This is a genomic window from Ruminococcus sp. RTP21358st1_G6_RTP21358_211008 (assembly GCF_040908885.1).
Lineage (GTDB): Bacteria > Bacillota > Clostridia > Lachnospirales > Lachnospiraceae > Blautia_A > Blautia_A faecis.
The window spans coordinates 1-57,671 of record NZ_JBDGDM010000002.1 but is presented as its reverse complement, the minus strand read 5'-3'; the positions used below and the strand labels follow the sequence as shown (position 1 = coordinate 57,671).

Sequence of the window (57,671 nt, the reverse complement as noted above, 5' to 3'; positions counted from 1 at the left end):
CCAGATCCTTGAAATATCGGAAGGTGCTGTTCAGAAGAGACTTGCAAGGGCAAGGGGAAAATTAAGGCAGGAATTGCAGGAGGTGCTGGTATGAGATTAGAAGATATGAAAAGCGATATTCCCGAAACACCGGATTTTATCCATAAAATGATTCAAAATGAGGTTGCAAAGCAGATACAGGATACAAAGGTGATGAATCTTCAAAGAAGAAAAACATGGACGATTCCCAAAATCGCAGCTGTAGCAGCTGCTTGTACGCTGGCAGTTTCCACAGCAGCATATGCAGGTGTAAATCTGTATCACTGGTTTCTGGAGAAGCAGGGCGCTTATGGTGTAGCGGTTAAAATTGATGCCGATAGCATGGCAAAGGAAACCATGCTTCCAGATGAGGTTCCAAAGGTAAATCTGTTTGCCAGATACATTCCAAAAGGCATGAGCTGGAATGACGAGTATCATCTTCAGTATCCGGAACATGAACAGACCGGCGGGTTTAGCTTTGCATCTGTTCTGTTGGATAAAAATGATCTGGGACAGGTTGTGCAGGATCAGAATGTTATTGATAGCGAGGAGCGTACATTTGGAGAATATCAGGGAGTATACCTAAAGTATAATAGCATCGCCAAAAGTGGAACTTTTAACCAGAGAATTTACCTTGTCTGCCCGGATTTATACCGTGTGATTATGATCTACATAGGAGATGACGTATCAAAAGAGGATGCCATAAAGGTGGCTGAGAATCTGGTGATTACGGGAAACACAACTATGGTAAAAACTGCCGGGATGCCTACCTGGAGTGAAGACATGATAGCTGAAAAGATAGAAAATGATGATGATGAAATAATCACTTCTGTAAATGAGAAGGAGCTGCCTGTTTACCAGATCGGTGACACCTTTGATCTGAATGCGACTGGGGAAGACACAAATGGTGAGTATCTGACGAAAACCATTTCTGCAAAGGTGGATTCCATCCAGATCGCAGATGACCTTCAGCTTCTTGAGCCTGACAAAATACCGGAGGAATGGACAGAAGCAATTGGGGCTGATGGAAAACTGTCTGCAAATACATTGAATTATGTAAAATCTGGTGATGGAATCAATTCCCTGGATGAGATTGTGAAGTCAGAAGCTGTGAACCAGAAACTGGTTTATGCCACAGTGACCTATACAAACAATTCAGATGAGGAAATCGACCATATGCTTTATCTTGGTGCTTTGCTAACCATGACAAAGGAAAATGGAAGAGTACAGATTTACGTTCCAACGGAACAGTCCGGCGATGGCTATGACCGCATCACCTGGGATGGCATGGCAAAGACCGGAGAAATGGTTTATTATAATGTCTCTGAAAATTATGGCAATGGCGGAAACTACATTTCCTCTATAAAGCCAGATGAAAGCGTGCAGCTGAACATGGCCTGGATCGTAAATGAAAATGACCTGGAAAATCTGTATCTTAATGTAACCGGTGATGGAGCCTCGTATGAGTTTTCTGAAAATATACTAAAAAATGGACTTGTAGATATTCGCAAATAATAGTTTAAATATGTAAAAAACGAAGCAAATTAACCATTTCCGGCAGTCAACAGCTGTCGTGTTAAAAGTCCCGGAATGCCAGTAATGTGGATTCCGGGACTTTTGGATAAAAACTAAAAAATGGTTGTCTCACGTTTAATTAGAGTGGGTAGTACTGTTTTGTGAATGGGGGTCTCCATAATAGCTGGGCGACGCTTTTTACGGTTTTTCATCTGCATGACGAGGATATCCATGGCTTCTTTAGTAAGAACATCGATTTGCTGATGTATCGTGCTGAATGGTATAAGGTATTCTGACGCAATCGGTGAATCGTCAAAACCAACAACCTGATAGGTTGGAGGTAATTCTCCGTATTTCTTTAGAACCAAATTTAAAAAAATAGATGCCAAAGGATCCTGACGCAGGACTTTCACTTATTCGAATCTATGATCAACTGAAAAATTATATTGGAAAAGAACTTTACTTTGTGATAGAAAACGGAAATGAAACAGGCTTTTCTTTTATCAATGTGGATGATTTCAGGACTTCTATGACGGAAAAAGAAGTGATTGCTCTTCAGAATGAAACAATGGCTGCGCTTATAACAATGGAGGATCCGTATAAGGAATACATTGTTTCCAGCTATAAAGAAGAGGAAATCATACCTTTCGGAAGAACGATTTGTTTTGATCTTAACGGTGGGGAGGGAATATGCCCTGCTCCGATACGAAGTTATGATGCCAAAGCAATCAGGCTACCGGATGGGACAAGTATGAATCGAGCAAATCATATATTGCTGGGCTGGGCAGAAACACGAAATACCAATGTAATTGATCCTGCCACCAATGAAGATGCTTACGCACAAATAATTTATATGCCAGGTAGTTCATATCCGATTCAGGATAAAGATGTTACATTGTATGCAGTTTAGGCACAAAACAGTGGAACGCTGATGGAAGATATTACGATTGCGGTAAGAAATGCTGGCAAGGTACCCTCAGAACCCGCCATTTAAATAGCGTTTTTCGAAATCAGAAATGAAATCGAGAAACGCTTCTTATTTCCGCAATTTTGCTTCGTCCTGTAAATTTCAGTGTACCTATTCTTTTGGGTCAGATCATATCGTAAAGGAAAATTATTGGATTAAACATAATTTTACTGGCTGTAATGATAGTGACAATGAAATTCTTTTACTATATTCTGATAATGTAAAGATTGCATAATATTGATTGTGGAAAGGGGGCAGCAGAATGAAGAAAAGGATATTGACTGTGGTGATTGCAATCGCAATACTGGCAGGAATTGCGGTACCGGTAAGGGCAGAAGAAACTGTTCCGGAAGAAGCCGTGGAGTGCCTGACAGAGATGCCTTATGAAGCATTACCGGAAGAAGAGTTTGAGTTTGATGAAGCAAGCAGAACGATTACTGCGTATATCGGAACATCTGTGGATGTTATTATACCGCGTACGATTGGTGGTGTGCCGGTAGAAAATATTTCTTATAATGCTTTTGAATGTGCAAGAGATTATGTGCATTCGGATATGGCAACCAATCAGAAAGAAGGCGAGTGGCTGCCAATGCGCTGTCTGATTCTGCCGGAGACATTGAAGTCTATAGAGGACAGTGCTTTTACCCACTGCCATGATCTGGAAACTGTGATTTGTTATGCACCTCTGGAAAATACGAATAAAGGTTTATTTGAGGAATGTAAGGGATTGAAAACAGTGATTTTTGTGAATGGGGTTGGAGAGATGGATAATTACCTGTTTAATTACTGTAAGAATTTGAAGACCGTATGGTGGAAGGGAAAGGTAAACAGAATCGGGGTACAGTGTTTTGGAGCTACAGGTTTGGAGCAGTTCTGTGTGAATGCGAAGAATATTGACAGTTGTGCATTTATCGGATGTGAAGATTTGAAGGAAATACACATTCGCAGCGGAGTTGAGAATCTTAATATGACAGCATTTGCAATGCTGACAGGAATCGAAACAATTTGTCTGGAAGGGATTGATCCAGATGTAATGGAAGCAGACTGGGTGAACTTACAGAACAGCACAGTTACTATCATGGTGCCAGAGGATACTACTGATGAACAGCTGCAGCTTGTGACTCAGAAGTTTGCCAGTGCATATATAATTGTAAATAAATCCCAGGTACAGAAGGACAGCTGCCAGCTGTCGGATGATCCAATGCCGGATATTGATGGCATAGTTGGTGAATATGGTATTTAACCGAATCAAGTAGCGAAGCGGACCTGGAATGTCCGCTTGACAGGAAAATCTGATTAACCGTCAAGGTACATTGATATTGTATGCATGAAAAGATCCCAGTAAAGTGGAGGCGTTTTAGCCATTCGCTTTGCAAAGGGATCTTTTTCTGATTTGCATACTCAAATGTCTGCAAAAACAGGTTATTTTGATCCGAAGAATATAGAATAGTTAAGCTATATATGATAATATAAAGACATCATACACATAGGAGCTTCGATAATTTGAACACAGGTCACGAAGCGACTGCGTTCATGAGCAAGTAGCAAAGCGGACCTGGAATGTCCGCTTTACTTTATCAGAAAGGAAAACAAATGAGAAAAGCAATCGTATATGCATCTGTGCATCATGGAAATACAGAAAAATTAGTAAAGCGCATAGCAGACGAGTGTCAGTTCAGTTTAATTGATGCTGTAAAGTAGCCAAATGCAGATCTGAGCAGCTATGATATGATTGGTTTTGCATCGGGAATCTATTTTTCGAAATTTCATCAATCATTATTGGGATTTGCGGAGAAAAACTTACCAGACAACAAAAAGGTATTTCTGATTTGTACTTATGGTGGAAATGCGAACTATAAATCCATAGAGCAGATTTTGAGTAAGAAGCATTCTAAGGTGATCGGAAAATTCGGATGCAAGGGTTATGACACATTTGGTCCATTTAAACTGGTTGGTGGAATTGCAAAAGGGCATCCAGATGATGAAGATATTAAAAATGCAGTTGAGTTTGTAAGAGGATGCCAGATAAAACATTGTTGATGGTATCTCCTTATTTTGGAAATAGAAATATTGTGATTGGCGAGGGAAAATGCGGATAAATCAATCTGTTAAAAGGAGAGCGAAAATGATGATCAGAGACGCAAAAGAAAAAGACATTCCGAGAATTCTAGAGTTATTAAAACAGGTGCTGCAAATTCATGCAGATATAAGACCTGATATTTTTATTCCGGGTACAACAAAATATACCATAGACGAATTGAGAGAGATTTTGAAGAATAAAGAAACACCAATATATGTTGCAGTAAATGAGGCTGATGTTTGCGTAGGGTATGCATTTTGTCAATTACGGGAGCAGCCTTTTTCAAACAATATGGTTCCATTTAAATCTCTTTTTATTGATGATCTGTGTATTGATCAGGAAGCACGAGGGCAGCATATTGGTGAAAGCCTGTTTGAATATGTAAAAAACGAAGCAAAGCAACTGGGCTGCTATGAAGTGACATTGAATGTATGGACAGGAAATACTTCAGCAGAAAAGTTTTATGAGAAAATGGGAATGCGAACAAAAGAAAGACAAATGGAATACATATTATAAAAAAACAATGTGGTTTGGATATCAGATGGAGGTACCTATGACTGAAAGAGAAAAAATGCTGGCAGGAGAACTGTACGATTGTGGAGATGCGGAACTGCTGACACAATGGCATAAGGCAAAAGATCTGGTAAGAGATTATAATCAGATGAATTCTGCGGATGCAGATGAAAAAGAACGAATTCTGAATGAACTTCTTGGCGGAAAAGGCAAAAACTTATGGATAACGGCTCCTTTTTACGTTGACTATGGTAATAATATCTACTTCGGAAATAACTGTGAAGTAAATATGAATTGTACCTTTCTTGATGACAATATAATTCGTATCGGTGATAATGCCTTAATTGCACCGAATGTACAGATTTATACGGCATTTCATCCGACAAATGCCATAGATCGCTTCGGGATACCTAAAGAAGACGGATCATTTGAATTTTGTAAAACACAAACAGCACCAGTTATCATTGGAAATAATGTATGGATTGGTGGCGGAGCTATTATTTTACCGGGCGTTACCATCGGGAATAATGTTGTGATTGGAGCCGGCAGTGTTGTAACAAAAAATATTCCCGACAATGTGATTGCTGTAGGCAGTCCTTGCAGAGTGGTCTGTAGGAATCAGTAACAAACATGTTTTATCCAGATAAATATATAAGTGGGAGATATTATGCCTGAAATACAGAAGAAAATTGAATTACTACAGAAAATTGCACATCGATTTAATGAGGCAAATATAGAGTGGGCTTTAGGCGCATCTATGCTGCTGTACTTTAAAGGGATTATTTCAGAATTTCATGATATTGATTTAATGATCTCTGTTCATGATGCTGAACAGGTCCGGACGATTTTATCAGAAATGGGAGAACTTCACGCACCGATTTGATTTCCGGTATTATTGCAGTTATATCGGTATTGGTAGGAACTTATATGACGTCAAGTGGAATCAAAAACTGTAAATAAAAGATTTTAGGGTTAGGAGGGATTAATAGAACTATGAGCAAAAGATTGCTGGTAGAGCAGAAGCATACAAAAGCGGGAATAGAGTTTATCAAAGAAGGTCTGGAAGAGTTTGGCATAGAGAAAAAGCAGACCATAAAGACAATGCTTTTAGTAGAGGAAGTATTGGTGAAATTAAGGGAGCATGCCAAAGACCCTGATGAAAATATCTGCATTATTTTGAATAAAAGGTTTGGCAGGGTATATGTGAATCTGTCACTCCGTGGTGAGAAATTCCAGTTTATTTATGGTCATACCATAGAAGAAGTACTGGACCAGGAAAATGATGATCTTCAGAGCGCACAGGAAAAAGAAGAAAAAATAATCCGGGATGTCCTTCTCAAGGCGAATGAAGAAAGACTGCGCTATAAAAACAAGAACAACATGAACCTGGTAGAAATTACAGTACAGAAAAATCCCCATGCCATGGTATTACATACAATGCTGGCTTTAATAGCTGCAATCGTAATAGGTGTATTGATGAAAGTGTTTGTACCTTCAGGCGTGAACGAAGCACTGAACAATACTATTTTTACATCTATCAGCACAATGTTCCTGAATGCTTTGAAGATGATTGTAGGCCCGGTAGTATTTTTCTCCATAGCATGCTGCATTTCCCAATTTGGAGATCTGAAAGAAGCCGGACGTATTGGTGGAAAAATCATGGGCTTTTACCTGCTTACCACGGTTCTGGCAATTCTTACGGCAACAGGTGTGTTTGAATTATTGAAGCCAGGTAATCCAGAGCTTGCGGCAAAACTGGCTGGAGATGCAGCTGCGGTGTCGGTTTCGGATGTAAGTATTTCAATCAAGGATACAATTGTAGGAATCATTCCGGCAAACTTTGTAAAACCGTTTTTAGATTCCAACATGATGCAGCTCATCTTTTTGGCAGTTCTGATTGGAATTGCATTAGAGAAGATCGGGGAGCATTCCAGGTTATTAAAGGATATATTCGAAGCATGCAATGACCTGTTCCTGAAGATTACAGTGATGCTGGTACGCTTCATACCTGTTGCAACCTTTTGCTCCATTGTATCGGTTGTATTAAAGACAGGACCGGATGTGCTGTTGTCCATGCTGGCCATGCTGGGAACTTTTGCAGTAGGAATCGTGGCGATGATCATTGTATATTGTATATTACTTGGAGTAATCGGCCGTTTGAATCCGATTCCCTTTTTGAAAAAATACAATCCCACAATGCTTCAGGTGTTCGGCATGGCTTCCAGTAATGCGGCGATCATTGTGAACATGGATGCCTGCGAGAATAAACTTGGTATATCAAAGAAAATCTATTCCCTGTCTATTCCCCTGGGGGCAACGGTAAATATGGACGGAACCTGTATATATCTGGTGATATTTGGCATGGCACTGGCAAGAGTTTTCGGTGTTGATATCAACGGTGGAATGATGCTGTCTATGTTTTTCTCCGTGTTTGTTCTTTCTGTAGGTGCGCCAGGAGTTCCAGGAGCGGGGCTTGTATGCCTGTCTGTACTTCTGACACAGTTGAATGTTCCGCTTGCAGGAATCGGACTGGTCATGGGACTGGACTCCCTGCTTGGAATGATGCGTGCAATGAGCAACAGCCTGGGCGATGTGACAGCATCCCTAATTGTTGCAAAATCAGAAAAGAAGCTTGATATGGAAAAATATATGAGTTAGATTGAAAAAACTATAAAAAATAGGTATTAAGCTTTCGTATAGAAGCTACATGCCAATCCATGGTTTATGTCAGGTACATGCACTTGCTTATAATATATTTAATTAGTTTAGATGATTGGCGTTATCTGCAAATATGAGAAAACAACGTATAGAATTTCTCCAATTTTTAAATTTTCGACGACGGTCAGGACGGTGATTTATACTACAAATACCATTGAATCCCTGAATTCTACCTACCGGAAACTGAATCGCCAGAGAAGCGTATTTCCAAGCGATACAGCTCTATTAAAGGCACTGTATCTTGCCACATTTGAAGTTACCAAGAGATGGACCAGTACGATCCGGAACTGGGCACAGGTGTATGGTGAACTGAGTATTATGTACGAAGGGCGCCTTCCAGAGTAACGAATAAACAGGCGAATAAGACGGGCGGAAAACCGTCTGCTCTCACAAAGTTCTTCCTCAGCTTAGCATCCCATTTCCTTCGTATGCCACGCCCCCACGCAGTGAATAGCCCCTCACGTCCCCTTTTCCGACGCGGAGACGTAAAGTGGTGTCATGAGCAGGAGTTAAGGTGTAGGTGACATTCTTCCCCTCCCATTTAAGATCCACGCGGATGTTTCCGCGGGCAATGAACCCCGTGGCTTCCCCATTTCTCCAGGAGGGTGGGAGCGCAGGGAGAAGGACAAGCTCTTCTCCCTGGCTTTGAACCAGGATCTCGGCAACCGCAGCACTGTAACCTAAATTCCCATCAATCTGGAACGGTGGGTGGGCACAAAATAAATTGGGATAGATGCCACCTCTTCGTATTCCCATTTCTTCCATTGGATCTACTACATAAAACAGGTTTTTCATAATTTTCTCCACATGAGCGCCATCTTCCATACGGGCCCACATCAGAACTTTCCAAGCCAGACTCCATCCGGTTCCCTCATCCCCCCGAAGTTCAAGACTCTTTCTCACTGCTTTATATAATTCCGGTGTTTGTGGAGTAATGCCGCAGCCAGGATGAAGCTCATAAAGATGAGAAACATGGCGATGATGCACATCCTGCTCTGGAAATTCCTGGTTCCATTCCAGAATCTGTCCCTTGCTTCCAATAGCAGTAGGTACCATGCGCTCCAGCGCTTCCAGTACATCACACATTATCTGATTCTGCAAGCCAAGCACTTCACAGCCCTTTACATAATCCCGAAACAGATTTCTTGCAATGGCCATGGTATTTTCACTGTATTCTGCCACGGAACAATCCTCATAAAACAGATTTTCCGGTGAGGTAGCGGGACAGATGGCGAGTCCCTGATCTGTTTCCTGAAGCTGAGCCAGACAGAATCGCACATTTTCTTCCAGTATAGGCATAATTTCCTTCAAATACTCTTTATCTTCTGTAAATAAGTACTGGTCGAACAGATTTCGGCAGAGCCATGCCTCTCCAAAAGGCCAGAACGCCCACACCGCTTTTCCTGTTGCAGGAGAAGTTTTACCCCAGATATCCGTGTTGTGAAAACAGGCAGTTCCTTCACAGTTAAGCAGTTCTCTGGCGGTTTTCTGTCCATTTTTAACCAGCGCTTTGCAAAGATTTACCAGTGGTTCCTGCATTTTGGCAAGATTCAGAGGCCCTGTCATCCAGTAATTCATTTCGGTATTGATATTTACGGTGAAATCACTGAACCATGGTGGAATAATATCATTGCTCCAGATTCCCTGCAGATTGGCAGCCTGGGTCCCTGGTCTGGAAGATGAGATGAGCAAATATTTTCCGAAAGCAAACAGGATTGCATAAAGCTCCGGGTCAGATGCGCCCTCATGAAATGTTGCAAGACGCTCCCGCAGATCATACTGAGAAGTTTCAGCAGAAATCTTCGGCACATCATCCCACAGTCTCAATGAAGTTCTCCCATAAAAAGACCTGTATTCCTCTACGTGCTCGTTCAGCAGCTCTTCAAATGGTTTTGAAAGTTTTTCTAAATCGGCAGCCAGCATATGATGAATTTGGGCATCGGAATATTGCTCAGTATATGCTTTGTCAAATCCCCGGAAGCTGGTACGGATTGCCATACGGATTTCCACCCCAGTTACATGCTCCAATAGAATTCCGTCAGCAGATCCAGTGGCTCTTCCACCTTCTGCAGTTACGCACCCTTCTCCTATAAAGTGTACACCCTGAAGCTCTGGTTCGTCCGGGAAAAGAAACTCTTCCGGTTTATTTTTCTTAATAACTTTCAGTCCGCTTCTTCCCGGACAGATTCCGGTAAGCGTGAAATGATTTTCCTTATAATCTTTCTCACGGATAAAGGCTCCGTCACAGTGGACCAAAATAGAAAATGGCCGACTGCTATTAATCTGATACACAAGTCCCTGAGCCGGTGCGCTGATAAAGCAGGTACGTGTAAACTTAGCTCCATTTCTCACATAGCACTCAGACGCCACAGCCCGGTCTAAATCCAAATGTCTCTCATAATCTGTCACTGCTGTATCTGAATCTGGCGAAGCACCTGCAACTGTACCTCCATCAGCATCATAATTATCCTCCACAAAATCCAGAAGCAGATCCCCAAAGGGCAGATAAACCTGTACATCCTCAGCTTCTTCCAGCTTCTTTTCCATAACCAGTTTTGCTTCTTCATATTTCCCTGCCCTTGCAAGCTCCCTGGCCTGATTCACTACTTCAGGGGAAAGTCCGGTCTGTCCGCTGTAAGGGGAGCCTGACCATAAGGTGTCCTCATTTAACTGTAACACTTCATGATCCAAAGCTCCGTGAATAACCGCTCCCATTCGTCCATTTCCCAGTGGAAATCCCTCCAGCCAGCATTTTGCCGGATTTTTATAATACAATTCCATATATTTATTCCTTTCATTATGGTATATTGGTGTTATGATCTGTCTACTGATGATACTTCTTTCCATATTCCGATGGCGAAATTCCCATGCATTTCTTAAACAGCCTGCTGAAATAAAGCTGATCATCAATTCCTACCATGGAAGAAATCTCTTTCATGGACATGGTATTTTCCTTGATCAGGGTTGCGGCCTTGCGTATCCGCAGATTATTCAGATAATTGGTAATGCTTGTGCCAACCTCAGATTTAAAAATCCTGCACAGATAACTGGAGCTTAAATTTACGTTTGCAGAAATAGAAGACAGGGTCAGCCTGTACATGTAATTTTCCTCCATATACTCCAGGGTTTTCGCTACATCAGTTTTATAGTGTCCCTCATTAGAGGAAAATTCCCGGAACACACTTCGCGCTTCCTCGTAATTTTCCAACATTTCCTGATAGGGCATATCCGGTGCAAAGGACTGGTACATGGTAAAACGATTGTATAGCTTTTTTACCAGCTGTTCCACCTTAATTTCACTGTCGGACAGCTCCGTCTGGGAAAAAACAACCAGTGCGCTATAATCGTTCAGCACCAGAATATAGGGCTGAAGCACTCCCTGAACCGCATCCAGGATCATATCCCGCAGAAGACTCCCGGAGATGGAAAATGCGTCATTAGATAAATACTTCTCAAAGGTTACATAGCAGACGGCACAGGAAGCTTCCATAAATGCAAGTCTGGTTTTAGCATGCTGTCCCATAAAATCTGAAAGCTTTACATCCTTCTGGAAAAATTCCAGCAGCAGCTTTGATATATCCTCTTCCTGATCCTTTTTTTCGGTTTCCCAATTTCTGGGCACTTTGTCCTTTAATTTTTCTACCGTTTTATTCAGACAGGCAAGAAGGGTATCTGGCTGGATCTTAATTTTCAGCAGATAATCTGCCGCACCAAGCAGCAGTGCACTTCGCACAGAATCAAAATCCTCGTAATTGCTAAGTACCAGAATTTCTCCCGGACAATTCTTTTCCTTTAAAGTCCGAATCAGCTCAAGCCCGTCCATCCCAGGCATTTTCAGGTCTGTGATGATCACATCCGGATGATGCTGTTCGATCAAAGGCAATGCCTCAAGTCCATTTGATGCCGTTCCGCAAATAGAAAAGCCATGCTCCTCCCAGGGCAGGATGGAACGAAGCGCAATTTTTACAATAGGCTCATCATCCACAATCAGTATACTGTACATGTATCGTCCTTTCTGACCAGAGCGTGTTTGAAAAAGGCTCTAGTTGTGTATTTTATGAAAGCGTGTCCGCATAAAGCTCCGGCAGGGTCAGGGTACAAGTAGTTCCTTTTCCCGGCTGGCTGTTAATTTTCAGCCCGTATTTTCGTCCGAAATTCAGCTGGATCCGGTCATTTACATTGGCGACGCCAATCCTTTTCCGCTCCGGGTGAGGTGCCAGAGCGTCAACTGTCACCTCAAAGCCTTTGCCGTCATCAGACAGTTCGATCATTACATCCGCATTTTCCCGCCAGCAGGTAATCTGAATCTCCATCACCGTGCCATTATCTGACGAACCGTGCATCACCGAGTTTTCTGCCAGAGGCTGCAGAATCAGCTTTGGAACCAGGCAGGAGAGCAGCTCATCCTCCTCCACATGGAAAGAATATTCAAAGCTTCCTGCATACCGGATCCTAAGAATGGAAAAATAATTTTCCAGATTTTCCAGTTCCTCCTGAATCGTAATATATTCATTCTTATTGGTAAGGGTATTCTGTAAAAGACTGCTTAGCGCCTGGATTCCGTCGCTTACAATCTGATCCTTATGCATGGCAGCCACAAACCGAAGACTGTTCAGAGTATTGAAAAGGAAATGAGGATTCAGCTGATACTGAAGCATCTGCAGCTCCAGCTCTCTTTTTTTCTTTTCCTGAGTCTTCTGCTGATCCATCAGATGTTCAATGGTATCTGCCATATGATCCATGCTTCCGGAAAGCCGGGAGAGTTCATCCTTATGCTTGTCCTGAATACGCACAGATAATTTTCCTCCGGAAATCTCACGGCAGAATTCCAGCATTCTTTTAATAGGAGACATAATTCCCTGATATACCATGGCTACAATTCCGATGCACAGTAAAACCAGAAACACTACCACCACAAGAATCTGTTTCAGCATGGCATAAACTTCTGAATTGATATAGTGGTAAGGCATGGTATATACAAACAGCTGATTCAGATTTTTATTAAAAATATAGGTCACCAGCTGTTCCTCCCCATTCTCATGGATACTAAAGGAATCGGTTTTCTTTGGAAGCCTTTCCTGGATTTTTTTCAGAAGCTCATCATCCGTTTTCTCCCCCAGGGCTATACTTCGGCTCCAGGAAGAGAGCACCGTTCCATCCAGATTCATATACATAATATTGGAAGAATCTGACAGTCCCACAGGCTCCAGTACCGTCTTGGAAAAGATTTTTTCTTCAATAGAAATCAGAGTGTAGCCGATTACCCGGCTTTTGGAATACTGCTCGTAAATCCTTCTTCCAAGAACCAGAATATTTCTGTCACGGTAAGTATGTACATAAGCCCACACATCCTGGTCCTGCTCTTCAAGCTGCGACAGGATCCGGTCCACATCTTCCTGATAGAACCCGTCATAGCCCAGATCATAAAAAATATTTCCATCGGTATCATAGACAGTAATATTTTTTGCCTGGGCAGGATAGATGATTTTATTGCGGATCATGTTTTGAATCTCAAGCATCGCCTGATTCTTCTCCATATCTGTCATGTCTTTTTTTAGAAGACCTTTTTTAATCTCTTCACTAATACAGATGGAACCACACAGATACTGGTATTTCTCAATCTCACTTACCATATTCAGATTGATCATGGACAGGGTCTGGGAAATAGATGCAGAAAGCTTCTCCTGAAGTGCCGCGGAAAATATATGAAAAGAATAGCCGCTGATTCCTACCAATGGTATAATAGAAATCATCAGAAGGGCAATTACAAGTCTTGTTTTGATGCTGAATTTACGAAATCCCTGAAAATGATGTTTTTTTTCCATGGAGGTTCCTCCTGTTGCTGACCACTGACGGGTATCTGTCAAAATATTATTATTTTCATTTATTATACAGGAAAAAAACAGAATAATCTATGTAAAAGCAAAAGATGAAAAAATAATACATATATGCCGCAAGAAAATCCATATCAGATATTATTTACAAGAAAATGCTCCATAACGAGAATCGTTTTATTAATTTACGACAAAAGATTTTCGCAATATAATAGCATCATCAGGCAAACGTAATAAAACAGCCAACCAGAAGGAGGAAACACCATATGAAAAAAAGATTTGCAGCATCCGCAATGATTCTTGCCATGAGCGCAGCTACTGTACTTTCTCCGCTCACAACATTTGCGGAAGCAGAAGAACAGGAACTGAACATTGCCATTTTCCAGGGTGGATACGGAGATGCTTACTGGAATCAGATGGTAGAGCTTTTTGAAGCAAGCCATGAGGGCGTGAAGGTAAATATGACGATCAGCCCGACTATTGGTGATATTATTCGTCCACAGATCGTAGCCGGAAACGCGCCGGATTTTATTTGTCTCAACGATGGTGGTGAGGACGGCGTAATTCTTTCTTTGATTAAAGAACATGCACTTTTAAATCTGGACGATGTATTTGACGGAGAAAACTATGCTGGAACCGGTACTCTTCGCGATGACATTACAGACGGAATTCTTTCCAGTACAAAGTGTGCACCATACGGAGACGATGAAATTTATCTGGCACCATTTAACAGTGGTCCGCAGGGTCTGATCTACAACAAGACCTTTTTCGATGAGAACAATCTGGAAGTTCCAAAAACATGGGACGAGTTTTTCACACTTGGCGATACCTTAAAGGATATTGACGGACGTGCGCTTTTCACCTATCAGGGAATTTATCCGGGATACATGGAAGAAATGCTCTGGCCGGCAATTGCAAATGAGTGCGGTGAGGAAGCTCTTACCAAGATTGCCAATTATGAGGAAGGTTCCTTCAACAACGAAGGTGTGTTAAAGGCTCTTACCCATATCAAAGAAATTGCAGAGAAAGGTTATCTGTTAGAGGGTACTGTAGGTATGAACCATACAGAGTCCCAGACAGAGATGATGCTTGGAAAAGCTGCATTTATCACGAACGGAACCTGGATGGAAAATGAGATGCAGGATGCTCCAAGAGAAGAAGGCTTTGAGTTTGCAATGGCCCCGATCCCAACTGAGAACGCAGATGATGTGCATTATGTATTCGACAGCTGTGAGCAGTTCTCCATTCCGGCTGCTGCAAAGAATCCGGAGCTTGCAAAAGAATTCCTTCGTTTCCTGTACAGCGATGAATCCGTATCTGCATTTGCAGAGGCTTCCGGTGCCCTCTATGCTACCAAGAGTGCCCGTGAAGTAGCAAAAGATAAGCTGTCTACTGCAATCTATAATATGTACGGAATCTACGAAGAGGCAAATGCTTCTTCCCTGATCATGAGCTTTGCAGCAGTTCCGGCTGACTGCAAGATCAACCCGAAAGATGAGATCTTCAATCCGATCACTTCTGTTATGAACGATGAAATGACAGTAGAAGAGTGGGCACAGAACGTGGAAGCTGCTTTCGCACAGGTTCGTGCTGATATGGAAGCTGCCAACTAAACTTCATATGCCAGCCGGATAAAAACGGTAAAGCATGGAAAGGCTGCTGCACAGTGTATGCGGCAGCCTTTTGTAACCCTGAACAGATAGATTGCCAATCGGTGATGTCATCCACATTTTTCAATATTTAAATTTAAAGAGGTGAGCAAGCGTGGTAAAAAAGCCCAGATTATTTATAGCCCTGTGTACGCTTCCTGCATTGATCTTAACCATTGTTTTTATGATTGTCCCTATGGTAAATGCCATTTATCTGTCTTTTACCAGTTCCACTGCACTTAGCGTAGGCTTTAACAGCAAATTTGTATTTTTGGATAATTACAGGTATATGTTCCAGGATAAGGATTTTCTTCAGGCACTGTTTAATACTCTTAAGCTGATGCTGGTAATCCCGGCTGTGACCATATTTCTAAGTCTTGTATTTGCATTTATCCTTACTCAGGGACAGCTTAAGGAAAAGTCATTTTACCGGACCGTATTCTTTTTCCCAAGTATTGTTTCCATGACTGTAGTTGGTATTGTGTGGTCCTTTGTGTTTAATCCCACAAGAGGAATTCTGAATCATATGCTTGATCTGTTCCATCTCTCCACCTGGAAACACGCATGGCTTGGAGAGGGAAAAACGGCTCTCTGGTGTATCGGTGCAGCCTTGGTGTGGCAGGCCATTGGTTATTACATGGTCATGCATGTGGCTTCCATTGATGGGATTTCCCAGGAGGTTTATGAAGCTGCTTCCATTGACGGCGCAACAGGAGTGCAGAAGTTCTTTAAGATCACCATTCCGCTGCTACGCAGATCAATTGGAACGACCTATATACTTTCCCTGTCTGGTACTATCAACTTAAGTTTTACCCTGTCCAATGTTATGACAGGTGGTGGACCAAACGGCGCATCCAGTGTCCTGTTGCAGTATATGTACACCCAGGGTATGAGAAATGCCAACTTTGGATATGCCATGGCAATCGCCATGTTTACCCTTGGCCTTGCAATCGTCCTTGCAATGATTTCTAAAAAAATATCATCTGAAAAAGAATAGGAGGGAGACTGATGAAAACTGTAAGAACCTGGTGTATCAGGATCCTGATGATTCTGTTTACCGTTATCTTTTTGTATCCGCTTTTCTGGAACCTGATGTCTGCGTTTAAGACAAATGCAGAATATCTGACAGATCCTTATGCATTGCCCGCAGCTTTGAATCTGGATAATTTTGTGGCAGCATGGCAGAAAGCAAATATTGCCGCTTATTTTGGAAATTCCATATTTGTGACAGTGCTTTCCACTGTATTGCTTCTGCTTTTGGTCATTCCCATCTCTTATGTACTGGCAAGATACCGTTTTGTGGGCAGCAGGCTGATTTCTACGGTCTACATGGCTTGTATTTTTCTGCAGGCTACTTACATTATGATTCCTTTGTTTCTAGAATTACAGGCTGTGAACGGATTAAATAACCTGCCGGTATTATGTCTTGTTTATGCAGTTATGCAGTTTCCTTTCTGTATTTTTACCTTACAGGGATTTATGTCTGCGGTACCAAGGGATTATGAGGAGTCTGCAAGAATTGACGGTGCTACTAATATCCAGCTGTTATTAAGAGTTATGGTGCCTCTTGCAAAACCCGGGATTGCGACCATTACGATGTTAAGTGCCATGGGCTTCTGGAATGAATATCCACTGGCACTTGTTCTTCTTACGGAAGATGCAAAGAAAACCCTTCCCATCGGTATGGCAAACTTGTTTGAGGTGCAGAAATATGCTACAGACTGGGGCGCCCTGTTTGCCGGACTTGTAATCGTTATGATCCCAACAATTATTATCTATCTCATTGGACAGAGATATCTGCTTCAGGGAATCGGTGCAGGCGGGTTGAAGGGATGAAAAAAGGAGAAATCATATGCCAACTGATCAGGAATTAATAAAAATAGTTCCCTCCTGCCGCCAGATTGCCTATCAGGCAACAGAGTTTTATGCGTTTTTTCATTTTGGAATGAATACGTATACCAATCGGGAATGGGGAGATGGAACGGAAAATCCACAAATTTTTAATCCTACAGAGTTTGACGCAGACCAGTGGGTGACTGCAGCACAAAATGCCGGCATGAAAGGCGTAATTCTTACCTGTAAGCACCATGACGGCTTCTGCCTGTGGCCTACCAGATATACCAGTCACAGCGTTGCAGCAAGCCCGTGGAAAAATGGCAGGGGAGATGTGGTCCGGGAAGTGTCCGAAGCATGCCGCCGCCATGGACTGAAATTTGGAATTTATCTTTCTCCATGGGATCGAAACCAGCCCTGCTATGGAATGGGAAAAGAGTATGACGATTACTACCTGTCCCAGCTTACAGAGCTTCTTACCAGATACGGGGAAATCTTCAGTGTCTGGCTGGATGGTGCATGTGGGGAAGGACCTAATGGGAAAAAACAGGTCTACGACTGGAATCGCTATTACGAATGTGTTCGAAAATATCAGCCAGACGCATGTATCTGTGTCTGCGGGCCAGATATCCGATGGTGTGGAAATGAAGCTGGCGATGTAAGAAAATCTGAGTGGAGTGTTGTTCCTGCGCGTACAGCACTTGCAGAGAGTGTACAGGAAAGAAGCCAGCAGACCGATGATGAGGAATTCAGAATGCGCCGGATTACCAGTGATATGGAAGATCTTGGAAGCAGAAAAGCGCTTGAAGGTGAAACGGATCTGATCTGGTATCCGGCAGAAGTAAATACTTCTATAAGACCTGGATGGTTTTATCATCCAGAAGAAGATGATCAGGTGAAAAGTCTGGAAGAGCTGGTTCATATCTATATTGGGGCTGTTGGAGGAAATGCAACCTTTTTGTTAAACATTCCACCTATGCCAAACGGACTTCTTCATAAAAATGATGTTAAACGTCTGGAAGAATTTGGAAACTGGAAAAAGAAATCTTTTGCTCATAATTTAATGAGTACAGCACATGTTTTTTCGGAAAATGAAGATCCGGCGCATCCGGCTTCTAATTTGACAGAGGATACTTTGGAAGCATGGTATCAGCCTGAAAGCAGTGAGCTGCCAGTAGAGATAACGATTTGCCTGGACGACTCATACAATTTGGGGTATCTGGTATTAAAAGAGGCTGTCTGCTATAGCCAGAGAGTAGAAAAATATGAGGTATTTGTTAAAGAAGGGGAAATATGGAACAGTATTTACACAGGAACGGTAATTGGCTATCAGAAGATCATTCCTGTTAAGGGGAAAAAAGCCAGGGAAATGAAAATTGTTTTACATGATTTCCGTGTACTTCCGCTTCTAACGTTTATTGGGATTTATCCGGAAAATACCTGAGCGGTTAAGTATTGTTTTATATTATTTCATAAATTAAATAAATAATTATTTATAAAAATACCCTTTAGGAGTAGAAATCATCCTAAAGGGTATTTTCCTCTTAAGCGATATACAGGGGAGGGGTGGTAGTTTCTACCTTAAGAGGGAAGCATGTGGCAAGTACAATACCGTATGGTTATCTTAAAGATAAGGATGATTCGAATATATGGGTCAGTGATGAAGAAGCGGCAGCAGTTGTACAGAGAATCTTCCACAGTAGCAGGGATTCTGAAGAAAAGAGAGTATCTTGGTCATACAGTAAACTTCAAAACCAGAAAGCATTTTAAGGAGAGGTAAAGCCGTCTATCTGGTAAAAACTTGCACAGAATGTAGCAAAGATTCAAAGAGAAGAGGCTAACCTGCTTTTGGGGGATATTGAATCATGGAAATGTCAGAGATGATTGCAGCAATGCAGGAGAAAATCAACCGGATGCTGGTTACAGAAGCAAGCCGACAGGAAATATGACAGGAGTGATTTGAAAGTAAATTGAAATGGAAATATGACGGAGAGTGTGATATGATTTCAAGGTAGAAGGACCTGCACAAGGTGGATTACACTCATATGAATTTACGGCTGATACGGAATAAAGAAAACAGGTATAAAAGGATTTTTTTCAGAAAGATTGTTATTATTTTGCCATATCCAGCAGAACAACGTGCATGGCATTGTCCGCATTGTAAAAAGTATTGATGTGGATGGAAGCTGAAGAGCAATTATAAAGTTTTACGACTTGTAGAATATGAAAATGCTGTAAGGAGAAAGAGATGGAATGGTTTGGGATTGTAGCATTGTTGCTGCTACTTTGTTATTCAGCGTATCCGGGAAAAGTAAAGCGTTTGGAAACGAAAGTAAAACGATTGGAGAAAAAGCAGAGAGGAGTGGCATATATGTCAAAGCTGATTAATGATCTTGTAGGAAAACAATGTATTATCAGATCAGAGTTCATTTTTAGTTTTGCGGAAAAAACTGAATTATCCTGCAAGATTATAGATGCAGATGATGAATGGATAAAAATTTGTTATACAGAGAAAAAAGATAAGTTTGCCTTTTTGCCCCAGCCAATGGCCGCACCTTCCCTTTTGAAAAAAGAGATCGTACAGATTCCATTAAAAGATGAAATTCCGGAGCGCCAGATCTGCCTGGTGTATGACAGCCAGCATCCTATGGGAGCTGCGGCAAGAGAACTAAAAAATACAATTCTATTGAATTGATTACATAAAAGAGGTGAAAGCGGAATGAATCCATATGTATCAGTAATCTTGACAATAGCAGTATGCCTTTTGCTATTTGTTTTATGGATTATATATGAAAATTATAAAAATAAAAAGCGTATCTTGACTAAAATTCGAAGAAACTGGGGGAAGCCGTATACCAGACAATATGAGCCTGGTGACATTGAGCAGATTTCCCATTATTTTAGACGAAGAGAAAAAGAAGGTTTCGCAATAGATGATATTACCTGGAATGATCTGGATATGGATCGCCTTTATAAGATGGTAAATCAGACGATTTCTTCTCCTGGGGAAGATGTGCTTTATGATATGATGCGAAGACCTGTATTTTCTCAGGCTGAAATAGACAAAAGAGATGAGTTGATAGATTTTTTTTCCCAACATGAAAAAGAACGGGAGCATATGCAGCTGCTCCTGTCGCAGATTGGAAAAACGAGATTAGGTTCTTTGTCGGATACGGTATTGGCTCTTAAAAGTTCTTCTGAGGTAAAAACAGGAATCCATTGGTTTATGTTGATACTGCTGGTGTTGAATGTTGCAGTGCTTTTACCTGTGAAGCCAGTAGTTGGCTTTTTTTGCTTCATAGTCTTAATGATAACAAATATTACAATTTATTATGCAGGCAATGACCGAAAATTAATTGAAGCTTACCTGGATTGTTATGCACACTTGCTTCGAATGTTATCTGTTGCAGAAAAAATAAAGAATGTGCAATGGTCAGAAACAAGAAAGCAGATGTCTGCTATTGCAGAAGCCAGAGCGGTGTTTAAGGGTCTTAACCGGAAAGCAATTTTTTTGACCAGTAAAAATACAGATGGAGGAGATCCGGCACAGATTCTTATGGACTATATCAGAATGCTGACTCATATAGACATTCTGGTTTATAACGGTCTTTTGAAAAAAATTCAGGACAAAACGGACTCTATTTTGAAGCTTATTGATAATATTGGAGAACTGGATGCGTGTATTTCCATTGCATCTTTTCGGGAACTTCTTACGCTTTGGTGCAAACCTGAGTTTAAAAGCTGGGAAAGTGGTGTCACGCAGATTGAAATGGCTGTAGAAGATCTGTATCACCCACTGCTTCAGGAGGCAGTTGCCAATAGCTTTCAAGTAGCCGGAGGAACTTTGGTAACCGGTTCTAACGCATCCGGAAAATCTACATTCCTAAAAAATGTTGCAATGAACAGTATTCTTGCCCAGACGCTTGTTACCTGTACTTGTTCATCCTACCAGGCACCGTTTTTGAAAGTTATGACATCTATGGCATTGCGGGATGATATAGAGAGTGGAGAGAGCTATTTTATTGTAGAAATCAAGTCGCTGAAACGAATATTGGAAGAAAGTAAGAAAAGGGAGCCACTTTTATGTATTATTGATGAAGTGCTTCGAGGTACAAATACGGTTGAGAGGATTGCTGCTTCATCCAGAATTTTAAATGCACTTCGGCAAAAATGGGTGCTGCCTTTTGCAGCTACTCATGACATAGAACTGTCGTACATTTTGGATTCCCAGTATGAAAACTATCATTTTGAGGAAGACGTACAGGAAAAAGAGGTGGTATTTTCCTATATCCTGAAAAAGGGAAGAGCCACATCCCGAAATGCGATTCAGCTTTTGGATATGTTAGGTTATGACAAGGAAATTGTAGAGGATGCACGAAATGCGGCATTTAATTTTGAAAATAAAGGAATCTGGGATGCCTTATAAATGCAGCAGATCATGTCTGGAAACAGTAATGTCAATGCTGCGTGGACTTCGGAAGAAGGAGAACAGTTCGAGTATATGTATCGGCTGTTCTTTTTTTAAATTTTTAAGTGTTAAAGCGGTGAGGTTTTTCTTGTGTAAAGTAGAGCAATGGAGTATAATAAAATAGGTTTTTGCATAATTTTAAAAGCTATAATAAGAAAATCGGCAAAACAGACGAAAGTCTGTGACGCAAAGCTACAGGGCCTGTAAAATGGCAGCCAGTTGCATGAACTGAGGTGCACTGTCTGTGAGACAGTGTTTTTTTACGGTGTTATTTCATAGACGTAACAATAATAATTTTATGGCAGGGAATCAGATATGAAAAATACGAGAAGGATAGTTAGGATAGACAGAAAATGAAAGGAAAAAAAGTGATTGCAGGCATTCTGCTTGCGGGAATTTTAGCAGTCACCCTGGCAGGGTGTAAAAACACAGATAACACGAAAGAAGAAACAGAAAAGCCCGTTATTACCCTCGGCAGTGACAGCTATCCGCCATACAATTATCTGAACGAGGATGGCGTACCGACGGGCATAGATGTAGAACTGGCTACAGAAGCTTTCAAAAGAATGGGATATCAGGTGGAGGTTGCCCAGATCAACTGGGAGAAGAAAAAAGAACTGGTGGAGAGCGGAGAGATTGACTGTATCATGGGTTGTTTTTCCATGGAAGGGCGTCTTGATGGTTACCGCTGGGCGGGACCATATATAGCAAGCCGTCAGGTGGTCGCTGTAAATGAGAATAGTGATATTTATAAACTGAGTGACCTGGAGGGAAAGAACCTGGCTGTCCAGTCCACAACCAAACCGGAAGGCATTTTTCTGGACCGGACAGATGATAGAATCCCAAAACTGGCAAATCTGATCAGTCTCGGACACCGGGAGTTGATTTATACATTTCTGGGAAAAGGATATGTAGATGCAGTCGCCGCACATGAGGAATCTGTTGTCCAGTATATGAAGGATTATGACGCAAGCTTTCGTATCCTGGAAGAGCCTCTGATGATCACTGGAATAGGTGTCGCTTTTGCAAAAGATGATGACAGAGGAATCTGTGAGCAGATGAGCCAGACGCTGGAAGAAATGCGTCAGGATGGCACATCCCTGAAAATTATTGGAAAATATCTGGATGATCCCCAGAAATATCTGGAGGTGGATGATCTTGGATATTAAGAGGAAGACAAAAGAAAAACGGATCCAGCTGATTGGAGGTCTGTTTGGAATCTGTGTGGCTGTAGGTTCACTGTTTTATTTTTTCCATGCAGAAAAAACGGAAGCCGAGAAAAGAATGGTAGAGATTGTAAATTATGTCAAAGTGCAGTGTTCCACCTACACCCATTATAATGAATCTTCGGAATCCAAAAGCCTCCTCCGTGCCATTGAAAGTGCCAGACAGATGAGTACAAATATTAAAATGGAGACAGAAAACGGCGGGCAGCTAAGCCGGGAGTTCCTGAAAGAAAACCTGCAGACTCTCTGGGTGGATGGTATCATTGTACTGGATACAGAGGGAAAGACGGACTGCGAATACAGTACGGATGAGTCTCTGACCGATGAGATTACGGAGTATCTGCAAAAAGACATTATCATGGATTTTACCGGATATGAAGAAAGATCTTATTCAGAACGGTTTGCCAGGGAAGACGGATCCTATATTGATATTGCAGCTTGTGCCAGAAAAGATGCACCGGGTATTGTGGCAATCTACTATTACACACCTCCTGAATTTGCCAGAAACTATACACTGACGATACAAGGGCTTTTAAATGGTTATAGTATCCAGAAAGATGGAACGATTATTGTTGCAGACGAGGGGATTGTTGTTGCCAGCAATGATCAGAGCCTGTTGGGGCAGAATACGGCTGACAACGAAGTTGTTCAGGCAATGAAGAGGCATACAGACAGTCAGCACATTTATCATTTGAAGAATGAAGGAACAGGATGCTACGGAATCATGCTGAAGCAGAGGGATTACTATATTTATGCATATCTTCCGGATACAGAAGTGTTCCATAATCTTCCATTAAGTGTGATAAGTGTTATTTTTCTTTATTTTCTGATGTTCAGTATATTCTGGTTCTGGACATACAGAACCAATCTGGCGCACCGGAAACAGGAACAGGAAAAAGATGAAAAATATAAAGCAGAACTTCTGATAGCAGCAAAAAAGGCAGAAGCCGCCAATGAGGCAAAAACAGAATTTCTCCAGCGGATGAGCCATGATATTCGGACTCCGATCAATGGAATCTGCGGCATGGTCAATATGGCAGAACATTATGCAGGTGATTTGGAGAAACAGACGGAATACAGGACAAAGGTGAAAAAGGCGTCCAATCTGTTGCTGGAACTGGTAAATGAAATCCTGGACATGAGTAAGCTTGAGTCAGGCGAAATCGTTCTGGAAGAGATTCCATTTAATCTGAGCAGTATTTCAAGGGAAGTATTTGCTGTGATCAAGCAGATGGCTGCAGAACAGAATATCCGGATCGAGTGGGAGAAAAAAGAAATCACACACCGGGATTTTATTGGAAGTCCGGGGTATGTGAAACGTGTGATGATGAATATCCTGTCCAATGCGGTGAAATATAACAGAGAAAACGGACATATCTATATCAGCTGCATGGAAATCCCATCCGAACAGCCGGGAATGACCACAATGGAATTTGTCTGCCGGGATACCGGAATCGGAATGACTGAGGAGTTCCAGAAATGTGTATTTGAACCATTTGCACAGGAACACACAGGAAGCCGCACAAAATTTGCCGGAACAGGACTTGGAATGCCGATTGCAAAGAATCTGGTCGAGAAAATGGGTGGAACCATTACCTTTGAAAGTGAAGAGGGCGCAGGCACCACCTTTGTGATCCGGGTTCCGTTCAAAATAGATATGAATGCGGATAAACGTGAAAAACAGAAGGATGTATCAGAAAAATCTATAAAGGGGCTACATATTCTTCTGGCAGAAGATAATGAGCTAAACATGGAAATTGCAGAATTTATGCTCCAGAATGAAGGCACTGTGGTGACGAAAGCATGGAATGGACAGGAAGCTGTTGAGCTATTCAGAAAAAGTAAACCTGGTGAATTTGATGTCATTCTTATGGACATTATGATGCCGGTCATGAATGGTTATGAAGCTACAAAGATGATCAGGTCTCTGGACAGAGAGGACGCAAAGACAATACCGATTATTGCAATGACAGCAAATGCATTCACGGAGGACAGACTGAGGGCAAAAGAAGCAGGAATGGATGAACATATAGCAAAGCCTGTTGATGGAAAGTTATTGATAAAGGTAATTCATAAACTGATGAAACACAATTTCTGGGGGAGTCATAATGAAAAAACGGAATAAGTTACTTGCTGTACTTCTGGTGATGACGACAGGCACATCACTTTTGTCAGGCTGCGGCAGAAAAATTGCAGAAAAAGAAGATGCAGAAACCATCACAGTGTATTTATGGAGCACCAGCCTGTATGATAAATATGCACCATACATCCAGGAACAGCTTCCGGATATCAATGTTGAATTTGTAGTCGGCAATAATGATCTGGATTTTTATAAGTTTCTTGATGAAAACGGTGGTTTACCGGATATTATAACCTGCTGCCGGTTTTCCCTGCATGACGCAAGTCCGCTGAAGGACAGTCTGATGGATCTTTCCACAACCAATGAGGCAGGTGCTGTCTATGATACCTACCTCAGCAGTTTTATGAACGAGGATGGCAGCGTAAACTGGCTTCCCGTGTGCGCGGATGCCCATGGTTTTGTGGTCAACAAGGACCTTTTTGAAAAGTATGAAATTCCGCTGCCAACCGATTATTAAAGCTTCGTTTCTGCCTGCCAGGCATTTGACGAGGTGGGAATCCGTGGCTTTACTGCAGACTATTATTACGATTATACCTGTATGGAAACACTGCAGGGTCTGTCTGCATCAGAATTGTCTTCTGTAGACGGACGCAAGTGGCGCACCACCTACAGTGACCCGGATAATACAAAGAGAGAGGGTCTGGATGGTACCGTCTGGCCGCAGGCTTTTGAACGTATGGAACAGTTTATCCAGGATACAGGGCTGAACCAGGATGATCTGGATATGAATTATGATGATATCGTTGAGATGTACCAGAGTGGTAAGCTTGCCATGTACTTTGGCACCTCAGCTGGTGTAAAAATGTTTCAGGATCAGGGCATTAACACAACATTTCTGCCATTCTTTCAGGAGAATGGCGAAAAGTGGCTGATGACGACCCCATATTTTCAGGTGGCCTTAAACCGCGACCTGACACAGGACGAAGCCCGCCGAAAGAAAGCAATGAAGGTATTGAAAACAATGTTTTCAGCGGAGGCACAGAACCGGATCATTAGTGATGGACAGGATCTGTTGAGCTACAGCCAGGATGTGGATTTCAGGCTTACGGAGTATCTGAAGGATGTGAAACCTGTGATCGAAGAAAACCATATGTATATTCGCATTGCGTCAAATGACTTTTTCTCCGTTTCCAAGGATGTGGTGTCTAAGATGATTTCAGGAGAATACGATGCAAAGCAGGCATATCAGTCATTTAATTCCCAGCTTCTTGCGGAAGAATCTGCTTCAGAGAATACCGTGCTGGATTCACAGAAATCCTATTCCAACCGTTTTCATAGCAGTGGGGGAAATGCGGCTTATTCGGTTATGGCAAACACTCTGCGTGGTATTTATGGAACGGATGTGCTAATCGCAACCGGAAACAGCTTTACGGGAAACGTGCTGAAAGCTGGATATACAGAAAAAATGGCAAGAGACATGATCATGCCAAACAGTCTTTCGGCATATAGCTGCAGGATAAGCGGGGCAGAACTGACAGAACTGGTCAGAAACTTTGTAGAAGGCTATCAGGGAGGTTTCATTCCCTTTAACCGTGGCTCTCTGCCTGTGGTCAGCGGCATTTCCGTGGAAGTCAAAGAAACGGATGATGGCTATACATTGAGTAAAGTTACAAAAGACGGAAAAAAAGTTCAGGACAAGGATACATTCACGGTAACCTGCCTTGCGATACCAAAACACATGGAAGCCTATCCCACAGATGAGAATATTGCGTTTGAGGGAGAAGACACCTTTGTGAAAGATACCTGGACAGGATATATTTCAGATGGTGATGCCATTCTTGCAGAACCTGAAGACTACATGACTCTGAGGTGAGAAGAATGGATATTAAGAAGCATAACAAAGGCAGAGAAAAGACTGTTAGGAGAAAACGATTCCGGATCGCTGTCTTTACAGCTGTTTTACTGGGAATTGTTCTGATGGTTTTCCGATATTTTGACTTTGTGTCGAAAACTATTTATGAGGAAAGTGTTTCCCATCTGACGGAGGTTTTTCATCAGTCTGATAATATGTTAAGGGAATTGACAGATAAGAACCTGACTTATCTCCATATTTGGGGTGAGAATCTGCAGAATACCTCAAGCGAAGATGAAATCCGTAATTATATAAAGAATGCGCAGGAAGATGCCGGATTTTTGGATTTCTTTTTTCTGTCAGCCGACGGGAACTATAAGATGGTGACAGGGGAAACCGGGTACCTTGGATTACAGGAAAATATTGAAGAGGACATCCGGCAGGGAAATGATGTGATATCAAATGCAGCAGTTCCGGGAAAATCCCAGTTGCTTGTTTTTGCCACTCCCAAGGCTCATGGAAACTATCAGGGATTTGAATATGATGCCATCGCCATTGCTTATGAAAACTCTAATATCGTAGATGTACTGGATATTTCTGCTTTCAATGGAAATGCACAGAGTTTTATTGTTCATCCGGATGGCCGTGTTGTGATCGATCATTCTTCTGAGTTATGGGGGAATGTATATAATTTCTTCGGTGTTCTGAGAGAGCATTCTGATATGTCTGAAAAAGAGGTCAATGAGCTTTCGGAGAAGTTTAAAGCAGGACATACTGGTGCGATGCTGGTAAATCTGGATGGAAGGAACTATTATCTGGTCTATGAAAAATCAGATATTCAGGACTGGGTATTTCTGGGACTTGTACAGGCAGATATTGTCAATGCCAGTATGAACAGCCTGCAGAGCAGTACAATGCTTCTTGTTGGTGCGGTCGTGTTCTGTATTGCTGCTTTTCTTATCAGTCTTATTATTCAAAAAAGCAGGACAAATCTCAGAAGAAAGGATACGGAGATCCGGTACCGGGATGAGCTGTTTCAAAAGCTTTCAATGAACGTGGATGATGTCTTTCTGATGCTGGATGCAAAAACATATCAGGCAGATTACGTCAGCCCAAATGCGGAAAATCTGCTGGGTATTACGGTAGAACAGATTCGTAGAGATATTCGTGTTCTGGGAAAATTGCATCCGGCGGAACATGAAGATCCGGAGAAAAATTATCTGGAAGAAATCAAGGTTCATGAACAGCGAGAATGGGATTTTGAATATGTTCATCAGAAAACAGGGGAAAAACGCTGGTTCCATAATATTGCAATGGGTAGTGAGGTAAATGGAAAAAAGAAATACATCCTGGTTCTGTCGGACCGTACCTCGGACTGGAAAATGAACCAGGCACTTTCTGAGGCAGTCCGTGCGGCGGAGACAGCAAACAGGGCCAAGAGTACCTTCCTTTCCAACATGTCTCACGATATCCGGACACCAATGAATGCGATCATCGGCTTTACCACACTGGCTGTAAGCAATATTGATGATAAAAACAAGGTTCGGGATTATCTGGGAAAGATCCTTTCCTCCAGTAACCATCTGCTTTCCCTGATCAATGATATCCTGGATATGAGCCGGATTGAGAGCGGAAAGATCCATCTGGAAGAAACGGAGGTCAGTCTGTCGGATGTGCTTCATGATCTGAAGACGATCATCAGCGGGCAGATCCATGCGAAACAGCTGGAGCTTTATATGGATGCCATGGATGTGACAAATGAGGATGTCTATTGTGATAAGACACGACTGAATCAGGTGCTGCTGAATCTTTTGTCCAATGCGATCAAGTTTACTCCTGCTGGCGGAACCGTTTCTGTCCGGCTGAAACAGTATCCGGGTCTCCAAAGAGGCAGTGAACTGTACGAGATCCGGGTGAAGGATAACGGAATCGGTATGAGTCAGGAATTTGTACAGAAGATCTTTTCTCCTTTTGAGAGGGAGCGGACTTCCACTGTAAGCAGGACTCAGGGTACAGGACTTGGTATGGCCATCACCAAGAATATTGTGGATATGATGGGCGGCACCATTGAGGTCCGGACAGAGCAGGGGAAAGGTACCGAATTTATCGTCCGACTGCCATTCCGGACTCAGCCTGAGCACCAACGTATAGAGAAGATCATAGAGCTGGAAGGTCTTAAGGCTCTGGTTGTAGATGACGATTTTAATACCTGTGACAGCGTGACAAAAATACTTGTGAGGGTTGGAATGCGTTCGGAATGGACACTTTCCGGTAAGGAGGCTGTTCTGCGTGCACGACAGTCTATGGAGCTTGGGGATGCCTTCCATGCTTATATCATCGACTGGCGACTGCCGGATATGAATGGTATTGAGGTCACCAGACAGATCCGCAGTCTTGGTGACGATACACCGATCATTATTCTGACTGCTTATGACTGGTCAGACATCGAAGTGGAAGCCAGGGCTGCAGGAGTAACTGCATTCTGTGCGAAACCTCTGTTTATGTCCGATATCAGAGATACCCTGATGACTGCCATTGGCCAGAATCAGGCTGAGCAGGAGAAGCCTGTTCTTCCGGCGGCATGCTCAGATTTCAGAGGCAGATGTATACTGCTTGTGGAAGACAATGAGCTGAACAGTGAAATTGCGGTGGAGATCCTTAATGAATATGGCTTCCTGGTGGATACTGCAGAAAATGGGGCAGAGGCAGTAGAGAAGGTCAAGAGGTCGAAACCGGGCGGTTATGATCTGGTGCTGATGGATGTGCAGATGCCGGTAATGAACGGATATGAGGCCACGAAGCAGATCCGTGCCCTTAGGGATCCGGCACTGGCAGGAATCACCATCCTTGCCATGACGGCCAATGCTTTTGACGAGGACAGAAAGAAAGCGTTGGAATGCGGTATGAATGGATTCTTATCCAAGCCAATCGTTATAGAGGAATTGATCAGTACATTACAAAATAATCTGACAGATTAGTAATAAAAACCTGCTAAGAAGTTCGGTTAACAACTTTTTAGCAGGTTTTCAAATTATTTTTAAGCGTTAAAGCGGTGAGATTTTTCTTGTGTAAAGTGGAGCAAGGGAGTATAATAAAATCAGTTTTTTTGTATAATTTTAAATGCTCTAATATGGAAATCGGCAAAACAGATGAAAGTCTGCGACGCAAAGCTACAGGGCCTGTAAAATGGCAGCCAGTTGCATGAAATGAGATGCGCTGCCTGTTTGGCAGCGTTTTTATCACCCGGGGCATTGCAGAGATGATGGAAATTACACAGCAGCAGTACACAGCAACAGGGATGAATGCACATATTGCAAAACCGATTGATATAAAAACAATACTTGCTGTTTTTGACCTGGTGTTTGGAACATCATAAAACACAAACGGATGAAGGAAATAAAAAATATGGATAAAAGTAGAAAAAAATCAGCCGTACTATTTGCATGTATATTTGTGGTCCTGGGAATGTGGATGATGTTATCGGTACACTGCCAGGCTGCTGAAACGAATAATGATGAAAAACAGCCACAGACCATCCGTGTCGGCTCATTTGAGGATACCTTTAATTATGTCGATAAAAACGGTGTCAGACGAGGTTATGGCTACGAGCTCATGCAGGCTCTGGCAGGTTATACCGGATGGAAATTTGAGTATGTGAAATGTGACTGGTCCAACTGTTTTGATAAGCTTGAAAATGGTGAGATTGATATCATGGGCGATATTTCTTACACCGATGAACGTGCACAGAAGATGCTTTTCCCGGATGAACCCATGGGTGAGGAAAAATATATCCTTTATGCTGATTTATCGGATACGGATATTGGGACGTCTGATTTCAAGTCTATGGATGGGAAACGTGTAGGTGTGCTCATGGGGACTGAGCCTGAAATCATGCTGACAGAATGGGAAAATAAGAATGGCATACATACAAAACATGTAAATGTGAATAGTGATGATGATGTCGAAAAGAAATTAGCGAATCATGAAATCGATTGTTTTGTATCTCTGGAGGAATCCATCTGGTCTGAACAGGGAATATCATCCGTTACCACGATTGGTAAATCCGGCATATATTTTGTAATAAATAAAGAGCGCAGCGATATCAAGACAGAGTTGGACTGGGCTATGCGTCAGCTGGATCAGGATAGTCCTTTTTTCAAGGCGGATCTGTATAAAAAGTATTTTACGCTTGATTATTGTCAAAGTCTTACAGGCGGAGAAAAGTCCTGGTTGGAAGAACATGATGGGATCCGGATCGGATTTCTGAGTAATGATGCGGCAGTATTTTCCCTGGACGAAGAGACTGGAAAACTTACCGGTATGCTGGCAGAATATTTCTCTTATGCCAAAGACTGTCTGGGAAATCAGATACTGGAATTTAATATACAGGAATATGATGAATATGATGAAATGCTTCAGGCTTTACAAGAACGAGAGATTGACATGATTTTTTATGCTGGCAGGAATCCATATTTTGCAGAAAAAAACGGATATACACTTACAAACACAGCCTGGACCTACAGCCTGATGGCGGTAACAGATGAGGAAAAATTTGATGAGAATAAGGTGTATACTGTAGCTGTGCCCAGGGAAAAATATGCCTTAAAACAGCATATTGCATTCAGTTATCCCCAATGGAAGCTTATAGATTGTGATTCGCTTGACGATGCAGCAGATATGGTCATTCATGAAAAAGCAGACTGTTTCCTCATGGGCGCAAGTCAGGCACTAATATATGATAACAGTCAAAATTTCAAGAGTATTCCACTTACATAAACAATGGAGGCATGCTTTGCAGTTAGAAGTGGAGAGGGAACCCTCTTATCAATATTGAATAAAACCTTAAAGGCTATGCCGTCTGACATGCTTACAAGTGCACTTGCTATTTATGACAGTACAGCAGATAAGGTAACATTTTTGGATTTTGTAAAAGACAATATGCTTGCTTTTTTTGCTACGGCAGGATTTTTTGTACTCACTATCATTAGTATTATCCTCGTACTTTTACGGAAGGCAAGGAAAGCAGAAGCTGTCGCAAAGCTTGCTGCAAATGATACACAAAAGCTTAATGACAAGTTGGAAATCGCTCTGAAAAAAGCAGAAGAAGCTAATCTGGCAAAGACTCGTTTCCTTAACAATATGTCACATGACATCCGTACTCCTATGAATGCAATTCTGGGCTATGCACAGCTTATGGAGAATGAACTGAAAGGAAAGGATTTGCCTGAAACTTCAGAACATTTAAAAAAACTTCAGCAGTCAGGAAACCTTCTTCTGTCAATCATAAATAATGTACTTGATATGGCTCGGATTGAGAGCGGAAGGATGGAAATTGATGAGAACTATGGACGGATTGAGGATATCCGGCAGACTCTGTTTGAAATATTTGAGGATGAAGCAAAGAAAAAGAATCTTGCTCTTCATTACACAATAAATGTAGAACATGAAAATATACTGACAGATACTACCAAGGTAAAAGAAATATTTGTCAACATCCTGAGTAATGCCATAAAATATACTCCAGCCGGTGGTTCTGTTATGGTAGATATAGATGAATTACCCTGCGAGGAGCCTGGGTACATGATTGTAAGGACCAGGGTGAGCGATACCGGAATTGGTATGAGCCAGGATTATCTGTCAAAAATTTTCGAAGCATTCACTCGTGAACGAAACACCACGAAGAGCAAAATCACAGGAAGCGGACTTGGAATGTCAATCGTAAAGAAATATGTTGATCTGCTCGGTGGAACAATCGATGTGGAGAGTGAGCTTGGAAAGGGCAGCACTTTTACTGTAACACTGAAACACAGGATAGCGGATGAAAGCTATTATGTAAAAAAACATGCTGAAAATCCAGAATCCTGCAGTGAAATACTTGAGGGAAGGAATATCCTTTTGGCAGAGGACAATGATCTGAATGCAGAGATTGCAGAAGCAATACTTGAGCGTGCAGGTCTTAAAACAGAACGTGTGGAGGATGGTATCCAGTGTGTAAACAGGATAATGCAAATGCCGGTTGGAACATATGATGTGATCCTCATGGATATCCAGATGCCTAAAATGGACGGTTATAAGGCAACACAGGAAATCAGAAATTTACCAGATAAGGACAAGGCGTGTATACCAATCATTGCAATGACAGCAAATGCATTTGAGGAAGATAAGCGGGAGGCTATTGCAGCCGGAATGAATGAACATATAGCAAAGCCAGTCCAGGCTGATAAGCTGCTGTCAATATTATCAGAAGTAATAAGGCAGCAGGAAAAATATTAATTGCATGTTATACTAATGGAGTGCCACTCTGGAAAATTGCATAGGACTTTTTTCTTTAAAGAGCGCTTTAACAATTTAATCTTTGAAAGTACCACGATATAAGAATGGGGAGGATTCCCTCCCCAAAAATATTTTTTCAGAACTTACATAAGTTCCTTTCAGATGCCATGATATGACCGGTATTCCAGGTACATTTCAATCATATTTTTTCTTACTGGAAGGTCTGTTTGTTTGAGAATTTCGCTGATTCCAGTAGCAGAATATCCATTTTTCCATAATAATTCAGCCGCACACTCAATCAGGAGTTGTCTGGATTCTTCACCTTTTTTCATTTCGCATTTCCTCGTTCAGTCTGGAAAACAGATGTGTAAGTGCAAACATAAGCGTTTCATAATGCATGTAATCTAAAGTATTCCTGTCTGCAAGAATTTGAAGACTTGCCGGGAACTCATCATCAGCTTCCCAGAAACGAATGATAATCGGCAAAAAAGGAAAAAGATTTAATTTAAAAGCAACATCTCCTTTTTCCAGTTCCTTTCCGGAAAGTGCTATACAGGCATTACGCAATTCAACGGTTTTTCCGTTAAAAAAGTCAGCGGTATTCTGAAAAAATCCGCTGCTCGTTGAGAGATTTCCTGTTCGGACAGAGGAAAGGCTGTTTATGTTTATAAATTCATGTGACAGATGGCATCTATCCTTTGAATAACATAAAACATCATAAATAGTCATTGCTTCATTGTGATTGGCTTCATGAATTATTTCAAAATCATTATCTGACCACTGAACACTTCCCGTTTTTCGATTAATACGATAGGTACGGTTAATAAAAGTAATATATAACCAGTCAGAATTGTAATCTAATGAATATTTATGTATCATTGTAGCCTGATTATATTGCAGGAAAACATGTGCTGTAGAAATTTTTATTTTATCATAATTAGTCAGAGCTTTCGTCATATACCCCTCCAAGAATATTTTTGTTGTAGTTATTTTAGAATAGACTAATTGGTCTATAAAATCAATGCTTTTTGTGCCATTTTGTTATAGCAGGTCAAAGGAACAATGGCTGTAATGAGGATCAGAGGGATAATAGTAGTAACGAATAATACGCGAGAGTTCTGTAGAGGGTCTGGCGTTAGAGGATTGGATTAAGGAAGTATCTTTTTTGTCTGACTGGTTTTTTTACGGCATTTCCGTTACAATAGAAATATAAAAAATCGCGGAAAGAAGGTGGTCTGAATGCCAGTTAATATCACAGAAGAATTCGTTCGTTTTCTGATGAAGCAAAACGAAGAACAAAGTGCTCGCATTGCTGAGCTTTCTGCTGAGATTACAAGTCTGAACCAGACCATCCGAGAACTGAAAGAGCAGTTAAACAAAAACTCAAAAAACAGTTCCAAGCCACCTTTATCTGACGGACTTAAGAAGCATGATTGTAAAACACAAACAGCACCAGTTATCATTGGAAATAATGTATGGATTGGTGGCGGGGCTATTATTTTACCAGGAGTTACTATCGGAGATAATGTTGTGATTGGAGCAGGCAGTATTGTAACAAAAAGTATTCCCGACAATGTGATTGCTGCAGGCAGTCCTTGCAGAGTGATCCGTAGGAATCAGTAACAAACATGTTTTATCCAGATAAATATATAAGTGGGAGGTATTATGCCTGAAATACGGAAGAAAATTGAATTACTACAGAAAATTGCACATCGATTTAATGAGGCAAATATAGAGTGGGCTTTAGGCGCATCTATGCTGCTGTACTTTAAAGGTATTATTTCAGAATTTCATGATATTGATTTAATGGTCTCTGTTCATGATGCTGAACAGGTCCGAACAATTTTATCAGAAATGGGAGAACTTCACGCACCGGCTTCTGCTTCTGATCCAATGTATCGTACAAAGGTATTCATGGAATTCACCATTGATTCTGTAGATATTGACGTTATGGCTGGATTTTCTATTGTAAGCGAAGGGAAGGTTTATGATTGTTCTCTTGACAAAGAACAAATCGTGGAACGAATGACACTTGGAACAGAAATCGTTCCTTTGCAATCGCTGCGATTATGGTGTAAATACTATCGGCTGATGGGGAGAAACAAAAAAGCTGACATGATTGAAAATAATTGTAAATAAATATAGTATCTGATATATGTAAAAAAGGAAACTGCCTGGAATTATCCGACAGTTTCTTTTTTATTTGCAGAATTGTTGTGGTCAAGCTTTTTTGTAACTGATGTTATTCTAATTCATTTGACATCTTTTCGCTAATAGTATGATAGATTTCCTTTGTCGCTGAATCATTTGCACCATTTACGACCAATATTTTTCCATTTATACTCATGACTACATATGAATGACAGGATGAATGGGTATACCGGATATAATCTCCATAGACATCATTTCTAAAATTTCCCATAGCATATTTAAGATTTCCTAAACCATTGGTTCTATAATCATTCCAGCTCTGAGATGAATTTTCTTCATATGAGATACTGTCAATCTGCGTATAGTCTACTGTATAATCGCTCCAGCCTTGTGCCTCAATGGTAAAATCTTTATCCTCGAAACGAATCTCAATACTTCCCAAAAACAACGTCCATATACCGAATATAATGGTTAAAATGGCTATGATACCTGATACTCCAATTGTTTTTTTGTTATACTGAATTTTTAATTTTTCTCCGGTCGCTATCTTTTTCTTATAAAAGAGATAAGAATAGAGAATGCTGATGATTGCAGCTGCCATAATGCTTACGATATACAAAACAAGAGCAGCCATACTTTCCTCAAAAAGACCACAAAGCATACACAGAATACCTGATGCCATCCATAGTTTTCCACTGAATCTATGAGTTGCATTCCAATTTTCTTCATCCTGCAATGTCCATATAACCCGGATCCCTATCGTATGGTTCTGTTTTACCTTTGGCAGATAATTTCCTATAACCATGAACAGTAAGCCTGTTCCATAATACATGAATGCCATAAACAGGTTCTCCATATCTGCCCCGGTATTTACCAATCTGGCAATGCCATTATAGAGCAATGTAATAACAGGTATCATCCATATAGCCATTCCTATAACTTTAGGGCTCTGTTGTCGGCTTCTGTTATCATAAAATATGATTGCTACAAATATACAGTGCGTTACTACAAAAAATACATTTATCCATTTACCGTGTGTACTCGTAAAACCGACCAGGACTCCTACAAAAATTACCAGTATAGAGCTGATTAATGAACCTCTATATTTTTTTATCATTTCCTTCATCGTCTGATGCTCCTTTCAAATTTGTGATCCACAGCATGACATCTTCCAATACGGAAGTGTTTAATTCATAATAAATAAACTTTCCTTCTCTTTGGTTTCGGATCAAATCAGCTTCCTTCAATATTGCCAGATGTCTTGATATGGATGCTCCCGTTACTGAAAAATGTGCGCATATTTCTCCGGCTGAAAGCCGCCCATTCTTCAATAAGTTCAAAATCTCACGTCGTATTGGATCTGCCAGTGCTTTTAATGTATCCTGTATACCCAAAAATTCATCACACCCCTTTATTTAACATTTAACCTAATTGTTAAACGTATTATAATGCAAGGGATATCATGTGTCAAGAACCAGTTACTTCAAAAAACTGCCTGGGTAGCAAATAAAGACAGAAGCATGGTTTTCCCTGTTCTGCAGAAACAGATCTGTTTGATGCCGCCATCCTTGCCCATCCGGAGAAGATTATTGTCAAACGTCTCCTGAAAAGTGAATGCCTGGCAGGGCGTGAGCCATACTAGAAAACTGAAATTCACTTATTTGCAACATAAAAGCTCTATCGTATTTTGAAGCACCAAAAATCTAACTTTTGGACAGATCAAAATACGATAGAGCTTTTTGTTATTAGAATCAGCGAGCTTTTTGTGGAAGCTGGCAGTTATAAGCGATTCCAAGCGGTGTGACCAAAAGGGGATGAACCGGCCGGTAAACTGGAAGGTTCAGCTTCTTCTCAAACACGCTGGTAAATTCCTGAAAGCTTGCAGAGCCGCCTACCACATAAACTGCAGGTATCTCATAGCCTTTTAGAAATTTCTCGGTAATGGATGCCATTTTTTCAACCGTTGCCTTAATAACCGGAAAAATTTCCTTCTCTTTTTCCGGAGTGGTCTTCAGAACCTCTGCCTCTTCGTAGGGAATCCGGTAATGACCGGCAACTGTCATCGTCATATGGCTGCCCCCAGTTGCCTCGTCATCCGTATAGATTACCTTGCCATCCTTGAGGATGCTGATGCCGGTTGTGCCGCCGCCCACATCTACAACTGCACCGTCGGTAATCTTTAATACAGCAGCGGCCGCAGTAGGTTCGTCAACAATGTTGGTTACTTCGAAACCGGCACCTTCCAATACATATCCAATGCTCTTCACACTGCCTTCTGAAACTCCCGGAGGAATGGCAGCAGCGGCATAGAGAAGCTCCGTGCCCAGCTTTTCTTCCAGTTCTTCTTTTAATTTTGTAACCAGCTGAACAGATTCGTAATAATTCACAATAACACCGTCACGGATTGCATGGGAGGGTGCAGAGACACCGGCAATAGGACGATTCGTACTATCTACAACTGCAAGAACCGTGTTCGCAGTACCAAGATCCACGCCTACCTTCAAACGCCCTCTGAATTTTTTACATTCACCAGTGCGTACCAGTTCTGCAAAATTTGATAAAGTTCTGTTTTTTAGTTCCATATCCGAACACTCCATTTCTAATAAATCTGGAAGCTGTGAATCAGTGTACTGATACATTCATATTTTGCAGTGATTCGCAGCGATAATGTATTTATTATATATGAAAAAAGGCGAAAAAACAATAATTTTGCCCGGAATATGGCTCATTGCCGGCGTAAATTAAAATGGCAAAGTAAGCTGATCCAGTAGCTTTAAACAGTCCTCCTTTGAATATACCATAGGACTTCCTGGCAGTGACTGAACGAAATCCTGAAAGATCCGGCACAATGATTCGTCTGAAATATGAATATTACAACAATATGTGCCAAATAAAAAAGCGTTTGTCGGGTAAATATTAATCTTGTTTTGCGCACTGACAGAAATAGACAGATAGTCAGGAAGTTTCAGCTGTGTCGGGCGGGTGATAAGGCCACAAATATTATCCTTTGCAATATCTGACCGCAGCTGCCTGAGCATGGCAAGAATGTCTTCGTGCTCAAGAGGAGGTACAAACTGAGGCGGTAAATCTACAATAACATTGCTGTTGAAAAGATCCAGCAGCCCTTTTTCCGTGAATATAGAGTAGTACCGCATAGAATTTTGCCTGAGTACAGAAAAATGCCTTTCCACCAATGCAAGCATATCCTGATACGGAACATTACTGCTTCGCATATACTTGTGAATACCTTGCTGCTTACCCTGGTCAAAACAATGTTTGGAAGCCAGTTTGATAAGGCTGAGAAATTATTAGGGGAAACCCCGGATCCGTTGCTTGTCTATGGAGTAGAAGTTTCGATACAGATGTACATAGCCGAATTGTCAGAACCGTTGAGGGAATTATATGTGGTAGGATATTCTCTTCCTACTACCTCAGAATATATTTATATGAGCACGGCGCAGAAGATTCAGCATATTTTTTCACAATATATAAAAGAAGCAGAATTGAAAGATTTTTATGAAATGGACATTGCCTCTGCCGGAATCACCAGAGGATTTATGGCAAAAAAATGCGACCTCTATTTTACCATGGAAAACAAATTAAGAAGATTACTGAAATGCTGCTTTACCTTATATAAAGTACCGGAAGCCAAACAAGAGGAAGTAATAGGTCAGATCTTAAAAATGGATCTGAAACCAATTGCAGAGAAAATCATAGAAGACACAGTAAGAAAAGCAGAAGAAGGATTTGAATCAGTTTTGGCAGAAAAGTAAATATTTTGAAAATTATATAAGTATAAAAGGACTGACAAAAACCTGTCAGAAGTAGCAGCGATCTGCACAGAAGATGGATTAACGGAAGGAAGATACTGTGAAACCTGCGGTGCAGTATTTGCAGCACAGAAAGCAGTGAAGGCAACAGGCCATAAAGAAGTAATAGACAAAGAAATAAATGCCACGTATTTTACCCTTTAAGGATCCTGAACCTGAGGAAATTAATGGTTTTAAAGACATTACAGAAGCTGTAAACTTTTTAGATATAATTATCCAATGTGACGGACAATCAATAAATAATAAAGAGCATTTCTGCTTCACTCATAGAACAATTGAACCACATGAGGAGCGACGTGTTGAATATAGCGATGGAAGAACCGAAATGGGATGCTTTAAGTGCGAGACATGCTCCTGGAGAAGAACTATTCGGTATATAAATGAACCATCGTGGTATGCAGATTAAAGATATCCGGGGCACAAATTGTCATGTTGTTCATATCTGTAAGGAAATTTACAGAAATTAAGGGGCTGGAAACAGTCCCTTTTCAAATATTTTTGGAAAGTTACAGGGAAAACATATGGATAAAGTTTTGAAAAACTGTGCGTCGCATTCTCGTTACTTCAGTGATGAGCTAGGCGCACTATTTTTTGAAAATAAGTAGAACAAATGTTTGTAAATTCTATTTGCATATGGTACAATTCATTAGGAAAGTATCAGATTCAGAGCAAACAAAAAGAGCAATTCTGAGAAAAACTGGAACTGCTCTGAATGTGATTCTTTCCAATTGAATTGTCTGGTAATCTATATAGATGAAAAATGGAGTTTGCCTTAATCAAAATGTAATCTAAAAAATGAGATTCCATTGAAAAGCAAAATAATTGGCAGGAGGATATCTTATGTTTCGCGAGATGAGAAGATTTAAGCAACAGGTTTCACAAGATGAATGTAAAAAAATATTAAAAGATGAAAAAAGAGCTGCTTTTTCTGTAATTGGTGATGAAGGGTATCCCTATACCATTCCAATTAATTTTTACTATGAAGAGGCTGATCATACGATTTATTTTCATGGAGCCAGAGAAGGACACAAGATGGATGCAATCCAGAAATGTAATAAAGTGTGTCTGACAACCTGGAACCAGGGTTTCAAAAAAGAAGGGCACTGGGAGTGGAATGCCACAAGTGTTGTTGTGTTTGGAAAAGCAGAACTTATCACAGATACCAAGATTATAGAAGACCGTCTTCGAAAACTGGCAGAAAAATATTACCCTACAGTAGAAGAAGTAGAAAAAGAAATGAATGGTTCTGCAAGAAGTCGTGTCCAGCTATTTGCAATCAGAATTGAGCATATGACAGGGAAGCTTGTAAATGAGAAATAATGTGTAAGAGAGTTTGCTGACATAAAAAAGGAGGGAACACATTTATGATTATTCAGACCGGTATGCGGACGGATATCCCGGCGTTTTATTCGGAATGGCTGTGTAACCGAATAAAAGAGGGCTACGTGATGGTTCGGAATCCATACCAGCCGCAGCAGGTAACAAGATATACCTTTTCGCCTTCTGTGGTAGATCTGATTGCGTTCTGCTCGAAAAATCCGGCGCCTATGCTTTCACACATGGATTTACTGAAAACATATGGAATGTACTGGTTCGTTACCATTACCCCTTATGGAAAAGAAATAGAGCCTCTGGTTCCAGATGTAGAAACGGTAATAGATACATTTCGGCAACTGGCTGAGATTACAGGACCGGATTCCATGGGATGGCGTTATGACCCTATATTCCTGAATGAGACTTATACGCCAGAGGTCCATATCCAAAAGTTTACACAGATCGCACAGGCCCTTGAGGGCTATACCCATACCTGCGTGATCAGTTTCATCGACCTGTACCAGAAAGTGAGAAGAAATTTTCCGGAAGCCCAAGCTGTACCAAAAGAAAAACGTCTGTCACTTGGGAAAACCATGATACAGATAGCCGCGGCACATGGAATGAAAGTATATCCCTGTGGAGAAGGAACAGAATTAGCCTGTTATGGGGCAGATTGCAATGGCTGTATGACACAGGAAACATACGAAAAAGCCCTCCATACCACGCTGGATATACCGAAAAAGCAGCCACTACGGAAAGAATGTGCCTGTTTTATGGGAAATGATATTGGAGCATATAATACCTGTCTTCATGGATGTAAATATTGTTATGCTAATTACGATACCAAAACGGTTCGTCAGAATTATGCTTTGCATGATCCGAAATCCCCGTTTTTGATTGGAAATTTAAAAGCGGATGATAAAATACATCAGGCGGATCAGAAAAGCTGGATCGACGGACAACTGGTTCTGAAATTTGATTGATAGAAGGAAAAGCTATATGGAAAAGCTTTTGAAAGAACACTGAGCATAAGGAGAGTCTGAAAATGGCAAAATTATATTTCCGCTACGGAGCAATGGGAAGCTCGAAATCAGCAAACATACTAATGGTCCGTTATAACTACGAAGAGCGCGGTCAGTATGCCGTTTTGTTAAAACCAAGAACAGACAGCCGGGATGGAGAACGCAAGATCCAGTCTCGTATGGGATTATCTGCTTCAGCAGAATACGTGGATGAATTTTTAAAAGAGATCTCTACGATCTGGAAAAAAGAAAATACAGAATACCGGTATCAGGGAAAGAAAGTGGATGCAGTTCTGGTGGATGAAGCGCAGTTCCTTTCGGAAGCGGAAATAGACACTTTGTCCGACCTTGTGGATTTTTATAATATTCCAGTGATCTGCTATGGACTGCGCACCGATTTCCGCAACCGCTTATTTCCTGGCTCCAGACGTCTGATGGAGATTGCAGATGTCATTGAGGAAGTACCGACTGTCTGTTGGTGTGGAAAACGTGCACAGTGTAATACCCGGTATGCAAATGGAGAAATTGTACGGGAGGGTGCGCAGATCATGCTTGGCTCCAATGAAAGCTATGTGGCGCTTTGCCGGAAGCACTACAAAGAAGGAAAATTATGGAAAGAAGCTGGAGCAGAAAATGAAACGAGCACCAGGAGGAACTGTAAAATTATGGAAAAGGAGTAAGATATAAGAGAAAGGGGACTCTTCTATGAGTAAGAAAAAGGTAGCTTTTATCTGTGTCCATAATTCATGCCGCAGCCAGATAGCAGAAGCATTCGGAAAGCATCTGGCATCTGATATATTTGAAAGCTATTCTGCCGGCACAGAGACAAAACCGCAGATCAATCAGGATGCAGTCCGGATTATGAAAACGTCATATGGAATAGATATGGAAGCAGATGGTCAGTACAGCAAACTGATTCGCGATATTCCAACTCCTGATATCGTGATTTCCATGGGATGCAATGTAGGGTGTCCGTTTATTGACAGGCCTTTTGACGATAACTGGGGACTGGAAGATCCAACGGGAAAAAACGATGAGGCGTTTAAATTAGTTATAGAAGAAATCAGGAAGAAAATCCTTGAATTAAAGAAGAATGCGTCTTGATAACTTGCAAAACGATATTTTGATAGGAACAGATAGATGAAGCATGCTTGATAATCTGGATACCAAGACGTCTGCCAATAATCATGGAAAGGTGTGGAATACCAGAAGAAATCATATCACATGGAGGCTGTATGTGGGTCTGCACATTACCAGATCGCTGCGTACTGGTCCAGAGTTTTGAACAAGCCTGCGATTAAAGCGTATCAGGCATCCAGACGTGGGATTGTTCTGACAGCAAATTATACTGCCAAGCAAAAGGGGGTAAAGACAGGACAGGCTTTGTGGCAAGCTAAAAGTGCCTGTCCGGATCTGGTTGTTGTTCCGCCCAGAATGGAGCTTTATCTACAGTTTTCTTCCATGCTGCGGGAGATTTATGGAGAGTATACCGATCTGGTGGAGCCTTATGGATGTGATGAAGCGTGGCTGGATGTGACTGGAAGTACCGCCTTAAAAGGGGATGAAAAAAAGATTGCAGATGAGATTAGAAGCCGTGTAAAAAAGGAATTGGGGATCACAGTCAGTATCGGGATTTCGTGGAATAAGATTTTTGCTAAGCTTGGAAGCGATTATAAAAAACCAGATGCGATCACCCAATTTCATAAAGAAAATTACCAGAGTATCGTCTGGAATCTTCCTGCAGCTAACCTTTTGTATGTCGGAAGATCTACCAGAACGATGTTAAACCGTTATGGGATCAAAACCATTGGGAAAATTGCAACGTCAGATCCAGATTTCCTGGAACGACTGTTCGGGAAGATGGGACTGGTCTTATATTCCTTTGCAAATGGCTGGGATGATTCTCCTGTTGAACCAGAAGGCTATGCGGCTCCCATTAAGTCCATTGGTAACAGTACCACCACACCAAGAGACTTAGCAACTAACCTGAATCCGTGAAGTTCATTCTTTAAGAGAACCAATCTTCCAAAGGTAAGTTTGTTTCATGATGTGAGCATACTTCTGTGGCTTTTTCTGTATCAGCACCGGGAACAAAAGCAGTCACTGGGCAAAAAAGGGTACACGAAATAAGCCTGCTATAAAATTGCTTTGTTACTTATGAGTTTGTGACAGCATATTTCTGACAGATATCAGAAAATATATGTCGCCAGATGTTGCTTCTTCCGAGGCCGGTTATCAACTGGCGTGCATGCATGGTTATATGTCCTGCCATCATAATCAGGTTGCTGATAACTGTGCGTAAACGACGGCGTTTAACATCCCTCTTCTGACGGGGTGCCCGTCCTCCAATTGTGCCCTGACCGATCATACGGAGAATGTTATATGCGATCATCCCTAATTCGAGTATCAGTGCATTGGTCGCGAACTTTCCGGATGGAAGCCGCTCCAGATCCATGTCTGTTTTTACCTCACTATGAAACTGCTCACATTCCCCATGGGCATGATACAGACTGATGATTTCCTCATCCGGGTCACCAAGGTTTGTCCACCAGGCTTCAACTTCAATATCGGGAACAAGGTTGAACTGACCATACTTATCAATGGTTCGCTCTGTAATCTCGTATCCGGCACGGAGTGTATACTCTGTATTGAACTGCTTACTGGTAACGGTTTTCCAGTCACTGCCTATATAGACGGTTTTTCCGTCTCTGGGACTGGTTACATTCCGGCAATACTGCTTTGCCATTTCAAACCAGTCATCCGTGCTTTCTCGGCGAAGTTTTCGCTTGATAATGAAAAAGCTTCAAAGTAAGGTTTGCCCATGCAAAGCATTCCAAGGTAAGTGAGTACAATATCACCATTTTTAATCTGATGCTGAGACCGATTGGATGTCACGTCCATGCGATTGAGTTTTTTGATGAAATCGCTTTTCCCAAGGAGGGCGCCAACAACAGCCAGACCGCTGGCTGGGATAATACGTTCATTTGTAAACTCAACAATAATGTTCTTATTGGTGTTCAGTGTGATTCGGTGGTTGTTATTCATGGTAAAAGACTCCAATCCATAGATTTTGTTATGTCTATTTTACCACAGACTGCTTTCACCTGGTGGGTGAATAACAATATTGGAAAAAAATATTGCAAAAGCATGAAACTATAGGGTTTAAGGAGTATGTGAGGAAATCAACTTCACGGATTCAGGAAAAACCAATAAAGCAGACAATAGATAATATTCTCAGTAACGCAGCCAAAAGTAGAATGTCTCCATGACAGCAGAATATAATAAATTAATTCTAAAAATAAAGGGAGCTCTTTAATGAAGCAAAAACCCTTATTGATCAGCCTGTTAATTTCTCTGGGAACCGGAGTGATTGCAGGCTTTCTTACTTTTAAAAGTATGGAACAATACTAGAATGAGCCGCCTAATAATTGTGAAAATCAAAATTCAGTAATACGGAATATAGAAAATCAGGAAGTTAATCTTTTATCAAAAGAAGAACTTTGCAAACGGCAAAATCAAATCAGATGAATGTCTTTTTACACTATATTTTGACTATTCACGCAAAAATATAGACAGAGAAACTAGATTTAAATAATATATATAATATAGATATAAAAACAGTTAAAAGAAGAAAGGAGAAAAAATAGAGAAAGCATGTTTGCTATCTTTTGTATTGCTGTTCAGTACTTTAAGTCAAAGTATTGTAGCAACAACCGTGTATGCAGGCAATATTCTTATGATGGAACAAGATTCAGAATTACCTGTAAAAGAAGATCAAGCAGATATTACGGATCAGGATCATCAAGAGAAAAATACTGATACAGAAAACACAAATTCAGATAAAGAACAGGGAACTGAAGAAAGCACGGATTCAGATAAAATAGTTACCGCATATGTATAAAATACAAGGGGGTTAAATCAATGAAATTTGATGTTAAAACACAGGGAAAGAAAATGGAGGTTGCTTTGGAAGGAAGAATGGACTCTGCAACAGCACCGGGATTTGAGAAGGAGATTTTCCAAAAGCTTGATGGAGTTACTGAGCTTGTTCTGGACTTTACCGATCTTGCGTATCTTTCCAGTGCCGGATTAAGAGTTCTTTTATCCTGTCAGAAGAAAATGAATGCAGCAAAGGGAAGTATGGTTGTAAAGCATGTCAATGAAATTATTATGGAAGTATTTGAAGCAACCGGATTTGACAGTATTTTGACAGTCGAACAATAAAAGACAGATGAAAATGGGGAAAAGAATATGACAATTGAAGAGAGAAAATTAACACCTGCCGGACAGGGGAATCTGCAACAGATCAAATTGGGAATACCGGTAGTGGAAGCATTGAATCGGATGGCAGAGGATCCCATGGGGGAAAATGAAAAGCTGCTTTTAAGGATTCTGGAACAAAATAAGGATACGGAATATGGAAGGAAATATGGCTTTGCGAATATTCATTCCATAGAAGAATACCAGAAGAAGGTTCCGGTCAGTGTATACGATGATTATGCAGGCTATATTTTAAGAATGAGTGAGGATGGGGAGGAGAATCTGATTACCTCCGGTAAGGTTGTACATTATAACAAGTCTTCAGGAACGGTTGGAAATCCCAAGCGTATACCGTTGACGGAAGAGGCTTTTCAGGTTTTTCAGAAGTATAATGGTCCCTACCGTATGGGTCTGGTCGCAAAAGAACTCGGAGAAGACTGGATCAACGGACGGAATATGTCCATTGCGGAATCCATTGCAGAGATCCAGCACGTGAAAAGCGGTGTTACTTATGGGGCTTTGTCAGTAAAAATGATCGGTGAATTCCGCCCTTACCTCGGAATGAGTTTTACATCTCCCGATGAAGCAATTTATCCGGAATCGGAAACCAACACCAGATATCTGCATGCACGTTTCGGACTGATGGACCAGGATCTTACGAATATGGCAGCGAACTTTCTTGGATTTTTACTGGAAGTATTGCGTTATATGGAACAGCATTGGGAGCTTCTGGTTAATGATATTGAACAGGGAACGATTGATCTGGGTATTAAAATGTCAGAGGAAGTCCGTTCCAGTCTCTTAAAGAAAATTCAGCCCATGCCGGAGAGAGCGCAGGAACTGAGGGGAATTTTCATGCAGGGGTTTGAGGAACCGATTGTACCGAAGCTGTGGCCTCATGCACAGTTCCTTACCGGTGTCGGTTCCGGTGGATTTAAGGTTTATGCTGATAAGATCAAAGAGAAATATATGGGAGAAAAAATAGCCCGTTATTTTACCGGAATTAATGCATCTGAAGGCATGATCAGTGTCCCGTACCGGTTAAATGATGAGAAGAGCGTGCCGGTTCCGGACAGTATGTTCTATGAATTTCTGCCGACAGACGCAGATGATGATTTCTCCAAAATAGTAACGATAGATCAGCTTGAGACAGGTAAAGAATATGAAGTGATTGTTACGAATCTTTCCGGTTTTTACCGGTATCGTATGCGTGATGCGGTAAAGATTGCAGGAAAATATAAGAATCTGCCGATTCTGGAATTCATCGGACGTATTGATCAGACAGTCAGTATTATGGGGGAGAAGACAACAGAAGTGGCACTCAGGACTGCCGCAGAGGATACAGCAAAGCAGCTTGGCTTTGACATGATTGATTTTACAGTATATCCGGATGTTGAACATGTTCCTCCACGTTATACTTATTTTATGGAAATCGAAAGCCTTCCGGAGGGGATGAAAGCAAAGGAAATCCGTTTTTTTCTGGAGAGGAATCTTGCTAAGGCCAATCCGTCCATGGGAGATAAGGTGGCAAAAGGAATCTGTGCGCCAACTAAGTTAAATATCTTAGAGCCGGAGACATATAGCTTATACCGTGATCTGATGATAATGAAGGGAATTGCGCCGGCACAGCTGAAGCCTGTGCACATCATCCGGAATGAACTGCAGCGGAAATTCTTTTTCAGTCAGACAGAATACGGGGTGGAGCTTGTAAAATAAATGGAAGGACTTTGTGAAAATAAAAGGAGAAGCCTATGAAAATTTTAGCTTTAGTAGCAAGCCAGGACAGTACTGTGGAAGATGTTAAGACAAATGGAAGAAGGCAGATGCAGGCACTGATAGGTAAAGATAAGGAAGTGCTTTTCTGCGAATATTCCACGATTGAAATTTGCAGGAACGGGGAACTTGTGATCACCTGTCTGGGCGAAAAAATGGAAAAGCCGGATTATTTCTGGCCACTACTTGGATCCACGGATGGATTTATTCTGGAGAATATGCTTCAGGATGCGGGAATTCCATCTATTTTAAATCTGCGTGAGCTTCAGGTCGCAAGAAGTAAGATTGCAACTTATCAGAGATTTGCACAGAATGGAATACGGGTGCCTGATACGATGGTGTTTTTCAAAGATTCTGATCCCGAAACACTGTCTGGTCGTTTTGGTTATCCATTTGTTGTGAAGCCGGACAGTGGATTTGGCGGGATTGGTGTAGAACTGATCCATAACGGCCAGGAGCTTAAGGATTACTTTGCAACTCTTTCCTATGGACAGGCTTATGTGGCACAGGAATATATTGCTACTTCCAAAGGAAGAGACATCCGTGTTGTTGTTCTCCATGGCAGATATTATTTTTCGATGGAGCGCCATGCATCGAATCCTGATGAATTCCGTTCGAATGTACATGTGGGTGGAACTACACAGGAGAAGACTCTTACCGAAGAAGAAAAGGTATTCTGTGAAAAGGTGGCGTCCATATTTGATCTTCCGATTATCGGACTGGATCTTATGATTGGTGATGGAGAGTATGTGCTGGCAGAGGTAAATGCATTTCCGGGTATGCCGGGGCGTAAGATGATGGATGCATATGCTTCCGTTATTGATGATTTTATGGAGGGACAGGCATGACCGGATTTTTGCGAAGAGTATTAAGCCCATACAGGGGACTTTTGATACTGGTCATTTTACTGCAGCTTGGTCAGTCCTTTTTAACCATGTATCTGCCAACAATCAATTCCAGAGTGATCGATTATGGTGTGGCGAATGCGGATGCTGCATATATCATGCATCAGGGAATTCTCATGCTGGGAATAGCTCTTATCCAGTTACTGCTATCAACCTTGGCTGGTATTTTCGGAGCAAAGGTGGCACTGATGACCGGACGGGATTTGAGGGAGCAGGTTTATGAGAAGCTGATACATTTTTCACGCAGGATGATCGGAAGCATGGGAGCTCCTACGCTGATTACAAGGGCAACAAACGATGTACAGCAGGTAATCCAGTTTATTACGTTCTTATTTACCGCGATTATCGCAGCACCGATGATGTTTATCGGAGGTCTTGTGCTTGCCTTGTCCCAAAGCGTGAAGCTTTCGGTGGTATTGCTTGTGACGATACCTCTGCTGCTTGGGGTTTCTGTGGTATTTTTAAAGCTGATCCTTCCTTATTATAGAGAACAGCAGACGAAAATAGATGAGATGAATACCGTACTCAGGGATCAGATTTCCGGTATCCGTGTGGTAAAGGCCTTTACGAAGGAACAAGGCGAGAAGGAACGCTTTGAACGGATTAACGGAGATCTTTCAAGGATTAATACCAGCATCGGTAAGATTACAGGGCTGATGCAGCCAATCTTTACCCTGACAATGAGCTTTGCCAATATTTCGCTGATCTGGCTTGGCGGCCGTATGGCGGGGAACGGTCAGGTACAGATTGGACAGGTGATCGGCTTCGTAACCTACATATCCTTTATTCTGACAGCAACCCTGATGGCTTCCATGATTTTTATTATGCTGCCAAGAGCCGAGGTATCGGTTACACGTATTGAAGAGATTTTAAACAGTGAAAGTGAAATTCAGGACAGAGAGGATGCTTTTTTGCCAGAGCAGTTCCGGGGAGAAATATGTTTTGAACATGTGACGTATTCCTATGCACCGGATAATGAGCAGGTGGAGCCTGTATTGAAGGACATTTCCTTCTGCGCACAGCCGGGTAAAACGACGGCGATTATCGGATCTACCGGATGTGGTAAGACTACCTTGCTTGATATGATTCCACGTCTTGCAGATGTGACAGAGGGGACGGTCTTCGTAGATGGCATGGATGTCCGGAAGCTGTTAAGGCATGAGCTTGATCAGGCAATCGGCATGGTTCCGCAGAAGGCTTTCCTGTTTTCGGGGACGCTGGAGGACAATCTGCGGGATGGAAAACCGGATGCAACACAGGAAGAACTCTGGGAGGCTCTTTCGATTGCGCAGGCAAAGGAATTCGTGGAGAAAAACGAACGTGGTCTTAAGATGAAGATTTCCGAAGGGGGAACAAACTTTTCGGGCGGGCAGCGGCAGCGGCTTGCAATCGCAAGAGCAATTGTCCGCAGACCCTCCATCTATTTGTTTGATGATTCGTTCTCTGCACTGGATTACCGGACAGACCAGGAGCTGCGAAGAGCACTGAAGCCGGTTACACAGAATGCGGCTGTGATTATTGTTGCACAGAGAATCAGTACCATTAAGGATGCTGACCAGATCCTTGTGATGAATCAGGGACGTATTGAAGCGGTTGGAACACATGAAGAACTCATGCAAAGCAGCCGGACTTATCAGGAAATTGTGGCTTCCCAGCCCACAGATAAGGAGGTGGCATCATGAGTACAAAGCAGAAAAAGACCATACAAAAGGGGTCTTTCAAGCGGCTGTTAAAGCTCTTCTTCTTTAAAAATAAGATGCTGACCGCTCTTATGCTGTTCAGTATTATTATTTCAGCGGTTGCTACAGCGCTGGGACCGCAGTATCTGGGGTATGCAACGGATTCCATTGTACAGGATATGTCAAACCCGGTAAGCAGTAACATTCACTGGGACCGGTTTTTCTTCTGGGCAGGGATATCGAGTGTGATTTTTCTGATCCAGTTCGTATCGAAATGGCTGTCCGCATGGTTTTCCACACGGATCATCTCTGATACGGCGAAAGAATTGCGCAGTCAGGTAGAGACAAAGCTATGGTCGCTGCCATTAAATTATTTTGATACAAACAGTCACGGAGATATCATGAGCCGGACCACAAATGATATTGATAATGTGGTCACGACTCTGAATTCTTCCGGTGCAGATACGATTTACAGTATTTTCCAGCTGGTCGGGATGATTGTCATGATGACTGCAATTAACTGGAGGCTGGCATTGATCACTGTGATCATTATTCCGGTCTCGGGCTGGATTGTGACCCTGATTTCCAGGTTTGTGCGTAAGGAATATCAGAAGCAGTGGTATTATACCGGAATGATTAACAGTAATGTGGAAGAGAGTGTGAACGGACACAATATTGTGAAGCTTTATGGTCAGGAAGAGAAGTTCGTGGAAGCTTTCAGGAAGCAGAATCGTCTGCTGTATGAATCTTCCTTCAAAGCTATGGCCGTATCGAACCTGATTCAACCATTGTCCCGGTTCTTTACGAATCTGAATTATGTGATTGTGGCATTGGGAGGTGCTTTACGGGTAATATCCGGACAGATGACGGTCGGAGATGTGCAGGCATTTATTCAGTATACCAGACAGTTTCAGACACCCTTTTCCAAGCTGTCCCAGGCGTATTCTTCACTGCAGTCCGGAATAGCGTCTCTTGACCGGATCTATGAGCTGTTAGATAGTGAAGATCAGGCTGAAGAAAAACCGGAAGCCAGAGAGAGCTACCGGTTGCAGGGAAAGATCGATTTCCGGGATGTGAGCTTTTCTTATGTACCTGAGAGGAAGCTGATTGAACATATGAACCTTGTTGTAGAACCGGGCCAGATGGTCGCTATTGTTGGAGGAACTGGTGCCGGCAAGACAACACTTGTAAATCTGATTGAACGATTTTATGAAGTAAACATTGGAGAAATTATTTTTGATGACAAAGTAGAAATTCACGACCTTACAAGAGCATGCCTGCGGGAGAACATTGCAATGGTTCTGCAGGACACCTGGGTGTATAAAGGAACGATCGGAGACAATCTGAAATATGGTTTGAAACGGGAAATCACGGAAGAAGAATTCCGGAATGCATGCCGGGAGACCTTCGTGGATCAGTTTGTAAGTACACTGCCTGATGGTTATCAGACTGTAATTTCCAATGAAATGTCAAGCCTTTCTGCCGGAGAAAAGCAGTTGTTGACGATCTGCAGGGCATTTCTTGTGAAACCGAATATTCTCATTTTGGATGAGGCAACAAGTTCTGTAGATACCAGAACCGAAGCCATGATTGATCAGGCACTTGATAAGCTGCGGGAGGGACGGACAAGCTTTGTCATTGCCCACCGTCTGTCCACAATTCGCAATGCAGACGTAATCCTGGTTATGGAGAACGGGCATATCGTGGAGCAGGGCAGCCACAAAGAGCTATTAGCACAAAACGGAGCCTATGCCAGATTATATCAGGCACAGTTTGAATCATAGAAAATAGGCGGAGGAAGAGATTATGCGTATTGTATTTTATAGTGCGTCAACATCAGCACATTCCAATTCATCAACAAAAACAACCTACCAGCCGTTCCGGGCAGATACCTGGGATGAAATGGACCGGCTTTATCCGGACTGCGAATTTGTTGTAGCAGGACCCCTGAATGGTTCTTACATTTTTGACGTGGCAGATGGGGAAATCTGCAAAAAACCTGAGAAGGTGAAATACGTGCTTTTGGAGAGTGGAATGAGTGCGGAGGATACGGCAGAGCTGATTGCACAGCAGAGACCGGATATTGCTGTAGCAATTGCATCGGGAGCCGTTCCCTTTGACTGGGTACCGATCAAGACCGCTCTCATTGCTGAGGAATTACAGAAAAGAGGAATTGCAACCATTGCCAATAATACGCTGGTGTCAGTGGCAGCATTTGATAAGTGGCGTAGTAATATCATGTTCCGCAGCTTTGTCAAAGCGGCAAAGGGAATCTATATTCACCATGAGCTGTTTCTTGCGGAGAAGAAGAATCCGGGTGTCAGTGTAAATGTATATAAGGAATATGTTTTTTATCGGATTAAGGAAATAAACTTTCCGGTCATTGTGAAGGATACATTAGGTGCAGGGTCAATCGGAGTGGAAATCATGAACTCCTATGAGGAAGTAGAGAGCTTTCTTAATTCCGATCGGAACAATTCAGATATAATGGTGGAAGAACTGATTCAGGGAGAACAGTTCGGAACGGAAATTCATGGTGTAGAGGGACGTTACAGTGTCCTTCCGCCGATCGCCTTTTCTGTAACAAAAGAGGGCATTACAGATCCGTTAAGCTCTGTAAAATTTGGTCCGGTGACGGATCCTTCCTATCATTTTGAAAAGGTACAGGAAGAACTGCTTAATATGGCACAGAGTTTGAAATTTGAAGGAACGGTGCAGGTCGATCTGGTTTACCGGGCAGGAGAATGGTATATTATCGAAATTAATCCAAGATGGTCCGGAATGACAACAACAACGGCTGCCATGGAGGGAAGAAATCCACTATCTATTTTTGTGGACAGCATACTCGGAACTGACAAAAATTACAGTATGAAACGGAACCTGAAATATGCATTGAACTTTAAGATGAAAGCAAGGTCGCAGGAGGATCTGATCCGATTATATGGGAATCCGCATGTGGATTATATTATGCAGCTGGAAACCTCAGTGGCAGGTATGGAGAAGATCAACTATTGCGAGGTTGTTATCAGCACCGATCAGGAAAAAGAAGATATTATGAATATCCTGAATGAACTGGAAGAGGAATTCCCGGGGCTTGTTTCCGATGATGTGAAAGCAAATGCCGGAGAGCTTGTTGCAAAATATCAATGAGAATTCTGCGGTCGATAAGACCGCCGTTTTCTGCTGTTTGCAGAAATTAAAACCATTTTGCAGCGTATTGCTGTAATTGTTCCTGGACATCCCGGTAGCTGTATTTGCTGACCGGGATTATTTCCTGATTATTCAGTGTGATTTCAAAGCGTCTGATTGAACGGACAGCATACAGAGAAACAATGTAGCATCTGTGACATTGCACGAAGATATCTTTCGGCAGAATTTCACGGACTGCAGAAAGGGATTTATATATCTTCGTGACAGTACCATCCTGAAGATGAATCTGCAATTCTTTATTGATTATTTCAATATAGGTAATATCCTTGATATGAAAGGATACAGTTCTGGACGGAGTGTCGATTATAATGGATTTCGGAATCAGATGTCGGATTGCACGGGTTAGTGCTTCTGCAAGTTTTTGACGGCTGACCGGCTTGAGGATATAACCTACAGGTTCAGCAGAATATGCATCGAATACAAATTCCTTACTGCTGGAAATGAAGATAACGGGAATTTGTTTTCCAGTGTCATGGAGACATTCTGCAAAGCTGATCCCATTGTTTTCACCCAGCATAATATCAAGAATCAGAATGTCACAGCTTTTAGGAGTATTCTGCAATGTATTTTTTAATTCTGAAATAGAAGTATATTTTCGAATCTCGCAGGATTCTCCCATGGATGCTAAAATATCGATGATCATTTCAGATATCTGTGTTAAAAAAATCGGTTCATCATCACAGATGACAATATGGTACATAGTGAAAGCCTCCTATTATTCGTTATTTTCGTCAAGACAAAGCGTTGTTGTTACAGCAAAAAAGCCACCACGTACCTGTACGTTCAGTATACCATTGTATTTTTCGGCGATTCCATTGATGATCTTAAGACCGTAACCGTGTCTGTCACTGTTCTTTTTACTGGATTTATATTTTCCATTCGTGATTCTCAAGTTATCCTCATTGCAGGAGTTTTCACATTTAATAAACAGAAAATTTCCCTTTGAATGGAGATTCAGCCGGATGATCCGCTGTCCTTCAGAAACCTTCTGACACCCTTCTACTGCATTTTCCAATATATTTGTCAACATCCGGCACAAATCAATGTCTTCCATGTTGAATTTTCTGCCAATGATAATACTGTACTCCACTATGGCTTTATAACGGCTGGCACGTTCTGCAAATTCTAAAAGGATGGAATTGACCAGAGCATTGGCTGTGTAGGTGACAAAAGGAAGCTGTTCGGCTTCTTCAGTAAATTTCTGCGTATATTGTCTGGCACCTGCATAGTCCTCCTGTTTAAGATAGGCGGACAGGGCATTCATATGATGCCGGATCTCATGGTGCATTTCCAGAATATGTTCATTGTTTTCTGCCTGATTCCGGTAGCTTTCCAGTATCCGCTCGGAAATTCTCTGTTCTTCCTGTTTGCTGCGGATGTATTCCATGACACTAAAGAATACGGCATATACTATGAAAGCAAATACTGCAAACAATACAAACATAGCATGGACAACCATATTGGTGGAAAGATTTATTATGCTTGAGAATTGTGCAATGCTGGCAATTAGAATAAACAAAGCAGGGAGGGAGCAGAGAATCTTCCAGATACGTGATTCCAGATCAGCGTTGATCATAGTACGGATTCGCTCCATCAGCATGAGAAATGGTTTCGCAAGAAGCAGATTTATGATAAGTGTGAGAATCAGTGCAAGGGGCGGATACATAAAATGATCGGACGGAAACCGGAAAGTACGGTGCAAAAAAGTAACAGTACTTGTGACAAAGAATCCGTAGCTCATTACAACAAAAAATACAAACAGTTTTTCTACTGTTTTTGCCTGGATGATAAAGCAGTACAACATTCCGAACAGTAACAAGGCAATATAAAAAATAGCATTCGAGATCAGCTCTTTGTAATCACCGCCGATGTTGAACTGTGCGATAAGAGAAAACGGAATGACCATTACAATAAAAATGGACAGTGCCATGCGCATTGCCTTTTTTGTGCTTAGGCGGAAACAATCCCGGAATGTATACAAACAGAAAAATGCATAAGGAAAAATCTGAAGAGAAAATCCGCAGAAATAACGCAATGCTATCATAAAAACCTCCTGTCATAAAAATAGATAATGGTCAGGTTACCTATTAAAAACAAGTATACCATTGGCAGAAGGCAAAATCAAATCATATGAAGGTCTTTTCACACCATATTTTGACTATTCACGCAAAAATATAGACAGGAAAGTCAAATTCAAATAACATAAATAATACAGATACAGAAAACTGTCAAAATGAGGAGAGCTTTTGATACGGTATAATGCCCGAAAGCTCGCTCTTACTGGCATCGTAAAGGAAAAAATATAAGAAAAGGAGACTAAAAAATGAAGAAAAGAATGATTATTGTGACGGCAATGATTATGGGAACTCTGGGAGCAGAATGTGTGAGTGTTCAGGCATCGGATACGTTACCTGAACTGACAAAAGACAATGCACTGGAACAGATGATGAAAGCAGGAGAAACAGACAGTCTTGTAAGCAATCATAAAAGCTATGAAGCTACCTGTGAATATATACTGCAGAATACAAAGGTATATGACTATGAAGATTCTGAAGTGATGTATGTAGATATGTATGGTACTACCCAGATGCTCTATAAAGATGGCGAATTAAAATACGGAAAAGAAGGAGATGAGTATCTCTCCTGTCTGTATATTGATGAAGCAGATGGAAATGCAGATGATCTTATAAGCTTTTACACAGATGAAACCATAGAGGAAGAAGTGACGGATCTGAAGGAAGATGGTGATACGATCATTATACAGACAAAGGTACCTGAAGAACTTACGCAGAGCACATTGAATTCTCAGGGAGATGGAGAATCCTACACAGAGGGAGACTGGATTTCTATGGAATATGTGGTTGCTTCGGATGATTACAGACCACTGAAACATACTCAGATTCTGAATCATAAGGACGGCACTTCGGAAGAAGCTTCGAAGATGGAATTCTCCTACGGCGTGGACAGGCCTGAGGATGTAGCAGATCTCTGTGAAAAGTACGAAGAAGCAGAAAAAGCAGAAGGTGATGTACGTAATGTGACAGTTACTGCAGCTCCTGGTACAGAGCAGGAAAAGGATTATACAATCACGGTTCCAGCAGATAATCATGTATGGATCATGCTTCATGACGATAATTCTTATTACATTATGTATACAGATAAGGAGTGTAAAGAACTGTACGAGCCAGAGGAAGATGTGAAAGAAGACACACATCTCTATGCAGAGATTGAGTCTTATGAAGAGGCGGAGGATGAAGTATGAGGAGTTTGAGCGTATTTATCAGGAATATTATCTGAAAATTTTGACATTTATACATAAAAGAGTTCCTGATCTGTATGAAGCGGAAGAACTGACTGGAGATGTATTTCTGTCTTTTTACAGAAATATGGACAGTTATGATGAAGAAAAAGGTAGTATAGCTACCTGGTTGTATGCAATCACAGCAAACCGCCTGAAAAACTATTATAGGGATAAAAAGACTCATTATTCTCTGGAAATCCTGAAGCAGCAGACAATTCCCCGGGAAAAAATGCCGGAAGAGATTGTGGCAAAGATTATGAGAGAAGAGACATTAAGAAAAAGTCTGGAGCAGCTTTCTGACAGAGAACGGGAAATTCTTCTGGGAAGATTTTATTATCAGAAAAGTTCCACAGAGCTTGGCAGGCAGATGAATTTATCACCGGGAAATGTAAGGATGATACAGAAACGTGCTCTGGAGAAGTTGCGAATGATTATGGAAAAACAGGGGGAATAGGCGTTCAGGCTACAGAGACTCTGCCTGAACTGACTGGGGATAATGCATTGTAATAGATTATGAAAGCCGGATGACATATTTCAGATATGAGATATTTGCATATGGGTAGTTTGAAGAGGAGGGAATTGTATATGTGGACAAGGAGAGAATTGAAAGAGTGTGCCAAACAGCTTTTAAAGATAAATTATTGGAAAGCAGTTCTGGCAGGAGTTATATTATCCCTGATTGGAGGTTCAGGAGTGGTCTCGGTAGTAGAAAGGTCTTCTTCCGGAAGTTTTGATGAAGTGATAGGCGCAGTAGAAACTGATGATTTTGGCCTTGTTTTAGGAATTGCACTTGGAATTGTGGCAGTTGCGTTGCTTGTTAACTTTATTATGACGATTTTGATTTGGAATCCTCTGGAGGTGGGATGTAAAAAGCTGTTTATTCAATGTGAATACGGAACAGCGGAGACGAGATGTATCTGGTCGGTGATCAACAGGAGAGATGGAAAGAATGTTGGCTGGATTATGTTTTTGCGGACATTGTTTGTAAGCTTATGGAGTCTTTTGTTTATAATTCCGGGAATTATAAAACAGTATGAGTATATGATGATTCCGTTTTTGTTGGCAGAGAATCCACAGATGAATCGAAAAGAAGCTTTTGAAAAGAGCCGTCAGATGATGAAGGTGATATGCTCCCTTCTAGGTAGACAAGTGAAATAATAAAAACTTGTCACTTAGGAGGGAGCATATTTTATGTCTAAA

53 protein-coding genes, 4 pseudogenes and 2 riboswitches (1 of these 59 running past the window's edge) are annotated in these 57,671 nt (G+C 41.5%); of the genes and pseudogenes, 44 read left to right on the top strand and 13 right to left on the bottom strand.

The window, feature by feature from the left end; translation table 11 throughout:
• Together AB5Z12_RS01055 and AB5Z12_RS01050 are read left to right on the top strand one after the other, a co-directional pair.
• A protein-coding gene (locus tag AB5Z12_RS01055) for a sigma-70 family RNA polymerase sigma factor (RefSeq protein WP_148462033.1) crosses the window boundary here: on the top strand, window positions 1-94 show its 3' portion. It extends 386 nt beyond the left edge of the window; the window shows 94 of its 480 coding nt (coding positions 387-480); the start codon falls outside the window, past its left edge; the stop codon is at window positions 92-94.
• Window positions 91-1,533 carry a hypothetical protein gene (locus AB5Z12_RS01050; RefSeq protein ID WP_173771423.1) on the top strand — a complete coding sequence of 481 codons (1,443 nt, stop codon included), beginning with the start codon at window positions 91-93 and terminating at the stop codon, window positions 1,531-1,533. Before AB5Z12_RS01055 ends, AB5Z12_RS01050 begins: the two co-directional genes overlap by 4 nt.
• 113 nt (window positions 1,534-1,646) lie before the next feature.
• Here AB5Z12_RS01050 and AB5Z12_RS01045 read toward each other — a convergent pair whose 3' ends face one another.
• Entirely contained in the window at window positions 1,647-1,946 is a 300-nt protein-coding gene (locus tag AB5Z12_RS01045; protein WP_148462035.1) for a substrate-binding domain-containing protein, read from the bottom strand.
• Here AB5Z12_RS01045 and AB5Z12_RS01040 point away from each other — a divergent pair.
• From AB5Z12_RS01040 to AB5Z12_RS01005, 8 genes are all read left to right on the top strand, one after another.
• Complete coding sequence (locus tag AB5Z12_RS01040) at window positions 1,916-2,443, top strand: hypothetical protein (protein ID WP_368357268.1); 528 nt, start codon at window positions 1,916-1,918, stop codon at window positions 2,441-2,443. The genes AB5Z12_RS01045 and AB5Z12_RS01040 overlap by 31 nt on opposite strands.
• 319 nt (window positions 2,444-2,762) lie before the next feature.
• Window positions 2,763-3,743 (top strand): leucine-rich repeat domain-containing protein, encoded by a 981-nt coding sequence (locus tag AB5Z12_RS01035; RefSeq protein WP_118578089.1) that lies wholly within the window; start codon window positions 2,763-2,765, stop codon window positions 3,741-3,743.
• Window positions 3,744-4,228: 485 nt separating this feature from the next.
• Window positions 4,229-4,540, top strand: a complete 312-nt coding sequence (locus AB5Z12_RS01030) for a hypothetical protein (protein ID WP_330602357.1) — start codon at window positions 4,229-4,231, stop codon at window positions 4,538-4,540.
• A gap of 85 nt (window positions 4,541-4,625) precedes the next feature.
• Window positions 4,626-5,096: a GNAT family N-acetyltransferase gene (locus AB5Z12_RS01025; RefSeq protein WP_148462037.1), complete on the top strand. Its 471-nt coding sequence runs from the start codon at window positions 4,626-4,628 to the stop codon at window positions 5,094-5,096.
• Between the two features lie 37 nt (window positions 5,097-5,133).
• Entirely contained in the window at window positions 5,134-5,718 is a 585-nt protein-coding gene (locus tag AB5Z12_RS01020) for a sugar O-acetyltransferase (protein ID WP_148462038.1), read from the top strand.
• A gap of 30 nt (window positions 5,719-5,748) precedes the next feature.
• Window positions 5,749-5,976: a hypothetical protein gene (locus AB5Z12_RS01015; RefSeq protein WP_368368531.1), complete on the top strand. Its 228-nt coding sequence runs from the start codon at window positions 5,749-5,751 to the stop codon at window positions 5,974-5,976.
• Between the two features lie 110 nt (window positions 5,977-6,086).
• Window positions 6,087-7,751: a dicarboxylate/amino acid:cation symporter gene (locus AB5Z12_RS01010; RefSeq protein ID WP_173735593.1), complete on the top strand. Its 1,665-nt coding sequence runs from the start codon at window positions 6,087-6,089 to the stop codon at window positions 7,749-7,751.
• 114 nt (window positions 7,752-7,865) lie between these two features.
• Entirely contained in the window at window positions 7,866-8,156 is a 291-nt protein-coding gene (locus AB5Z12_RS01005; RefSeq protein WP_334285148.1) for a transposase, read from the top strand.
• Window positions 8,157-8,213: 57 nt separating this feature from the next.
• Here the strand turns inward: AB5Z12_RS01005 and AB5Z12_RS01000 are convergent, their stop codons facing one another.
• Genes AB5Z12_RS01000 through AB5Z12_RS00990 form a run of 3 tightly spaced genes read right to left on the bottom strand, consistent with a single transcriptional unit; the run spans window position 8,214 to window position 13,636 of the window.
• The gene (locus AB5Z12_RS01000) at window positions 8,214-10,592 is read right to left on the bottom strand and encodes a glycoside hydrolase N-terminal domain-containing protein (protein WP_173735594.1); all 2,379 of its coding nucleotides are present in this window, start codon (window positions 10,590-10,592) and stop codon (window positions 8,214-8,216) included.
• 43 nt (window positions 10,593-10,635) lie between these two features.
• Complete coding sequence (locus tag AB5Z12_RS00995; protein WP_173735595.1) at window positions 10,636-11,814, bottom strand: response regulator; 1,179 nt, start codon at window positions 11,812-11,814, stop codon at window positions 10,636-10,638.
• Window positions 11,815-11,866: 52 nt separating this feature from the next.
• Entirely contained in the window at window positions 11,867-13,636 is a 1,770-nt protein-coding gene (locus AB5Z12_RS00990) for a sensor histidine kinase (RefSeq protein ID WP_173735596.1), read from the bottom strand.
• A 275-nt stretch (window positions 13,637-13,911) separates the two neighbouring features.
• Between AB5Z12_RS00990 and AB5Z12_RS00985 the strand changes: the two genes are divergently transcribed.
• The 14 genes and pseudogenes from AB5Z12_RS00985 to AB5Z12_RS00920 all read left to right on the top strand — a co-directional run bounded on the left by AB5Z12_RS00985 (window position 13,912) and on the right by AB5Z12_RS00920 (window position 33,026).
• Complete coding sequence (locus AB5Z12_RS00985; RefSeq protein ID WP_118578097.1) at window positions 13,912-15,258, top strand: carbohydrate ABC transporter substrate-binding protein; 1,347 nt, start codon at window positions 13,912-13,914, stop codon at window positions 15,256-15,258.
• Window positions 15,259-15,409: 151 nt separating this feature from the next.
• Complete coding sequence (locus AB5Z12_RS00980) at window positions 15,410-16,291, top strand: carbohydrate ABC transporter permease (RefSeq protein ID WP_148462043.1); 882 nt, start codon at window positions 15,410-15,412, stop codon at window positions 16,289-16,291.
• 11 nt (window positions 16,292-16,302) lie between these two features.
• Window positions 16,303-17,130, top strand: coding sequence for a carbohydrate ABC transporter permease (locus AB5Z12_RS00975; RefSeq protein ID WP_118578099.1), 828 nt, complete (start codon window positions 16,303-16,305; stop codon window positions 17,128-17,130).
• Between the two features lie 16 nt (window positions 17,131-17,146).
• The gene (locus AB5Z12_RS00970) at window positions 17,147-18,571 is read left to right on the top strand and encodes an alpha-L-fucosidase (RefSeq protein WP_195379709.1); all 1,425 of its coding nucleotides are present in this window, start codon (window positions 17,147-17,149) and stop codon (window positions 18,569-18,571) included.
• Window positions 18,572-18,714: 143 nt separating this feature from the next.
• Window positions 18,715-18,904: pseudogene (locus tag AB5Z12_RS00965) on the top strand (recombinase TnpX); the annotation flags it as partial.
• Window positions 18,905-19,375: 471 nt separating this feature from the next.
• Window positions 19,376-19,822 (top strand): hypothetical protein, encoded by a 447-nt coding sequence (locus AB5Z12_RS00960; protein WP_237925831.1) that lies wholly within the window; start codon window positions 19,376-19,378, stop codon window positions 19,820-19,822.
• A 123-nt stretch (window positions 19,823-19,945) separates the two neighbouring features.
• Window positions 19,946-21,553 (top strand): DNA mismatch repair protein MutS, encoded by a 1,608-nt coding sequence (locus AB5Z12_RS00955; RefSeq protein ID WP_173717294.1) that lies wholly within the window; start codon window positions 19,946-19,948, stop codon window positions 21,551-21,553.
• A gap of 193 nt (window positions 21,554-21,746) precedes the next feature.
• Window positions 21,747-21,822, top strand: a riboswitch (cyclic di-GMP riboswitch).
• A 126-nt stretch (window positions 21,823-21,948) separates the two neighbouring features.
• Entirely contained in the window at window positions 21,949-22,764 is an 816-nt protein-coding gene (locus tag AB5Z12_RS00950; protein WP_195379707.1) for an ABC transporter substrate-binding protein, read from the top strand.
• Window positions 22,748-24,946, top strand: coding sequence for an ATP-binding protein (locus AB5Z12_RS00945; RefSeq protein WP_368357260.1), 2,199 nt, complete (start codon window positions 22,748-22,750; stop codon window positions 24,944-24,946). The genes AB5Z12_RS00950 and AB5Z12_RS00945 overlap by 17 nt, the downstream gene beginning before the upstream one ends.
• Window positions 24,930-25,418, top strand: a complete 489-nt coding sequence (locus AB5Z12_RS00940; protein WP_368357261.1) for a hypothetical protein — start codon at window positions 24,930-24,932, stop codon at window positions 25,416-25,418. Before AB5Z12_RS00945 ends, AB5Z12_RS00940 begins: the two co-directional genes overlap by 17 nt.
• An 81-nt stretch (window positions 25,419-25,499) precedes the next feature.
• Complete coding sequence (locus AB5Z12_RS00935) at window positions 25,500-26,774, top strand: hypothetical protein (RefSeq protein WP_368357262.1); 1,275 nt, start codon at window positions 25,500-25,502, stop codon at window positions 26,772-26,774.
• Between the two features lie 5 nt (window positions 26,775-26,779).
• Window positions 26,780-29,731 carry a response regulator gene (locus AB5Z12_RS00930; protein ID WP_173717290.1) on the top strand — a complete coding sequence of 984 codons (2,952 nt, stop codon included), beginning with the start codon at window positions 26,780-26,782 and terminating at the stop codon, window positions 29,729-29,731.
• Between the two features lie 151 nt (window positions 29,732-29,882).
• A riboswitch (cyclic di-GMP riboswitch) is annotated at window positions 29,883-29,958 on the top strand.
• Window positions 29,959-30,158: 200 nt separating this feature from the next.
• Window positions 30,159-31,529, top strand: coding sequence for a transporter substrate-binding domain-containing protein (locus AB5Z12_RS00925; protein WP_226815850.1), 1,371 nt, complete (start codon window positions 30,159-30,161; stop codon window positions 31,527-31,529).
• A 54-nt stretch (window positions 31,530-31,583) separates the two neighbouring features.
• A complete protein-coding gene (locus AB5Z12_RS00920) occupies window positions 31,584-33,026 on the top strand; it encodes a hybrid sensor histidine kinase/response regulator (protein ID WP_226815851.1) in 1,443 nt (480 codons plus the stop codon).
• Between the two features lie 158 nt (window positions 33,027-33,184).
• Here AB5Z12_RS00920 and AB5Z12_RS00915 read toward each other — a convergent pair whose 3' ends face one another.
• Window positions 33,185-33,358 carry a hypothetical protein gene (locus AB5Z12_RS00915; protein WP_173717288.1) on the bottom strand — a complete coding sequence of 58 codons (174 nt, stop codon included), beginning with the start codon at window positions 33,356-33,358 and terminating at the stop codon, window positions 33,185-33,187.
• Window positions 33,345-33,983 (bottom strand): DUF3786 domain-containing protein, encoded by a 639-nt coding sequence (locus tag AB5Z12_RS00910; RefSeq protein WP_148462054.1) that lies wholly within the window; start codon window positions 33,981-33,983, stop codon window positions 33,345-33,347. The genes AB5Z12_RS00915 and AB5Z12_RS00910 overlap by 14 nt, the downstream gene beginning before the upstream one ends.
• 282 nt (window positions 33,984-34,265) lie before the next feature.
• Between AB5Z12_RS00910 and AB5Z12_RS00905 the strand changes: the two are divergent.
• The 3 genes and pseudogenes from AB5Z12_RS00905 to AB5Z12_RS00895 all read left to right on the top strand — a co-directional run.
• Window positions 34,266-34,460 (top strand): annotated as a pseudogene (locus AB5Z12_RS00905) (DUF6444 domain-containing protein); the annotation flags it as partial.
• Window positions 34,461-34,649: pseudogene (locus AB5Z12_RS00900) on the top strand (DapH/DapD/GlmU-related protein); the annotation flags it as partial.
• 42 nt (window positions 34,650-34,691) lie between these two features.
• Window positions 34,692-35,165 (top strand): DUF1897 domain-containing protein, encoded by a 474-nt coding sequence (locus tag AB5Z12_RS00895; protein ID WP_118584022.1) that lies wholly within the window; start codon window positions 34,692-34,694, stop codon window positions 35,163-35,165.
• Window positions 35,166-35,268: 103 nt separating this feature from the next.
• On the opposite strand, the gene AB5Z12_RS00890 is transcribed toward AB5Z12_RS00895, so the two are convergent.
• The 4 genes from AB5Z12_RS00890 to AB5Z12_RS00875 form a co-directional block, all read right to left on the bottom strand.
• The gene (locus tag AB5Z12_RS00890; RefSeq protein WP_272111256.1) at window positions 35,269-36,108 is read right to left on the bottom strand and encodes an SdpI family protein; all 840 of its coding nucleotides are present in this window, start codon (window positions 36,106-36,108) and stop codon (window positions 35,269-35,271) included.
• Window positions 36,109-36,277: 169 nt separating this feature from the next.
• Window positions 36,278-36,571, bottom strand: coding sequence for an autorepressor SdpR family transcription factor (locus tag AB5Z12_RS00885; protein WP_187564839.1), 294 nt, complete (start codon window positions 36,569-36,571; stop codon window positions 36,278-36,280).
• Window positions 36,572-36,928: 357 nt separating this feature from the next.
• Window positions 36,929-37,759 (bottom strand): ethanolamine utilization protein EutJ, encoded by an 831-nt coding sequence (gene eutJ / locus AB5Z12_RS00880; protein ID WP_118584025.1) that lies wholly within the window; start codon window positions 37,757-37,759, stop codon window positions 36,929-36,931.
• Between the two features lie 159 nt (window positions 37,760-37,918).
• The gene (locus AB5Z12_RS00875; RefSeq protein ID WP_173717345.1) at window positions 37,919-38,410 is read right to left on the bottom strand and encodes a hypothetical protein; all 492 of its coding nucleotides are present in this window, start codon (window positions 38,408-38,410) and stop codon (window positions 37,919-37,921) included.
• A 6-nt stretch (window positions 38,411-38,416) separates the two neighbouring features.
• On the opposite strand from AB5Z12_RS00875, the gene AB5Z12_RS00870 reads away from it, so the two are divergent.
• The 7 genes from AB5Z12_RS00870 to AB5Z12_RS00840 all read left to right on the top strand — a co-directional run bounded on the left by AB5Z12_RS00870 (window position 38,417) and on the right by AB5Z12_RS00840 (window position 43,341).
• A complete protein-coding gene (locus AB5Z12_RS00870) occupies window positions 38,417-38,950 on the top strand; it encodes a TetR/AcrR family transcriptional regulator (RefSeq protein ID WP_148462057.1) in 534 nt (177 codons plus the stop codon).
• A 178-nt stretch (window positions 38,951-39,128) separates the two neighbouring features.
• On the top strand, window positions 39,129-39,413 hold the full coding sequence (locus tag AB5Z12_RS00865) for a hypothetical protein (RefSeq protein ID WP_195590824.1): 285 nt from the start codon (window positions 39,129-39,131) through the stop codon (window positions 39,411-39,413).
• Window positions 39,414-39,847: 434 nt separating this feature from the next.
• Window positions 39,848-40,327 (top strand): pyridoxamine 5'-phosphate oxidase family protein, encoded by a 480-nt coding sequence (locus tag AB5Z12_RS00860; protein ID WP_148462058.1) that lies wholly within the window; start codon window positions 39,848-39,850, stop codon window positions 40,325-40,327.
• 44 nt (window positions 40,328-40,371) lie between these two features.
• Entirely contained in the window at window positions 40,372-41,304 is a 933-nt protein-coding gene (locus AB5Z12_RS00855; RefSeq protein WP_148462059.1) for a DUF1848 domain-containing protein, read from the top strand.
• A gap of 62 nt (window positions 41,305-41,366) precedes the next feature.
• Window positions 41,367-42,023, top strand: a complete 657-nt coding sequence (locus AB5Z12_RS00850; RefSeq protein WP_173718908.1) for a thymidine kinase — start codon at window positions 41,367-41,369, stop codon at window positions 42,021-42,023.
• Between the two features lie 25 nt (window positions 42,024-42,048).
• Window positions 42,049-42,447, top strand: coding sequence for an arsenate reductase ArsC (locus AB5Z12_RS00845; RefSeq protein ID WP_148462061.1), 399 nt, complete (start codon window positions 42,049-42,051; stop codon window positions 42,445-42,447).
• A 93-nt stretch (window positions 42,448-42,540) separates the two neighbouring features.
• Window positions 42,541-43,341, top strand: coding sequence for a hypothetical protein (locus AB5Z12_RS00840; protein WP_368357264.1), 801 nt, complete (start codon window positions 42,541-42,543; stop codon window positions 43,339-43,341).
• 157 nt (window positions 43,342-43,498) lie between these two features.
• On the opposite strand, the pseudogene AB5Z12_RS00835 reads toward AB5Z12_RS00840, so the two are convergent.
• Window positions 43,499-44,388, bottom strand: a pseudogene (locus tag AB5Z12_RS00835) (transposase).
• Window positions 44,389-45,079: 691 nt separating this feature from the next.
• Between AB5Z12_RS00835 and AB5Z12_RS00830 the strand changes: the two are divergent.
• Genes AB5Z12_RS00830 through AB5Z12_RS00800 form a run of 7 tightly spaced genes read left to right on the top strand, consistent with a single transcriptional unit; the run spans window position 45,080 to window position 53,110 of the window.
• On the top strand, window positions 45,080-45,244 hold the full coding sequence (locus AB5Z12_RS00830) for a hypothetical protein (protein WP_173717341.1): 165 nt from the start codon (window positions 45,080-45,082) through the stop codon (window positions 45,242-45,244).
• A 20-nt stretch (window positions 45,245-45,264) separates the two neighbouring features.
• The gene (locus AB5Z12_RS00825; protein ID WP_148462062.1) at window positions 45,265-45,567 is read left to right on the top strand and encodes an STAS domain-containing protein; all 303 of its coding nucleotides are present in this window, start codon (window positions 45,265-45,267) and stop codon (window positions 45,565-45,567) included.
• 27 nt (window positions 45,568-45,594) lie between these two features.
• Window positions 45,595-47,319 (top strand): GH3 auxin-responsive promoter family protein, encoded by a 1,725-nt coding sequence (locus AB5Z12_RS00820; protein WP_148462063.1) that lies wholly within the window; start codon window positions 45,595-45,597, stop codon window positions 47,317-47,319.
• A gap of 35 nt (window positions 47,320-47,354) precedes the next feature.
• Window positions 47,355-48,224 (top strand): RimK family alpha-L-glutamate ligase, encoded by an 870-nt coding sequence (locus AB5Z12_RS00815; protein WP_148462064.1) that lies wholly within the window; start codon window positions 47,355-47,357, stop codon window positions 48,222-48,224.
• On the top strand, window positions 48,221-49,963 hold the full coding sequence (locus AB5Z12_RS00810) for an ABC transporter ATP-binding protein (RefSeq protein WP_173717340.1): 1,743 nt from the start codon (window positions 48,221-48,223) through the stop codon (window positions 49,961-49,963). The genes AB5Z12_RS00815 and AB5Z12_RS00810 overlap by 4 nt, the downstream gene beginning before the upstream one ends.
• Window positions 49,960-51,744, top strand: a complete 1,785-nt coding sequence (locus AB5Z12_RS00805; protein WP_148462065.1) for an ABC transporter ATP-binding protein — start codon at window positions 49,960-49,962, stop codon at window positions 51,742-51,744. The genes AB5Z12_RS00810 and AB5Z12_RS00805 overlap by 4 nt, the downstream gene beginning before the upstream one ends.
• A 22-nt stretch (window positions 51,745-51,766) precedes the next feature.
• Complete coding sequence (locus AB5Z12_RS00800) at window positions 51,767-53,110, top strand: ATP-grasp domain-containing protein (protein ID WP_148462066.1); 1,344 nt, start codon at window positions 51,767-51,769, stop codon at window positions 53,108-53,110.
• Window positions 53,111-53,156: 46 nt separating this feature from the next.
• Here AB5Z12_RS00800 and AB5Z12_RS00795 read toward each other — a convergent pair whose 3' ends face one another.
• Both AB5Z12_RS00795 and AB5Z12_RS00790 read right to left on the bottom strand, forming a co-directional pair.
• A complete protein-coding gene (locus AB5Z12_RS00795; protein WP_173718912.1) occupies window positions 53,157-53,870 on the bottom strand; it encodes a LytTR family DNA-binding domain-containing protein in 714 nt (237 codons plus the stop codon).
• 15 nt (window positions 53,871-53,885) lie between these two features.
• Window positions 53,886-55,214 carry a GHKL domain-containing protein gene (locus AB5Z12_RS00790; RefSeq protein ID WP_368357266.1) on the bottom strand — a complete coding sequence of 443 codons (1,329 nt, stop codon included), beginning with the start codon at window positions 55,212-55,214 and terminating at the stop codon, window positions 53,886-53,888.
• Between the two features lie 279 nt (window positions 55,215-55,493).
• Between AB5Z12_RS00790 and AB5Z12_RS00785 the strand changes: the two genes are divergently transcribed.
• From AB5Z12_RS00785 to AB5Z12_RS00775, 3 genes are all read left to right on the top strand, one after another.
• Window positions 55,494-56,432 (top strand): hypothetical protein, encoded by a 939-nt coding sequence (locus tag AB5Z12_RS00785; protein ID WP_173736149.1) that lies wholly within the window; start codon window positions 55,494-55,496, stop codon window positions 56,430-56,432.
• Entirely contained in the window at window positions 56,407-56,925 is a 519-nt protein-coding gene (locus AB5Z12_RS00780) for an RNA polymerase sigma factor (protein ID WP_368368530.1), read from the top strand. The genes AB5Z12_RS00785 and AB5Z12_RS00780 overlap by 26 nt, the downstream gene beginning before the upstream one ends.
• A 131-nt stretch (window positions 56,926-57,056) precedes the next feature.
• The gene (locus tag AB5Z12_RS00775; RefSeq protein ID WP_368357267.1) at window positions 57,057-57,629 is read left to right on the top strand and encodes a hypothetical protein; all 573 of its coding nucleotides are present in this window, start codon (window positions 57,057-57,059) and stop codon (window positions 57,627-57,629) included.
• Window positions 57,630-57,671 lie beyond the last annotated feature (42 nt).

Bases quoted from the DNA above. Each gene is read 5' to 3' on its own strand.
- AB5Z12_RS01050 (WP_173771423.1), top strand. From the start codon at position 91: ATGAGATTAGAAGATATGAAAAGCGATATTCCCGAAACACCGGATTTT.
- AB5Z12_RS01040 (WP_368357268.1), top strand. From the start codon at position 1,916: ATGCCAAAGGATCCTGACGCAGGACTTTCACTTATTCGAATCTATGAT.
- AB5Z12_RS01035 (WP_118578089.1), top strand. From the start codon at position 2,763: ATGAAGAAAAGGATATTGACTGTGGTGATTGCAATCGCAATACTGGCA.
- AB5Z12_RS01030 (WP_330602357.1), top strand. From the start codon at position 4,229: ATGATTGGTTTTGCATCGGGAATCTATTTTTCGAAATTTCATCAATCA.
- AB5Z12_RS01025 (WP_148462037.1), top strand. From the start codon at position 4,626: ATGATGATCAGAGACGCAAAAGAAAAAGACATTCCGAGAATTCTAGAG.
- AB5Z12_RS01020 (WP_148462038.1), top strand. From the start codon at position 5,134: ATGACTGAAAGAGAAAAAATGCTGGCAGGAGAACTGTACGATTGTGGA.
- AB5Z12_RS01010 (WP_173735593.1), top strand. From the start codon at position 6,087: ATGAGCAAAAGATTGCTGGTAGAGCAGAAGCATACAAAAGCGGGAATA.
- AB5Z12_RS01000 (WP_173735594.1), bottom strand. From the start codon at position 10,592: ATGGAATTGTATTATAAAAATCCGGCAAAATGCTGGCTGGAGGGATTT.
- AB5Z12_RS00995 (WP_173735595.1), bottom strand. From the start codon at position 11,814: ATGTACAGTATACTGATTGTGGATGATGAGCCTATTGTAAAAATTGCG.
- AB5Z12_RS00990 (WP_173735596.1), bottom strand. From the start codon at position 13,636: ATGGAAAAAAAACATCATTTTCAGGGATTTCGTAAATTCAGCATCAAA.
- AB5Z12_RS00985 (WP_118578097.1), top strand. From the start codon at position 13,912: ATGAAAAAAAGATTTGCAGCATCCGCAATGATTCTTGCCATGAGCGCA.
- AB5Z12_RS00975 (WP_118578099.1), top strand. From the start codon at position 16,303: ATGAAAACTGTAAGAACCTGGTGTATCAGGATCCTGATGATTCTGTTT.
- AB5Z12_RS00970 (WP_195379709.1), top strand. From the start codon at position 17,147: ATGCCAACTGATCAGGAATTAATAAAAATAGTTCCCTCCTGCCGCCAG.
- AB5Z12_RS00960 (WP_237925831.1), top strand. From the start codon at position 19,376: ATGGAATGGTTTGGGATTGTAGCATTGTTGCTGCTACTTTGTTATTCA.
- AB5Z12_RS00950 (WP_195379707.1), top strand. From the start codon at position 21,949: ATGAAAGGAAAAAAAGTGATTGCAGGCATTCTGCTTGCGGGAATTTTA.
- AB5Z12_RS00945 (WP_368357260.1), top strand. From the start codon at position 22,748: ATGATCTTGGATATTAAGAGGAAGACAAAAGAAAAACGGATCCAGCTG.
- AB5Z12_RS00940 (WP_368357261.1), top strand. From the start codon at position 24,930: ATGAAAAAACGGAATAAGTTACTTGCTGTACTTCTGGTGATGACGACA.
- AB5Z12_RS00935 (WP_368357262.1), top strand. From the start codon at position 25,500: ATGGAAACACTGCAGGGTCTGTCTGCATCAGAATTGTCTTCTGTAGAC.
- AB5Z12_RS00930 (WP_173717290.1), top strand. From the start codon at position 26,780: ATGGATATTAAGAAGCATAACAAAGGCAGAGAAAAGACTGTTAGGAGA.
- AB5Z12_RS00925 (WP_226815850.1), top strand. From the start codon at position 30,159: ATGGATAAAAGTAGAAAAAAATCAGCCGTACTATTTGCATGTATATTT.
- AB5Z12_RS00915 (WP_173717288.1), bottom strand. From the start codon at position 33,358: ATGAAAAAAGGTGAAGAATCCAGACAACTCCTGATTGAGTGTGCGGCT.
- AB5Z12_RS00910 (WP_148462054.1), bottom strand. From the start codon at position 33,983: ATGACGAAAGCTCTGACTAATTATGATAAAATAAAAATTTCTACAGCA.
- AB5Z12_RS00895 (WP_118584022.1), top strand. From the start codon at position 34,692: ATGCCTGAAATACGGAAGAAAATTGAATTACTACAGAAAATTGCACAT.
- AB5Z12_RS00890 (WP_272111256.1), bottom strand. From the start codon at position 36,108: ATGGCTATATGGATGATACCTGTTATTACATTGCTCTATAATGGCATT.
- eutJ (WP_118584025.1), bottom strand. From the start codon at position 37,759: ATGGAACTAAAAAACAGAACTTTATCAAATTTTGCAGAACTGGTACGC.
- AB5Z12_RS00875 (WP_173717345.1), bottom strand. From the start codon at position 38,410: ATGCGAAGCAGTAATGTTCCGTATCAGGATATGCTTGCATTGGTGGAA.
- AB5Z12_RS00865 (WP_195590824.1), top strand. From the start codon at position 39,129: ATGCCACGTATTTTACCCTTTAAGGATCCTGAACCTGAGGAAATTAAT.
- AB5Z12_RS00860 (WP_148462058.1), top strand. From the start codon at position 39,848: ATGTTTCGCGAGATGAGAAGATTTAAGCAACAGGTTTCACAAGATGAA.
- AB5Z12_RS00855 (WP_148462059.1), top strand. From the start codon at position 40,372: ATGATTATTCAGACCGGTATGCGGACGGATATCCCGGCGTTTTATTCG.
- AB5Z12_RS00850 (WP_173718908.1), top strand. From the start codon at position 41,367: ATGGCAAAATTATATTTCCGCTACGGAGCAATGGGAAGCTCGAAATCA.
- AB5Z12_RS00845 (WP_148462061.1), top strand. From the start codon at position 42,049: ATGAGTAAGAAAAAGGTAGCTTTTATCTGTGTCCATAATTCATGCCGC.
- AB5Z12_RS00830 (WP_173717341.1), top strand. From the start codon at position 45,080: ATGATGGAACAAGATTCAGAATTACCTGTAAAAGAAGATCAAGCAGAT.
- AB5Z12_RS00825 (WP_148462062.1), top strand. From the start codon at position 45,265: ATGAAATTTGATGTTAAAACACAGGGAAAGAAAATGGAGGTTGCTTTG.
- AB5Z12_RS00820 (WP_148462063.1), top strand. From the start codon at position 45,595: ATGACAATTGAAGAGAGAAAATTAACACCTGCCGGACAGGGGAATCTG.
- AB5Z12_RS00815 (WP_148462064.1), top strand. From the start codon at position 47,355: ATGAAAATTTTAGCTTTAGTAGCAAGCCAGGACAGTACTGTGGAAGAT.
- AB5Z12_RS00810 (WP_173717340.1), top strand. From the start codon at position 48,221: ATGACCGGATTTTTGCGAAGAGTATTAAGCCCATACAGGGGACTTTTG.
- AB5Z12_RS00805 (WP_148462065.1), top strand. From the start codon at position 49,960: ATGAGTACAAAGCAGAAAAAGACCATACAAAAGGGGTCTTTCAAGCGG.
- AB5Z12_RS00800 (WP_148462066.1), top strand. From the start codon at position 51,767: ATGCGTATTGTATTTTATAGTGCGTCAACATCAGCACATTCCAATTCA.
- AB5Z12_RS00795 (WP_173718912.1), bottom strand. From the start codon at position 53,870: ATGTACCATATTGTCATCTGTGATGATGAACCGATTTTTTTAACACAG.
- AB5Z12_RS00790 (WP_368357266.1), bottom strand. From the start codon at position 55,214: ATGATAGCATTGCGTTATTTCTGCGGATTTTCTCTTCAGATTTTTCCT.
- AB5Z12_RS00785 (WP_173736149.1), top strand. From the start codon at position 55,494: ATGAAGAAAAGAATGATTATTGTGACGGCAATGATTATGGGAACTCTG.
- AB5Z12_RS00780 (WP_368368530.1), top strand. From the start codon at position 56,407: ATGAAGAGGCGGAGGATGAAGTATGAGGAGTTTGAGCGTATTTATCAG.
- AB5Z12_RS00775 (WP_368357267.1), top strand. From the start codon at position 57,057: ATGTGGACAAGGAGAGAATTGAAAGAGTGTGCCAAACAGCTTTTAAAG.